This window comes from Granulicella tundricola MP5ACTX9, assembly GCF_000178975.2.
Lineage (GTDB): Bacteria > Acidobacteriota > Terriglobia > Terriglobales > Acidobacteriaceae > Edaphobacter > Edaphobacter tundricola.
Genome location: NC_015064.1, coordinates 572,620 through 630,290, shown reverse-complemented (window position 1 = coordinate 630,290; position 57,671 = coordinate 572,620). Strand labels below are relative to the sequence as shown.

General features: G+C 59.8%; 43 protein-coding genes (1 of these 43 running past the window's edge). 22 read left to right on the top strand and 21 right to left on the bottom strand.

The window, feature by feature from the left end:
- The first annotated feature begins 22 nt into the window (after positions 1 to 22).
- The gene (locus ACIX9_RS02630) at positions 23 to 1,237 is read left to right on the top strand and encodes a PstS family phosphate ABC transporter substrate-binding protein (protein ID WP_013578927.1); all 1,215 of its coding nucleotides are present in this window, start codon (positions 23 to 25) and stop codon (positions 1,235 to 1,237) included.
- 92 nt (positions 1,238 to 1,329) lie between these two features.
- On the top strand, positions 1,330 to 2,352 hold the full coding sequence (locus ACIX9_RS02625; RefSeq protein ID WP_198152142.1) for a PstS family phosphate ABC transporter substrate-binding protein: 1,023 nt from the start codon (positions 1,330 to 1,332) through the stop codon (positions 2,350 to 2,352).
- 26 nt (positions 2,353 to 2,378) lie between these two features.
- On the opposite strand, the gene ACIX9_RS02620 is transcribed toward ACIX9_RS02625, so the two are convergent.
- Positions 2,379 to 3,779: a sensor histidine kinase gene (locus ACIX9_RS02620; protein ID WP_013578925.1), complete on the bottom strand. Its 1,401-nt coding sequence runs from the start codon at positions 3,777 to 3,779 to the stop codon at positions 2,379 to 2,381.
- 136 nt (positions 3,780 to 3,915) lie between these two features.
- Positions 3,916 to 5,334: a short-chain fatty acid transporter gene (locus ACIX9_RS02615; RefSeq protein WP_013578924.1), complete on the bottom strand. Its 1,419-nt coding sequence runs from the start codon at positions 5,332 to 5,334 to the stop codon at positions 3,916 to 3,918.
- A gap of 257 nt (positions 5,335 to 5,591) precedes the next feature.
- Between ACIX9_RS02615 and ACIX9_RS02610 the strand changes: the two genes are divergently transcribed.
- Complete coding sequence (locus tag ACIX9_RS02610) at positions 5,592 to 6,128, top strand: hypothetical protein (protein WP_013578923.1); 537 nt, start codon at positions 5,592 to 5,594, stop codon at positions 6,126 to 6,128.
- Positions 6,129 to 6,194: 66 nt separating this feature from the next.
- On the opposite strand, the gene ACIX9_RS02605 is transcribed toward ACIX9_RS02610, so the two are convergent.
- The 8 genes from ACIX9_RS02605 to ACIX9_RS02570 all read right to left on the bottom strand — a co-directional run bounded on the left by ACIX9_RS02605 (position 6,195) and on the right by ACIX9_RS02570 (position 19,252).
- On the bottom strand, positions 6,195 to 7,646 hold the full coding sequence (locus tag ACIX9_RS02605; protein WP_013578922.1) for a sensor histidine kinase: 1,452 nt from the start codon (positions 7,644 to 7,646) through the stop codon (positions 6,195 to 6,197).
- Positions 7,643 to 8,323, bottom strand: a complete 681-nt coding sequence (locus ACIX9_RS02600) for a response regulator (protein ID WP_013578921.1) — start codon at positions 8,321 to 8,323, stop codon at positions 7,643 to 7,645. The genes ACIX9_RS02605 and ACIX9_RS02600 overlap by 4 nt, the downstream gene beginning before the upstream one ends.
- Positions 8,324 to 8,525: 202 nt before the next feature.
- Positions 8,526 to 9,539, bottom strand: coding sequence for a YncE family protein (locus ACIX9_RS02595; RefSeq protein ID WP_013578920.1), 1,014 nt, complete (start codon positions 9,537 to 9,539; stop codon positions 8,526 to 8,528).
- A gap of 131 nt (positions 9,540 to 9,670) precedes the next feature.
- On the bottom strand, positions 9,671 to 12,853 hold the full coding sequence (locus ACIX9_RS02590; protein ID WP_013578919.1) for an efflux RND transporter permease subunit: 3,183 nt from the start codon (positions 12,851 to 12,853) through the stop codon (positions 9,671 to 9,673).
- Positions 12,850 to 14,160, bottom strand: coding sequence for an efflux RND transporter periplasmic adaptor subunit (locus ACIX9_RS02585; protein WP_157477748.1), 1,311 nt, complete (start codon positions 14,158 to 14,160; stop codon positions 12,850 to 12,852). Before ACIX9_RS02585 ends, ACIX9_RS02590 begins: the two co-directional genes overlap by 4 nt.
- A 73-nt stretch (positions 14,161 to 14,233) precedes the next feature.
- Positions 14,234 to 15,628 carry a TolC family protein gene (locus ACIX9_RS02580; protein ID WP_232298776.1) on the bottom strand — a complete coding sequence of 465 codons (1,395 nt, stop codon included), beginning with the start codon at positions 15,626 to 15,628 and terminating at the stop codon, positions 14,234 to 14,236.
- Positions 15,629 to 15,724: 96 nt separating this feature from the next.
- Positions 15,725 to 16,771: a YncE family protein gene (locus tag ACIX9_RS02575; RefSeq protein ID WP_013578916.1), complete on the bottom strand. Its 1,047-nt coding sequence runs from the start codon at positions 16,769 to 16,771 to the stop codon at positions 15,725 to 15,727.
- Between the two features lie 126 nt (positions 16,772 to 16,897).
- Positions 16,898 to 19,252, bottom strand: coding sequence for a PstS family phosphate ABC transporter substrate-binding protein (locus ACIX9_RS02570; protein WP_198152141.1), 2,355 nt, complete (start codon positions 19,250 to 19,252; stop codon positions 16,898 to 16,900).
- 210 nt (positions 19,253 to 19,462) lie between these two features.
- Here ACIX9_RS02570 and rraA point away from each other — a divergent pair, with 210 nt between their 5' ends.
- The 8 genes from rraA to ACIX9_RS02530 all read left to right on the top strand — a co-directional run bounded on the left by rraA (position 19,463) and on the right by ACIX9_RS02530 (position 28,049).
- On the top strand, positions 19,463 to 19,957 hold the full coding sequence (rraA, locus tag ACIX9_RS02565; protein WP_013578914.1) for a ribonuclease E activity regulator RraA: 495 nt from the start codon (positions 19,463 to 19,465) through the stop codon (positions 19,955 to 19,957).
- Between the two features lie 99 nt (positions 19,958 to 20,056).
- Entirely contained in the window at positions 20,057 to 21,157 is a 1,101-nt protein-coding gene (locus tag ACIX9_RS02560; RefSeq protein ID WP_041596903.1) for a PstS family phosphate ABC transporter substrate-binding protein, read from the top strand.
- Complete coding sequence (locus ACIX9_RS02555) at positions 21,154 to 22,116, top strand: PstS family phosphate ABC transporter substrate-binding protein (protein WP_013578912.1); 963 nt, start codon at positions 21,154 to 21,156, stop codon at positions 22,114 to 22,116. Before ACIX9_RS02560 ends, ACIX9_RS02555 begins: the two co-directional genes overlap by 4 nt.
- 33 nt (positions 22,117 to 22,149) lie before the next feature.
- On the top strand, positions 22,150 to 23,466 hold the full coding sequence (locus tag ACIX9_RS02550; RefSeq protein ID WP_013578911.1) for a dicarboxylate/amino acid:cation symporter: 1,317 nt from the start codon (positions 22,150 to 22,152) through the stop codon (positions 23,464 to 23,466).
- A 117-nt stretch (positions 23,467 to 23,583) separates the two neighbouring features.
- On the top strand, positions 23,584 to 24,732 hold the full coding sequence (locus tag ACIX9_RS02545) for a PstS family phosphate ABC transporter substrate-binding protein (protein WP_013578910.1): 1,149 nt from the start codon (positions 23,584 to 23,586) through the stop codon (positions 24,730 to 24,732).
- A 147-nt stretch (positions 24,733 to 24,879) separates the two neighbouring features.
- Positions 24,880 to 25,980 carry a PstS family phosphate ABC transporter substrate-binding protein gene (locus ACIX9_RS02540; protein WP_013578909.1) on the top strand — a complete coding sequence of 367 codons (1,101 nt, stop codon included), beginning with the start codon at positions 24,880 to 24,882 and terminating at the stop codon, positions 25,978 to 25,980.
- Between the two features lie 36 nt (positions 25,981 to 26,016).
- A complete protein-coding gene (locus tag ACIX9_RS02535) occupies positions 26,017 to 26,988 on the top strand; it encodes a PstS family phosphate ABC transporter substrate-binding protein (RefSeq protein WP_013578908.1) in 972 nt (323 codons plus the stop codon).
- A complete protein-coding gene (locus ACIX9_RS02530; RefSeq protein ID WP_013578907.1) occupies positions 26,985 to 28,049 on the top strand; it encodes a PstS family phosphate ABC transporter substrate-binding protein in 1,065 nt (354 codons plus the stop codon). The genes ACIX9_RS02535 and ACIX9_RS02530 overlap by 4 nt, the downstream gene beginning before the upstream one ends.
- Positions 28,050 to 28,239: 190 nt before the next feature.
- On the opposite strand, the gene ACIX9_RS02525 is transcribed toward ACIX9_RS02530, so the two are convergent.
- Entirely contained in the window at positions 28,240 to 31,710 is a 3,471-nt protein-coding gene (locus ACIX9_RS02525) for a TonB-dependent receptor (RefSeq protein WP_013578906.1), read from the bottom strand.
- 329 nt (positions 31,711 to 32,039) lie between these two features.
- Between ACIX9_RS02525 and ACIX9_RS26240 the strand changes: the two genes are divergently transcribed.
- Positions 32,040 to 32,249 carry a hypothetical protein gene (locus ACIX9_RS26240; RefSeq protein ID WP_013578905.1) on the top strand — a complete coding sequence of 70 codons (210 nt, stop codon included), beginning with the start codon at positions 32,040 to 32,042 and terminating at the stop codon, positions 32,247 to 32,249.
- Positions 32,250 to 32,375: 126 nt separating this feature from the next.
- On the opposite strand, the gene ACIX9_RS02520 is transcribed toward ACIX9_RS26240, so the two are convergent.
- On the bottom strand, positions 32,376 to 33,662 hold the full coding sequence (locus tag ACIX9_RS02520; RefSeq protein WP_013578904.1) for a PstS family phosphate ABC transporter substrate-binding protein: 1,287 nt from the start codon (positions 33,660 to 33,662) through the stop codon (positions 32,376 to 32,378).
- A 268-nt stretch (positions 33,663 to 33,930) separates the two neighbouring features.
- On the opposite strand from ACIX9_RS02520, the gene ACIX9_RS02515 reads away from it, so the two are divergent.
- The 5 genes from ACIX9_RS02515 to ACIX9_RS02495 all read left to right on the top strand — a co-directional run bounded on the left by ACIX9_RS02515 (position 33,931) and on the right by ACIX9_RS02495 (position 40,732).
- The gene (locus ACIX9_RS02515) at positions 33,931 to 36,051 is read left to right on the top strand and encodes an FUSC family protein (RefSeq protein WP_198152140.1); all 2,121 of its coding nucleotides are present in this window, start codon (positions 33,931 to 33,933) and stop codon (positions 36,049 to 36,051) included.
- 99 nt (positions 36,052 to 36,150) lie between these two features.
- Positions 36,151 to 37,128: a tetratricopeptide repeat protein gene (locus ACIX9_RS02510; protein ID WP_269744687.1), complete on the top strand. Its 978-nt coding sequence runs from the start codon at positions 36,151 to 36,153 to the stop codon at positions 37,126 to 37,128.
- Positions 37,129 to 37,143: 15 nt separating this feature from the next.
- Complete coding sequence (locus ACIX9_RS02505; RefSeq protein WP_013578901.1) at positions 37,144 to 38,199, top strand: hypothetical protein; 1,056 nt, start codon at positions 37,144 to 37,146, stop codon at positions 38,197 to 38,199.
- A 39-nt stretch (positions 38,200 to 38,238) separates the two neighbouring features.
- Positions 38,239 to 39,402, top strand: coding sequence for an acyl-CoA dehydrogenase (locus ACIX9_RS02500; RefSeq protein WP_013578900.1), 1,164 nt, complete (start codon positions 38,239 to 38,241; stop codon positions 39,400 to 39,402).
- A gap of 76 nt (positions 39,403 to 39,478) precedes the next feature.
- Positions 39,479 to 40,732, top strand: a complete 1,254-nt coding sequence (locus tag ACIX9_RS02495) for an MFS transporter (RefSeq protein ID WP_013578899.1) — start codon at positions 39,479 to 39,481, stop codon at positions 40,730 to 40,732.
- Between the two features lie 65 nt (positions 40,733 to 40,797).
- Here ACIX9_RS02495 and ACIX9_RS02490 read toward each other — a convergent pair whose 3' ends face one another.
- Positions 40,798 to 41,478, bottom strand: coding sequence for an outer membrane beta-barrel protein (locus ACIX9_RS02490; RefSeq protein ID WP_013578898.1), 681 nt, complete (start codon positions 41,476 to 41,478; stop codon positions 40,798 to 40,800).
- A gap of 375 nt (positions 41,479 to 41,853) precedes the next feature.
- Entirely contained in the window at positions 41,854 to 42,318 is a 465-nt protein-coding gene (locus ACIX9_RS23415; RefSeq protein ID WP_157477229.1) for a DUF3592 domain-containing protein, read from the bottom strand.
- Positions 42,319 to 42,575: 257 nt separating this feature from the next.
- On the opposite strand from ACIX9_RS23415, the gene ACIX9_RS02475 reads away from it, so the two are divergent.
- The 4 genes from ACIX9_RS02475 (at position 42,576) to ACIX9_RS02460 (ending at position 51,837) form a co-directional block, all read left to right on the top strand.
- Positions 42,576 to 44,282 (top strand): multicopper oxidase family protein, encoded by a 1,707-nt coding sequence (locus tag ACIX9_RS02475; RefSeq protein ID WP_013578895.1) that lies wholly within the window; start codon positions 42,576 to 42,578, stop codon positions 44,280 to 44,282.
- Positions 44,283 to 44,556: 274 nt separating this feature from the next.
- A complete protein-coding gene (locus tag ACIX9_RS02470; RefSeq protein ID WP_013578894.1) occupies positions 44,557 to 46,464 on the top strand; it encodes an alkaline phosphatase family protein in 1,908 nt (635 codons plus the stop codon).
- 103 nt (positions 46,465 to 46,567) lie between these two features.
- Positions 46,568 to 47,626, top strand: coding sequence for a YncE family protein (locus ACIX9_RS02465; protein ID WP_013578893.1), 1,059 nt, complete (start codon positions 46,568 to 46,570; stop codon positions 47,624 to 47,626).
- A gap of 410 nt (positions 47,627 to 48,036) precedes the next feature.
- Positions 48,037 to 51,837 (top strand): FG-GAP-like repeat-containing protein, encoded by a 3,801-nt coding sequence (locus ACIX9_RS02460; RefSeq protein ID WP_041596899.1) that lies wholly within the window; start codon positions 48,037 to 48,039, stop codon positions 51,835 to 51,837.
- Positions 51,838 to 52,055: 218 nt separating this feature from the next.
- On the opposite strand, the gene ACIX9_RS25555 is transcribed toward ACIX9_RS02460, so the two are convergent.
- Both ACIX9_RS25555 and ACIX9_RS27610 read right to left on the bottom strand, forming a co-directional pair.
- The gene (locus ACIX9_RS25555) at positions 52,056 to 52,274 is read right to left on the bottom strand and encodes a hypothetical protein (RefSeq protein ID WP_157477227.1); all 219 of its coding nucleotides are present in this window, start codon (positions 52,272 to 52,274) and stop codon (positions 52,056 to 52,058) included.
- A gap of 378 nt (positions 52,275 to 52,652) precedes the next feature.
- Positions 52,653 to 52,799 carry a DUF3761 domain-containing protein gene (locus ACIX9_RS27610; protein WP_083808367.1) on the bottom strand — a complete coding sequence of 49 codons (147 nt, stop codon included), beginning with the start codon at positions 52,797 to 52,799 and terminating at the stop codon, positions 52,653 to 52,655.
- A 138-nt stretch (positions 52,800 to 52,937) separates the two neighbouring features.
- Between ACIX9_RS27610 and ACIX9_RS02450 the strand changes: the two genes are divergently transcribed.
- A complete protein-coding gene (locus ACIX9_RS02450) occupies positions 52,938 to 53,687 on the top strand; it encodes an EAL domain-containing protein (protein ID WP_232298774.1) in 750 nt (249 codons plus the stop codon).
- A 1,044-nt stretch (positions 53,688 to 54,731) separates the two neighbouring features.
- On the opposite strand, the gene ACIX9_RS02440 is transcribed toward ACIX9_RS02450, so the two are convergent.
- From ACIX9_RS02440 to ACIX9_RS02420, 5 genes are all read right to left on the bottom strand, one after another.
- A complete protein-coding gene (locus tag ACIX9_RS02440) occupies positions 54,732 to 55,034 on the bottom strand; it encodes a hypothetical protein (protein WP_013578889.1) in 303 nt (100 codons plus the stop codon).
- A 116-nt stretch (positions 55,035 to 55,150) separates the two neighbouring features.
- On the bottom strand, positions 55,151 to 55,891 hold the full coding sequence (locus tag ACIX9_RS02435; protein WP_013578888.1) for an SDR family NAD(P)-dependent oxidoreductase: 741 nt from the start codon (positions 55,889 to 55,891) through the stop codon (positions 55,151 to 55,153).
- Positions 55,881 to 56,300, bottom strand: coding sequence for a MaoC/PaaZ C-terminal domain-containing protein (locus ACIX9_RS02430; RefSeq protein WP_013578887.1), 420 nt, complete (start codon positions 56,298 to 56,300; stop codon positions 55,881 to 55,883). Before ACIX9_RS02430 ends, ACIX9_RS02435 begins: the two co-directional genes overlap by 11 nt.
- Positions 56,297 to 56,545 carry an acyl carrier protein gene (locus ACIX9_RS02425; RefSeq protein ID WP_013578886.1) on the bottom strand — a complete coding sequence of 83 codons (249 nt, stop codon included), beginning with the start codon at positions 56,543 to 56,545 and terminating at the stop codon, positions 56,297 to 56,299. Before ACIX9_RS02425 ends, ACIX9_RS02430 begins: the two co-directional genes overlap by 4 nt.
- A protein-coding gene (locus ACIX9_RS02420) for an HAD-IIIC family phosphatase (RefSeq protein ID WP_013578885.1) crosses the window boundary here: on the bottom strand, positions 56,542 to 57,671 show its 3' portion. Its footprint extends 670 nt past the window's final position; only the last 1,130 of its 1,800 coding nucleotides appear in the window; its start codon lies beyond the right edge, outside the window; it ends in the stop codon at positions 56,542 to 56,544. Before ACIX9_RS02420 ends, ACIX9_RS02425 begins: the two co-directional genes overlap by 4 nt.

Below are 57,671 nucleotides of genomic sequence, written 5' to 3'. Positions count from 1 at the left end.
AACCCTCATGTTTCGGAGCCGTATGAATCAGATCTCACACGTTGATCAATGCAACTCGCCCACCACAGTGCGACGGTTGGGGCGAGCGGCGTTCTGCTGCTCGTTAGCGTTTCTCTCAGCGGCTGCTTTCGGTCAAAAGACCGGACACGCGGCGCTGGTGGACCCCAGCCTGCCGAAGTACACCTCTGAACCGGTGACGCCGCCCAAGCCCGGCGACCGTGGATATGTGATGCCGGACGGATCGATCCGCATCGTGGGCTTCGACGATATGGCGGGTATGGTGGATCGCTGGGACAAGCTCTTCACCAGCACCCATGCCAACGTCAAGTTCACGCCGATCCTGAAAGGGAATGGGACAGGCATCCCAGCAATCACCTACGACATGTCGCTGCTCGCGCCGGAGGGCGGCGGCGCTACCCTGCTGGACCTGTTGCCGTACGAGAAGATCTACGGCTCCAAGAAAGACCCGGTCGCCGCGCTGATCATCCGGGTTGCGCATGGATCGCTGAACCCCACGGCCAAGATGAGTCCGCTGGGGATCATCGTCAACAAGAGCAATCCCATCAAGTCGCTGACGTTGGCGCAGGTCGCTTCGATGTTCTCGACTGGAAGCGGCAGCGGCGACGTGACCGGGTGGAGCCAGATCGGCATGGGCGGCTCGTTCGCTGAAAAACCCATCCACCCGGTTGGACTTTATTACGACGCCTACCAGCGCCCTGAGGACGACCACATGGGCGAGTACATGATGTACCGGAAGATGGGTAAGTTTCCGGGCTCCGTCTTCTCGCCGCGTTATGAGCAGTTCCTCCATTACGACGACGTGGTGAAGTCGGTCGCGGGCGATCCGCTTGCGATCGGGATCGTCGCCTTGAACAAGGTGAACAGCTCTGTGCGTGTGGTGCCGATGGTGGGCAACGACGGGCACACGTTGACCACCGGCACCGTCAAGGAGTTGATGGCGAATGAATATCCCTATGAGCGGGACCTGTATCTCTACATCCGGCGCGAGCCTGGTACACCGCTTGATCCGCTGGTCAAAGAGTACGTCAGGCTGGCACTTTCAAAGGCGGGCCAGGAGGCGGTGGCCCAGGACGCAAAGGGTTATCTTCCACTGAATGCGGCCGACGCCAAGAAGGAGCTTGAAAAGCTGGATCGCGCCAGCACCTGGGCACCCCGCTCCAAGCAAGGCCCCAAGTTGAACTTCCCCTTTCCTTCTCCCGAACCTGAGGATCAATAGATATGCCACGCGCACTCTCTGTTTTTGTCACGCCAGCCTCGTTCAGCAAAACTACACTCCGCCTTGCGGGATGCGCAGCCTCGGTGCTTCTGATGCTGAGCGCCGCGGCCCAGGCGCAGACCGATATCACGCAGCTTCCCTATACCTCCAAGCATGTGACCGTACCCGCCGATCGTCCTTATACTGTGGCTCCGAATACGGCGTTCGTGGCCGGCAACGACGTTCTCATTCCGCTGTTCGACAAGCTGGATAAGCGCTGGGCCGAAGTTGAGCCCGACGTTCACTTCAAAAAGATCATGATGGGCTCGACACTCTCGGTGGAAGGCCTGGTGTCGGAGAAGTCTGCGTTCGGGCCGATCGGCCGTGGCAATCGCCGGCCTGAGGAGGACTACTTCACCCAGCGCTTCGGTTACGCTCCGACGTATCTGAAGATCGGGTATGACAGCAACCCGAACAACAAGCTTTCTACCGGCATCTGGGTCAACGCGAGCAATCCCATCAAATCGATCACGCTGGCGCAGGCTGCAGCCATCTTCACCACCGGCAGCGGCACTGGCGATATCACGCACTGGTCGCAGCTTGGCGTGGAAGGCGAGTTTGGCGAAGTGCCGATCCATCCGTATGTGACGCGAGATACCTCCGCCATTCTGGCGATGATCGACGAGATGCGCGACAAGTTCGGCGGTCGCCCCTTCACGTCACAGGTGGAGTGGCTGCCAACGGAAGAGGCGGCCATCAACTCCGTCGCGCAAGATGCCTTCGGCATGGTGCTGATGGACTACTGGAACAACGTTGCCGTGATGAAAGGCGTCACGACCTGGAAGCATCTACCTGATTTCGGTCCTCGCATCAAGTTCGTGCCGATGGCTTATGAGGCCGGTGGCACGCTCTCCGATGGCACGTTGACCGGACCACTGCATCCCATGGCTTCGGCCATCGGCATCAACATCAACAGGGTGCCGGGTAAACCGCTCGATCCATGGCTCAAGGCGTACTGCGAGTTCCTGCTCTCCAAGGATGTGCAGGATATTATCGGCTCGCCGGAGATGCGTAAGGTGGGCTTCCGTCCGCTCCAGCCCGGAGAGGCCGCTGAAGAGCTGAAAAAGATCGAGTAAGCTACCACGCAAAACTGGTCACTCCGCTAAGCCGACGACGGCTGGCGGAGTCGCAGTTTAAGCGTCACTGTAGTGCCTACTGCAACCGTACTCGCAATGGAGATGCTTCCCCCGGCTCCGTCCACGATGGACTTGCAGACCGCAAGCCCAAGGCCGGTGCCGCCTGTTTCGCGGCTGCGAGAGACGTCCTCTCGATAAAACCTCTCATAGACATGCGGAAGCGCCGCTGCGGAGATGCCCGCACCGTGATCTTCGACCTGCAGCAGAACTGTCTTGTCCTCAACGCGGCACCTGACCTCAACCTGCGATCCATGCGGGCTATGCTGGATTGCGTTCGTCAGGAGATTGGAGAGCAGTACCTCCGCCTTCTCCGGGCTCATGCCGGTGAACGCGTCCCCAGCCGCATCGAGGAGAAGGTGAACGCCACGCATCTCCGCATAATTGGTCAACGTGGAGACCACTGTTGCAGCCGGGATCGCCAGGTCTGTGAGCTCGACCTCGCGGCCTCTCTCTTCCATCCGCGCGAGGAGCAACATCTGCTCAACCAGATCCTCCACGCGGCGGTTGTCCTTCAAGAGAACCTCAAGCCCCCGTGCATACTCCTCACGCGACCGGCTGCGCAGCATGAGCAGTTGGATGGAAGACCGGACGACCGCAACCGCGGTCTTCAGTTCGTGCGCGGCATCACCCACAAAGTTGCGCTCATACGCCAGCGCCAGGCGTAGGCCTGTGATGGCGGTCGTCAGCGTTTGTGCCAGGGGACGCAGCTCCAACAAGCGCAGCGCGGAGGCTGGGGCTTCAAACTGGGGTGCTGATACCGAGACGGCGGCTGCCTTATCGGCCAGCTCCTGAATAGGATGGAGGATGCGCCGCAGCAGCACGACCAGGATGAGGGTTGTCAGCAGGAAGCCCACAAGACTGACTGCGAAGTAGAAAGCGGCAGCCTCCCTGATCTCATGGCCGATGTGCTCCGTGTTTGCCGCGTAGAGGATCGTGACGCGGCGAACGACCGGAGAGTTTGTATCGGAGCGGTCCAATACGCGGGCTGCGCTGCGCTGTAGGATGCGATACGGATGACCATGAACGATCTCATCGGAGAATCCATCGGCTTTCCGCTGGATCAACGCTGACGGGGCATTGGGCGATGACGACACCAAGCCACCATCCAGGTTGTACACGGCATATGCATCGCCCGCCTGCGGATGCACCTCAGAATCATCCATCCGCAACGGGTCGGCGGGGTCCTCAGCATCCTGGATTGTCGCGAGGACAGAGTCAGAGCGCCCCTTTAACATCGCGTCGAAGGCATGACGGCGAGTATGCCTTTCATGCTCCAGCGCAGTGACGGAGAAGGCGAGGACACAAAGCAGCTCCGCGCCCAGAACAACCAGAATGGTCTGCCGGACAAGTGAATGCGGGCTCAGCATATCTCCACCTCACTGCCGCCCAGCCTGTCTCCGCGCATCCTGACTCCTTGCCCAGATCGCAGGCTTGGGACCACGCTGCCGGGTCAACCTTAGGCACTGCTGAAAAAAGCACTGCTGAGAAGCAGATGCGTTCGACTTACTGCGCTGCGGGAACCAAGAGCAAGAGCGATGCTCCGAAGACGACGAGCGAGATCAGGAAGGTGACGACCATGAATCCCATCATGCGGCGCATGCGGATGCCCGCAATGGCAAGGATGGGAAGCGCGAAGAATGGTTGCAGCATGTTCGCGACGGACTCGCCCATTGCGACGGCCATCGTTGTTCCCGCAAGGGATGCGTGGAGGTTCTGCGCGGCAGGAATCGCAAACGGACCCTGTACCGCCCAGTGACCTCCGCCGCTGGGCACAAAGAGCGTAATGACCAACGACGTGAGGTAGGTAAAGAATGGGAGCGTATGCGCCGTGGAGTATCGGATGAAGATCTTCGACAGCACGGCGGCCAGCCCCGTAGTTGTAATAATCCCCATCAAGCCTCCATAGAGCGGATACTGCAACACCAGGGGCCCGGAGATGCGTGCCGCATGCTTGACCGCGGCTACATACGCCGCCGGCCTCCAGTGCAGCAGGAGCCCCAGCATCAACAGGACGATGATGACGGAGTTCAGGTCCACCGCGCCGTGCGTACGCTTGAACTCCATGGCCAGCGCAAAGAAACCGAACAGCGCAAGCAGGACGTTCAGGATCCAGGCATGATCCAGCCGTGCGCCAAAGGTATCGGGCGCCTCAAGGATGGGCTTCTGCTGATCCTCTGCACGCAGCCTCTCCGGGTCAGCGTATAGCGTGGCCTCAGGCGTGGGCGCCAGATAACGGAATACGATGGGCAGCACGATCAAGAGAACGGCGATGGGGACGAGATTGAACGTCGTGAAGACAGTCTGCGAGAGGGGCAGGCCGTGTCCGGTCACCTTCTCCACGATGTTAAGCGCGGAGCCGTGCGTCGCCTGCGAGAGCGCAATCGATCCGGAGAGTCCTTCCGTAGAGATGACGAAGCCGCTGTAAGCAGCCGCGACCAGCCAACCGAAGTCGACCTTGACTCGCTTGGCTATCTCCCGCGCGATGAGCGCAGCGGTGACGAGTCCCAGCCCCCAGTTCAACCAGGATGCGAGCATACCGACGACGATCGTAAGCGAGATGGCGGAGGCAGGCGTCGTAGCCAGGGAAGCGATGCGTGCGAGCAGACGATGCACCGGTGGCGCGGTGGCGAGAGCGTAACCCGCAACCAACATGATCACCATCTGGAACGCAAAGGTGAACAATGCGAAGATACCCGCGTACCACGCCCCCACGATGCTGACGGGGGTGGCATTTGGCGCAAGCCACCAGGCCAGCGCCGCGCCCACAAACGTCAACAGGACGGCGAAGACGAAAGGGTCCGGCATGAGGTTTTCAAAGAGGTAGACCGAGACTGCGGTGCAGCGCCCAAGCAGTGTCTGCTTCGTAAAGGTCGGTTCCTGGATCGAAGGCGTAACACTCTGATGCATGGTCTCAGTCTTCACAGATGGCTCTTTCCTGCGATGAATCGCCGGCGGGTTTAGCATTTGGAATGCGTTCTACACTCTCTCCGTAAGGAATGAAGGCGGAGTGAATCGAAGATGAAGAAATCTTATCCCGACTGGCATTTGCGTCGCGGATGTGGGTTAATCGCTTTTCATTCATGCTTCATGGATGCTTCACACCATGTGCCGTAAATGGGATGGCGTCATCTCACGCACCGCCGATCTGTTCCGGCAAGAAAGTTTTGAGGAGTCTACCCATGAAGAAGCCGCACGCCATCTTGACCCTGGCCGCAGTCGCTGTACTCAACCTCTCTGTGTACGCCGCGACAGCGTGCGCACAGGAAACCCGGGAGCAGGCCGCCGCCCATCTCCGTAAGCCGGAAACCAAGGAGATGGACCCGACCTTCACCACCGCGGCGCCGTTTGCGCAGAAACTGGTCGATGAGGCGCTGGCCAAACATCCCGAGGTTCTCCTGCTTGCGCTCCACGCCGGCGCACCGAAATACGATATCGTCGCTTCTAACTTTGGACGGATCGGCAAGTTGGGGGATGAGGACGACCTCCGCTGCATTCACACCGGCAAGGATAATCTCGAGGTCAATAAGGAAGGCATCCACTTTGAGGATCAGACTCCGCTGCGCGATCAGTCCGGCAAAATCATCGGGGCCATCGGCATTGTCTTCAGCTACAAGCCGGGTGACGACAAGATGAAGCTGCAGGCCATCGCGAAACAGATCCAGGCAGAGATGAAGGCAGACATTCCGAGCTCAAAGCGTCTCTTTGGCCCGGCATAAGATACGGCGCTGATACAAATGAGCCGGCCTCGGATCTCCCGAAGCCGGCTCTTTCCTGTTTGCTGCTCAGCCGACGAGTTGCTCCGCGGGAGCGGGAATCGTGGACAAGGGTGAGGATAGCAACAGCGGCAGCATGACCCGCATCGTCGTTCCCTCCCCGTCCTTGCTCGTCACGGTGATGTTTCCTCCATGCGCATGGCAGATCGCCTTCACAATCGATAGTCCAAGCCCCGTTCCGCCGCTGATCCGCGCTCGCACCTTATCCACGCGGTAGAAGCGATCGAAGACGTGGGGCAGCGCCTCGGGCGGAATCCCAATTCCCGTATCGCGGATCTCGATGGACGCCATCTTCCCTGTCGCCGCGGTCGTCACGATAATCTTTCCGCCATCCGTGGTGTACTTGATCGCATTGTCGATCAGGTTGACCATCACCTGCTTGATCCGCGAAGAATCGGCCATCACCATGAGCGGCCGCGTCTCAATCTCCAGGCCGATGTTCTTCTCTTCGGCAAGCAGATGCATCTGCTCCACTGTCCAGCGGCAAAGCTCGCTCACGTCTGTGGGGAGAGTGTTGATTGAGTCGGCGCCAGAGTCGAGCCGCGCAATCGCCAGCAGGCTCTCGACAATCTTCGACATTCGACTGATCTCATCCAGCGCGCTGAACACGGAGACCCGCGTTGCCGAATCGACCTCAGTGTCCAGCAGGACCTGCTCAAGCTCGCCGCGCATGATCGTCAGGGGGGTTCGGAGCTCATGGGATACATCTGCCGAGAACCTGCGGTTGTGGCTCAGCGCATCTTCAAGGCGCGTAATCATACGGTTCAGCGAAAGCGCCAGCCGCTCCATCTCATCGCCTGTGTCGCTCACCGGAAGCCGCTCTCCGAGTGCTGAGATGCCGATGTGTTCCGCTCTTTCCGTTAGCGTCACCAAGGGCTGGAGGGGACCCGTCATTAACATCGTTCCGCCAATGGCAGCGCCTATCAGGATCAATGGCGTCAGCAGCAGCACGATATCCAACATGCTCGAAAGCACCCGCTGCATGGGCGCAAGCGATACCCCCGTCTCAATCCAGTACTCCGTTCCAGCCGAAGTCTTGTAAGGCATTGCGTAAATCAGAAGATGATTGGAGTTCTCCTGCACCTGTGTACGGAAGGATGCAGCCATCGCGCCCGCTGGAGCCGGCGGGACCTTGGATGCTTCAATGATCGGCTCTCGCGTATCCCCAGATTTATACAGCACCGGCCCATTCCTGCGCGTGATACGGATAAAGCGGCCGCTCAGCTCAGGCGCGTACGCTTCGACGATCTCGCCTTCCATCCACACCGCACCCTTGGCCTCTTCATGCGCCACAAAGGTGGTCCCGATGGCGTTCGCCTCGCCGGACAAGGTGGTCTCAAGCGATGTTCTCAGGTAGTTCTCCACGCCCAGGTACAGCGCGACGCCGAAGACGACCAGCGCAGCGGCGAGCATGCTGACGTACCAGGTCACCACCCGCGCACGCAGCGTGTTGAGTCTCACTGCTCTCCGCCCGCACGGATCATATAGCCTGAGCCCCGCACGGTTCGGATCAGCTTGATAATGTGGCCGTCGTCAACCTTGGCGCGCAGATGCCGTACATACACATCCACGATGTTGGTGATGCCATCAAAGCTCTGGTCCCACACATGCTCAATGATCATGTTGCGCGAAAGAACGCGCTCCGCATTTTGCATCAGGTACTCCAGCAGGGAGTACTCCTTCGCCGTCAGTTCAATGCGCTTACCCGCGCGCTTGACCTGCTGCGTCAGACGGTCCAGTTCCAGTTCGCCCACCGTCATGGTACTGGAGCGATTGACGGGTCCGCGACGCAGGAGAGCCTTGGACCGAACCAGCAACTCCGCAAAGGCGAAGGGCTTGGTGAGGTAGTCGTCCGCGCCGTTCTCAAACATACGAACCTTGTCTTCGACCGAGTCCCGCGCCGTCAGCATCAGCACGGGAACACAGGTGTTGGTGCGACGGATCCGCTGAAGGATCTCACCGCCATCCATTCGCGGAAGCATCATGTCCAGGATGATCAGGTCGTAAGGAAAGGCCTGGGCCAATTCCAACCCCTCCCGGCCGTCCGCACTTACATCTACCGCGTACCGCTCTGCGACCAATCCACGCTGCACAAAGCTGGACACCTTCGGTTCGTCTTCTACGACCAAAATCCGCATGGTAATAACCTTTCGCACATCCTGGAAAGAGTCTTCATGCCATCTTCAGCACGGCTGCTTTCAAGTCTTGAAACGCTGCTCCCCAAGGAACGTGGGAAGCCTAAACCCTGCGTGATACAAAGCGCAACGACTTCGTGCTCTAGACCAATAACTGACAAAACCCGCTCCCGGAGGGAACGGGTCTCATCCTGACAGACCGGCCTTACGGAAGCTGAAAGGTCAGCACCTTCGCCACGTTCTTGGTGTCGCCCGGCGACGCCGCGACCAGCATCTTCTTCATGTCTGGCAGCAGGACGGCCGTCTTCGCACCTGGGGCGCTGAGCACCTTCGCAATCATCTTTACCGAGTTCGGATTCGACGTGTCGTAGACACCGATGTATCCCTCACCACCTGGTACATAAAAGCGGTGGGAGGGGATGTCCAACATCACTTCATCCGCGCGCAGCGGAGCCGGCGCTGTGCTTACCACCGCCCCCGTATCGCTGTTCATGACGACCACCATGCCGGGATCACGGCACACGACGTAGAGGCGCTTGGCGGCTTCGTCAAACGCAACCATCGCATTACCCTTTGCAGGAGGCACGGGCCACTCCGCAATCTCCTTCATCGTCTTACGATTGACCACAGCCAGCTTGTTTGTCTGCGCCAGGTTGATGAAGAGCCGGTCGCCACCCTTTTCAATCGCCATCGCCTCAACGTGGTTATCGTTGAACTTGATCTCGCTCAGTTTCTTGCCGGTGTCCGGGTTGATGGCCTCAATCTCCGCCGTGGTCATCTTGACGTCCTTGCCGCCCGTCACGACGTACCAGATGTTGGCCACCGCGTCATAGCCTGCTGAATCGGCACCCGGCGTCAACGTCACGGAGCCATTCTTTTCATACGTCTCCGCATTCAGCACAGAGGTCATCTGATCGCTGTCCGTCACGAGAATGTTTGAGGACGAGGGGCGGATCAGAATCGTGTGCGGCGCTCCGAACCCCTTGATCGTCTTCAGGTGATCGCCCGTCTTCAGATCGAAGATCTCCAGGGTTGCATGATCCTCGGCCGCCAGGAGAAATCGTCCGCGCTGGCGATCAATCGCAAAGTGGTCGAAGTCTCCCGAGTAACCCGGCAGGGTCACCGTCTTGACCAGCTTCAAGGGCGCATTCCCCTGACCGAACGCACTGGCCGTGGTCATGGCCGTCAACAGCAACGATCCCGCAAATAGCTTCTTCATCAAATCTCCCTCAAGGCTGTCAGGTTGGTCGGGGCAGATGGCTTTCGCCATGGGTAAAGTCCGCACCCTCCGTCCCAAGTAAGCCTCGGACCAACGCATGAGGAGTCGCTGAAGTGATAATGAAATTGCTTTCATTCGCCGCATTTGCAGCGACTGGCGATCAGTTGCAACGCCAGCGTCTCTTGCGGTTCAGCGGTGGCTTTACAATCCGTCCGCATCGTGAGCTGGTAGTAGATGGCCGGTGTTACCACCAGGCTCAGCAGCACGGAGATGATCAACCCTCCAATGACCGCAATTGCCAACGGCTGCAACATCTGCGAGCCCGCACCAAACGCAAACGCCAGGGGCAGCATCCCGCACATGGCAGCGACCGCGGTCATGACAATCGGCCTCAGCCGCCGCTGGGCCGCATGCAGCATCGCATCCAGCGCATTCGCACCTTCCGCACGAGCCCGTTCATCCGCATCCAGCAGCAAGATCCCGTTCTTCGCCACGATGCCGATCACCATGATCAGACCCATAAAGCTGGCCACGTTGAAGTTGGTGTTCGTGGTCAGCAGCGCAAACACCACGCCCGCCATCGACAGCACGGAGCTCGTCAGAATCGCGATGGGCGCGGAGAAGTTGCGGAACTCCGCCAGCAATACGCCGAACACCAGCGCCAATGCCAGCACCAACACCTGCGCCAGATCATGAAACGACTTCTGCTGCTCCTGGTACGTCCCGCCATACTCCACGCGCACGGACGCCGGCAGGCTCAGCTTTGCCACAGCCGCCTTGACCTGCGTCATCGCGCCGCCCAGGTTTGATCCCTCCAGCCGACCGCTCACCAGTACGACCTGCTCCAGATTCTCGCGCCTGATCTCATTCTGCGGCGGCAACTCCGTCACCTGCGCCAAAGCGCCGAGCGTCGCGGTATGTCCTGTTGCGGAGTTGAAGACTGTGTTTTCAATCGCGCTCAACGAGGCACGATGCTCGTCCGACATCCGCACCCGCACCGTGTAGGGCCGACCTCCCACGATCACCGGGTCCGTCGTGGGCAGCCCATCCATCAACGATGTTGCATCCTCCGCCACCTCCTGCGGCGTGAAGCCCAGTCTTGCCGCCACCGATGGGTCCACCTGGAATGTAGTTGCGGGGCCGCTCAACGTGTTGTCCACGCCGTTTTGCGTATCCACGATGCCTGGAATCGCCGCAATCGCCGCCTGCACCTTCGGTCCGAGCTCATGGAGCAACGTCGTATCATTGGAAAACAGCTTGATCTGGATCGGCTCCGGTGAGTTCGAAAGATCGTTGATCATGTCCTCCAGCACTTGCACAAATTCCACATCCAACTGCGGATACTGTTCCTTGATCTTGTCCCGAACCTCGTTCATGATCTCGTCGATCGGGCGCGACCGCTTCGCCTTCAACCGCACTGAGATGTCGCCCGTGTTTGCCTCCGTCACCGCAGCGAGACCTAGTTGCAGCCCTGTCCGCCGCGTCGTGATTTCTACCTCAGGCGTCTCGTGCAGGATATGCTCCACATGGTCCAGCACTTCTTGTGTCGCCTGCAGCGAACTCCCGGCCGGCATGATGTAGTCCAGGATGAATGCCCCTTCATCCATCTCCGGAAGCAGGTTCGTCCCGAGTGCGTTGAAGGCGAAATAACTTGAGCCAATCAAGACCAGCGCAATCGCTCCAATGGCCCATGTTCTCCCGATCGTCCAGCTCAACAGCCGATTGTGCGTGGCCAGAAGACGCCGCATCACCGGCCCGTTCTCTTCATGACCATGCTTCTTATTCGAACCCGCCTCACGCAGCAGCGAGAGAGAAAGCGCAGGCGTGAACGTCAATGCCAACATCAACGATGTCAGCAATGAAGCGGTCATCGTAACCGCCAGCGCACGGAAGAAGCTGCCCGTGACTCCGGTGGTCGCGATCAGGGGCAAGAAGACCACCACCGGCGTCACCGTTGACCCCACCAACGGCACGATGATCTCGCGCAACGCCAACCGCACTGCATCGGAGCGGGTTTGGCCGGCATCGCGATGCACGACGATGTTCTCCACCACAACAATCGCGTCGTCGATTACAAGCCCGATCGCAGCAGCCAAGCCACCCAGGGTCATCAGGTTGAAGCTCTGCCCAATGATCCACAAAAACAGAATTGTAATCGCCACTGTTACAGGAATCACCAGGCCCGCAATCAACGATGATGTCCAGTCCCGCAGGAATAAAAAGAGGATCAGGCAAGCCAGCACGAGGCCAATCAGAATCGCATCGCGTACGCTCGCAATGCTCTCCCGCACTAGTTCAGACTGGTCGTAAAACGGCGTCATGTGCACGCCGGGAGGCAGCATGGACTTCAGCGCCTGCACCTTTGCGTCGACCGCCGTCGCCACTGCAACCGTATTACTCGTGGGCTGCCGCGTGATGTTCAAAAGGACCGCTGGCTTTCCGTTAGCATCGACGGACGTAAAGACCGGCATCGTGGCCGGCCCCAGCATCGCCACATCGTTGATACGCACCGGCACATTCGCTGCCGTGTTCTTGACCACCAGATTGCCCAGTTGATCGACATCATGTGCTTGGGCACCTACCAGCCCGAGGATGAGTTGATGATCCGCCTCATACAGTCCCGGCGAGTCGATGATGTTCGACGTCTGCACCGCGTTCACCAAATCAAGCAGCGTTACGCCCGCAGTCTGCAGCTTCGCGGGATCCGGCACGATGTGAAACTCCGGCACCTTGCCGCCCTGCACGACCACCGTCGCCACGCCGCTCACGCGGTTCAACTGCGGCTTTAGATTGTAGGTCGCAATCCCCCAGAGCGCCGTCTGCGAAACCGTATCCGCCCCGCGATCATCCGCTGTCAACGCATAGCCCAGAATCGGAAAGGTCGCAAACGTCAAGCGGTTTGTCGTAATCTTCGCGGTTGCCGGCAGGCTGGACTGGATCTTCGCCAACGCCGAGTCGGTCAACTGCAGCGTCCGAAACATGTCTACGTTCCAATCAAAGAGCAGGCTGATCTCAGCCGACCCCCGGCTCGTCGTACTCCGCACCGTCGTCAGCCCTGGGACGCTGTTCACCGCGTCCTCAATCGGCTTCGTGATGGTGACCTGCATCTGCTCCACCGGCATGACGCCGTTGTCCACGCCAATCACGACACGCGGAAAGTTTGTGTCCGGGAAGACCGAGATCGGAACCTGAAACGCCGCGTAAATCCCCGCAATCGTCAGAACGGCAAGGAAGAAGTAGATCGGCTTGGATAGCCGTGCGAGCCAGAAGCCAGACGGGCGCTCAGAGATCGATGCGTGGATGACGTCGCTCATTCCTTGCCATCCTCCTTCTTTGCCGTCGCACCCTTCTCGTCCGCGCCACCCTTCTCACCTGCTGTGCCTTTATCCGCATCGGCTCCAGGCTTCGCGTCGTCATCCTCCTTCTTCTCAGCCGGACCAATCTTCACCTTGGTCCCATCGTCGAGCCCATACCCGCCGCCCGTAATCACCGTGTCCTCAGCTTTTAGTCCAGTCAGAATCTGCGTGTACTCGGGTGTCTGAATGCCCGTCATCACGGTGCGTTTCTTGGCGGTGCCGTCAGAGGCAATCACCATCACAATCTTCCCGGCGCCTTCACTTGAGCGCTGAATCGCCTCCGTCGGCACCAGCATCGCATCCTTCACGGCGCGTCCTTTGATGGTCACATGCAGCGTCATACCCGCCTTGAGCCTGCCATCCTTGTTCGGCGTCTTCAGCCACACCTCAACGGTTGTACTCCCCGCGTCCAGCGCTGGACTCACCAGCGACACCTTCGCGTTGATCGGCTCATCCATCCCCGGCACCGACAACTCCGCATCTGCGCCTATCTTCAAGTGCTGCGCCTGCACCTGCGCCACATGCACCTTTGCCAGCATCACGGATGTATCCATTACCGTTACAATTGGCGCCCCCGCTGCCGCCGTCTCACCGGGAAATAAAGGGCGCTCCGTCACCATGCCGGAGATCGGCGTCCGGATATTCGTGTAACTGAGCTGCGCCTCCGCCCCCATGTACTTGCCTTTAGCGGATTCCAGCGTCCCATTCGCGGACACCAGCGAAGCTGTCGAACCGCTCCTCTTCACTGCCTCGTATTGTTGCTGCGCCAGATCATAAGTGGCCTGCGCCTGCACCGCGGTCGCCTTGGCAGTATCGAGATCGCGCCCTGGGATCGCTCCCTGCGCGAACAACTGTTCCCTGCTCTTCACAATCTGGTTATCGAGATCCAGGGTCGCCTTCGCCTGTGCCAGATCCAAGCGGGCCTTCGTCGCATCCTCAGGCACCGTCGTCTCCGTGGCCGTTGTATAAGCGCCCTTCGCCGCGCTGTATGCGCCCGCATTGTCGGCAGCCGCAGCCGCAAGATCTCTGTTTTCGAGCGTCGCTACCAGTTGCCCTGCGGACACATGGGATCCACGCTGCACATAAAACTTCTTCACCGGTGCGGTAATCTTCGGCAGAATCGCAGCCTGCGCTACCGGCGCCAGGATGGCATCTGCGGAGATCTCCTCTGTAATCGAGCCCCTCTCCGGATGCACCGCCTGCACTGTTACTTCTGGCTTCGGCACCTCCTCGGCAGCCTTTTTGCAACCATTCAGGTTACACATTGCCACCAGAGAAAAGGCTAACAAGAGGCCTGCGCCGCAGTTCGTCGTCCATACTGTGTTCTTATCGGTCACGTTAGAGTATCCCGGTCAAATTTTGTAGGTTTGCAAGTGCCAGTTGATATCGGACCGTCCCATCCTGCATTGCCAGTTCCGCCGTCGTCAGCGAGTTCTGCGCATCCACTACCTCCAGCACAGTCCCCTCTCCGTTCGTATAGCGAAGCCGCGTCAGCCGCAGGCTATCCCGCGCCGTATCCACGCTCAGTTGCAACGAATCCAGTTGTTGGTATGCCACGCGAGCCTCGTTGTAGAACTCCTCAAGGTTGGCCACGAGCCTTCGCTGCGTCGCAGACAGCGCCACCTTCGCAGAATCCCGCTGAATCTGCGCCTGCTTCACCTTGTGCGCCGTTGCAAACCAATCCCACACCGGAATATCCAACGTCGCAGAAGCCGAATAGCCCAGGTTTCGGGCCCCATCCAGACCATTCACCGCAAACTGCGCGGCGTCGATACCATACGAGTAATTGAAGGCCAGGTCTGGCAAGTACGCTGCACGCGCCGCCGTCACGTCCAGGTTTGACGCTCGCAACGTCGCCACGGCGCTCGCCAACTCAGGATTTGATGACACCGCCGCGGCCTCCGTCTCCGCGCGCGTCGGGAGGTTCGACGCAGTCGGGAGCTCTACCTCATAAAGCGTCCGCGGATCCGGGAACAATAGAACCCCCAGGTCCAGCCGTGACTTCTCCGCCATCAACTCCGCATCCGCCATCTCTCGCTGCCGCTGCTGGAGCGTCAACTGCGCCTTGACAACATCCGCATGAGCCACCTCGCGGGCCGCCGCACGCTGTTGTGTCTGCTCCACGAAACCCTGCGCCTCGTTCAACGCCCGCCGTGCAATCGCAATCTTTCCCTGGGCAATGGATGCGCCATAAAACAACCCGACCACGGTGGCTGCCAGGCCACGACGGCTGATTTCCAGCTCCGCGGTCGCAATTGCGGACGCCGCATCCGCCCGTGCCACTGCATTGAACTGCGTCAGCCCAATTGTCTCGTTCACGACTGCCTGGCTTACATACTCATGCACGCCATTGTTTGCGATAAAGACAGGCGCAGTTTGATCAGTGGTCGCCTGGGCCCCCGCGGCCGAGTTCTGCGATAACGGCACATGGTTGGACTGCGTAAAAAGATATTGGTTGTGATACACAACCGAGGGAAGCAGCGCCGACCGCGCAATCGACTTATCGAGATTCGCCACCCTGCTTGCTGCATAGGCAGCCGCAAAGGAAGGTTCATTCGCCCTTGCTAGATTTAGAGCTTGCGTCAGCGTGATCGTCTGCCCTGTCGCCGTTGAGTTGCCGACCGCCTGCATACCGGGGTCCGTTCCTGCGGAGCCCCCCACCGCCGGTGCAATTGCCACGGTTGTAGCCTGGGCGAGCAACGCACCGCCGCATGCCGCCGCCGCAGTCATCATCCCTAACGCGCATCTGAAACTAATCCCAGCGATTTGGAGCATCACATTCATACAGTCACTTTGGCTCGCACTTAGAAGAGACAACCATACGCACCGTTAGCGGCCGATCACCAACACCGTGAACGTCCCTGGAACGGGATCCGGGCGAGGATGCGTCACCTCAGGCGTGGGCGGGGGGATATGCGATGTGAGCTTCGCGCTCACCATGTAGATCGTTCCGGTCGTTGCGTCCACACCCATGGTTCGAGCCCCCTTCATCGTGGCCAAGGTCTGGATGGCCGGAAACTCCGGCTTGCCCGCGTCGATCACCGTCATCGTCCCGTCTTCATTGGAGGCAAATGCAAGATCGTTCCTGGCATCGTAGCCCGCGGCATCGGGCCCATCGCCCACTTGCGCAAGGCCAAGCGGCTTCCCTGTGCGCGCGTCCGTCACGGCCATCTTCCTGCCGTCGCACACGCTGAACAGCCGTTTGCCATCCTGGTCATACGCAAGCCCTGATGGCCCCTTGCATCCACGCAGCGGCCACGTTGCCGTCAGTGTCTTCGTCCTTGCGTCGAGAACAACGATGGAGTTTGGCTCATCGATGTTTACGAACACCGTTCCTTCGTTGTCGGTCTGCGGAAATTCAGGTTTGCCCGGTAGTGCGATCGTGGCCACCGGCTTGCGGCTTACTGCGTCGAGCACCGTGACGCTCTTACTGTTTCCGTTGAAGACCCACACCGTATTGGTGGATGCCTCGTACACAATTCCATCCGGCTTCTTCCCGGCCGGAATCGTTTCGATCGTGGTCAGCTTTTCGGTGTCGAATACCACCACCTGGTTCGCATTGCCGTCCGTGATAAAGCCGGTCTTGCCGTCAGGCAGAATCGCTATACCGTGGCACCGCTTCAGATTGCCGATGGAACCGATCAGCTTCCCACTCGTCAGGTCGATCACTTCCACCTTTGTCTGGTGGGCCACATACAGGCGATGGCTCGCACTGTCGACCTTCACATAGTCCCAGCTCCCAGTGCCGCCAATCACCCAGCGCTGCTGGATTCCAAACGGCTTCTGTGCCTGCGCATAAGCTGTGCCGAACCCTGCGGCCAGAACGCAGATCGCGCTCAGCCACAGGCCGGGAAGATGAAAAGCGGACTTTGTCATCACAATGAAACTCCTCGCTTCCGTACGTGCCGCGACTCATCCAATCTCGCCGAGCGTGATTAAAGCAGCCTTAGCGGCAACCTTCTTTTTCTTCATCAACTCGATCGCTTGGGGTTCGGTCATGCCTCACTGCGCACCGGCCGCCGCTTTTGCCTTCGCCTTCGTACCCGGGTTCTTGAACGGCGGAATCACCATATCCAGCTTCTCCCGCTGCTCCTTCACCATCTCTGCCGTCAACGGCAGCCACTTGCCATCGCGCTGCAGCATATCCTGTCCCTCGCGGCTCAGGATGTAGCGTAGAAACTCCTTTGTTACGGGGTCCATCGGCTTATCCGGCTGCTGGTCCGCATACGCATATAGCTCCAGCGAGAGTGGGTAACTCCGGTTGCGTACGTTCTCGAGCGTCGGCGGCACGAACGGTCCACCGTCAGTCGCAGCCAACGGTAATGCCTTCGCCTGCCCTGCCGGGAAGCCCTCCTGGCTGAATGTAATCGCATCCTTATCCATGCCCACGCGCTTGATGCGTTCCTCGCTCGGAACGTTTCGTGTCCCATCCGCCTTCAGCAACAGCGGATACTCCTTGATCGAGTCGTTCCACATATTGCCGCCCTCAAGGACTTTACGCTCGAACACAGTCATGATGTGGTACTTCAACGGCGGCACGATGACATCGATCGGCTGACTTGCCCACGCACCTGGAGCACCCGCCTGGCCCCATGTCCGAATGTTCTTCTCCGACGTCCGTCCTACCTGCCGCCGAAACGCCGTAGACACCCACCCTCCACGCCGAGGCCCGCCAAAGATACCGTCCAATTGCTCCATGGTCAGACCCGTCACCGGGTTGCTCTTATTGACATAGATCGCGAACGCCGGACTATACCCGGGCACATCGTACGATCCAGTCCCAATCTGAATCTCCCGTGCCGAGTGCTTGTACTTCAACTGGAACTGGAGCGTCTCACCCGCGAAGTAGCTGCTCCACTTGCGCCCAAGCTCCAGATCCACCTTCTTGTCGATCAGCTCGCCATCCTGCTTCACAAAGGTCACGCCCGGCTGCTGTTTGCGGAAACCATCCATCCACGCCTGTCCCACCGTGCTCGCCATAATGAGCCCGCTGGCCGGCATCCGGATCGTTCCCGTTACCTGGGTCGTCGCGTCGTAGGCGGGCAGATCGCTCAGGTCCCAGCGCTTGGTGTAGTACGCCTTCTTTGCGTTGACCTTGCCGGTCTCATCGGGTGAGTCGCCCATCCATTTGGCCGGCGCCAGCATTGCATCCTGCAGCCCAAGCTTTCCCGCACGAACCACTTTGCCTGGCTCATTCAGCTTTGCAATCGCGGCCTTTGAAACATCGGACGGAATCGGAATCCACTTGCCATCTTTCTGCACCGCATCCTGCCCCTGACGGCTCAACATGAACGTCAGGAACTCTTTCGTCAGCGGGTCCAACGGCTTGCCCGGCGCGACACTTACCTCCGCCCACTCCTCAATAAACAGCGGGTAGCTGCGATCATGCAGGCTGTTGAGCGTGATCGGCATAAACGGACCGGCGTCCGTGCTCCCCACCGGCACCGCGCGCGCCGTCGGAATCATGGACGCTTCATCCGCGAAACAGATCCCGTACGGATCGTTGCCCATGTCCTTCACCATCTCCGGAGACGACGAGTACCGTGACCCATCGGGGTTCATCTCATGCGAATACTCCAACGTGTTCTCGTTCCACACGTCGCCGCCATGGAAGACCTTGCGCTCAAACCCAAGCTGGATGTTGTACTTCAAAGGTCGCCCATAGATGTGGATGGGCTTATCCGCCCACTCGCCCGTGAGCCCTAGCTGCCCCCATGTCCGTATGTTCTTCTCGGGCCCGCGTGCGCTGTCCGTGCGCCACGTCGTCCCGTCCCATCCGCCCGTATGCGCGCCGCCAAAGATGCCATCGAGTTGCGCGAGCGACAGGTGCGCAATCGGATTATCCTTCTGCACAAAGATCACGAAGCCCGGGCTCCAGCCCGGCACATCGTAAGATCCCGTCGCCCATTCCACGTCGAACACCGAACGCTTCAGCTTGTCTTCAAATTCGGATGCCTGCCGCAGCCGGTCCTTCATGCGTGGGCCCGTCTCAATCTGCACGTCTCCTGTCGCGACTTCGCCCTCCTGCACCATCTCCACCTTCACGCCGGGCTGCAGCCTTTCAAAGTCCTGCTTCCACTGGTCCGCGATCGTCCCTTCCACCAGGTAATTTCCGGATACCCGGATCGTCCCCGTGAACTGCTTGCTCGGCTTATATTCCGGTGTCGCGCTCAGATCCCACTGCTCCGTATAGAACCGTTTATGCTTGCGATCGTCTGTCTTCGCAAAATGAACGTCACGGATTGCCATGTTCTCTGTCAATCCATCGCCCAGCTTTTTCAATTCTTCGTCATATCGCGAGGGAGCCGGCTGAACCTTCTGTGCATACGCCGCGCCCGCAACTGCAAACGAAGCCACCAACCACCATCTCCGCATCATCAAGCCCGTCATGCTCGTGCCCTCACATCCATTACTCAACATCCGGCGAGAATCCTAAGCTGCCCTCGCTTTCCTTTACCTAAACGCAGCAAAAAAAAGTCTTAATCTGCCGCACACCGCATTCATGAACAACTCAACCCTGTATCCTTCCGCCTTGAAGCATACCCATCCACGTCCCGGAGTCTTTCCATGCCGACAGCCATGCCCACCAGCGACGTCCTCGATTTTCACCCGGACGCCTCCGTCAGCGACACCGCCATGCACCTGCTCGGCCTTCATCGCAGCGTTGCCGGTCGCATTCGCACCATCCGCTGCCTAGAGGACAATGGCCTCGTCAAGTCCATCCTCGCGCATCCCCCATCGCCGGACATACCTGGAGAGATCCTGGTCGTGGACGCGGGCTGCTCTCTCCGCATCGCGATCCTTGGCGATCGGATTGCATCTTCTGCGATCGCCAACGGATGGCGCGGAGTCATCATCTTCGGCGCAGTCCGCGACTCCGCCGCTCTTGAAATCCTTCCTTTCCACGTCAAAGCCCTTGGCTTCGTTCCCCGCAAGAGCGCCAAGCTGGGCTCAGGCGAGATCGACGTTCCCCTGCATTGTGGCGGCATAACGTTCACCCCTGGCCATGTGCTCTACAGCGACTCCGACGGCGTCGTCGTTCTACCTGACTTCGCGGCATGAGCGTTGCCGGTCAAGCATGGGTTAAGTCTTCTTCATCGTTACTCCATTCTTTCTTCATCTGGTCCCGGCAGCATGGCTCACGATCGTTGCAAGCAGCCTATGCCCCTTCACCTCCGCATCTCGAGAAACCTTGGCACCCTCATCCTGGAGGGCGCGATCGCCTTTTGTTCCGCGTCACTCCTGGCCCAGGCCCCCCTGCCCAGCGAGCCCGAACTCAAAGCCCTCGCCGGCCTGCCTCATTACGCCCCACCGCAGCAGATCGCCGGCACCATTCGTGTATGGGGCCACGGAGCTCCGGGCCTCGACTTCATGGGCATGCTTTTCAAGGCCTGGGTCGATGGCTTCGCCAAATTCCAACCCAACATCAAATTCGAATACGACATGTATGGCACCGCCTCCGCCATGGGTGCGCTCTATGCCGGCAAGGGCGACATCGCCATCCTGGGCCAGGAGATCTATCCGTTTGAGACCGTTGCCTTCAATCGCGTCAAACATTACTCCCCCACGGAGATCGAGATTGCCACCGGCAGCGTGGACGTGCGCAACTTCGACTTTGCCATCGGCACCTTCGTCAACTCCAAAAACCCGCTTACCAGGCTGACTCTCCCGCAACTCAATCGCATCTTCGCCTTCCAGGACACGCCCGCGGAAAACATCGTTACCTGGGGCCAGCTCGGCCTGACTGGCGACTGGGCAGACAAGCCTATCCATCTTTACGGCTGGCATCAGGACGACGTCTTCTCCACCTTCGTTCAGTTCCGCGCACTTGACGGCAACCATCGGTGGCGCTGCGAGATGAAGCAGTATCGCCACATTCACAACGCCGACGGCACCATCTACGACTCCGGGCAGCAGATCCTCGACGACCTGGCCAAGGACCCCTACGGCATGGCCCTCTCGAACGTCCGCTATCTCAAGGGCATCGCCAGGGACGCAACCAAACCACTCGCGCTGGCCCGCAATGCCGACGGTCCCTACTACGAAGCCACCAAGGCCACGCTCATCGACCGCCAGTACCCACTGGGGCGCATCATCCCTGCTGAAATCGACCGCAAACCTGGGCGGCCCGTCGACCCCGCCGTCAAGGAGTTTCTCACCTACCTTCTCAGCCGGGAAGGCCAAGGTGAGATCGTCCGCAACGGCAAGTACCTCCCCATGCAACCCGCCATCGCCAGCCGCCAATTGGAGAAGCTCCAATGATCCGCCGCCTCCTCCTCGTCGCTGTGCTGACGTGTTCCGGTACCGCGCACGCGCAGACGTTTGCCCCCTCACATGTAGGCCCGGGCGTTATCCGCAGCTGGGGCGACGATCAGATGGCCGGCGTCCTCACGGCCTGGCAGCAGGCCTTCCGCCGCTACCATCCTGACATCACCTTCACCCAATCCCTTTACGGCTCCGGCGCGGGAATGGCCGGCATCATCACCGGCACCTCGGACCTCTCGCTCATGGGCCGCCCGGTCACCGCAAACGAGGTCATCGGTTTCGAGTGGGTCTTCCGCTACAAGCCTCTCCAGATCCAGGTTCTGACCGGCGACCTCCAACAGGACGAACATTCTCCCGCCCTTGCCGTGTTCGTCTCAAGTCAGAACCCACTCCGCTCTATCTCCAAACAGCAGCTCATCGAGATTCTCGGGTGTCCCGGCATGCCTTCCGGCGCGACCACCTGGGCTTCCGCCGGAGTGACGGGCCCCTGGGCCTCTCGGCCCATCCACGCTTACATTCCCGATGAAGAGACCGGCACCGGTGCCTTCCTTCAGCAGACCCTGCTCGGCCTTGGCGACCGATGGAACTGGTCGCTCGTCCGGGAGTTCCACGATACGCCCAACCAGCCCTGGGGAGCGCAGACCATCGCCGCCCTTCGCCAAGACCCCAATGGCCTCGCCATCTCCACCCTCATCCACGCCGCATCCGGAGCAAAGTTGTTACAAATAGACGGCCTCTCCCCCAGCCGCGAAACCCTTGTCTCCGCTCGGTATCCCCTCACCCGCGGGGTCTACATCGATATCAACCGTAAGCCCGATATGCCTGTCAGCCCCCGCGTCGCTGAGTTCCTCCGCTTCATCCTCAGCCCCGAAGGCCAGCGTGTCGCCGCCGCCCAGGGCAGCTTCCTCCCGCTCTCAGGCGCGGATGCAGCAAAACAGGCACAATCACTGCGGTAGGTAAACCCATCAAGCACCAGACGGATCGAAGCCATGTCAGTTTCACTCTCAAGCACCGCCGCCCACAAGCCCTTCTATAAGACCCTTTACCTCCGCGTGCTCGTGGGCATTATCGCCGGCGTCATTGCCGGTGCGCTCTTTCCCAACTTCGGCATTGCGATGAAACCATTCGGCGATGGCTTCATCAAGCTCATCCGCATGATGATCGCACCCATCATCTTCCTCAGCGTGGTGGTCGGCATCGCGGGCATTGGAGACATCCGAAAGCTCGGTCGAGTGGGCGTCAAGGCCCTCCTTTACTTTGAGGTCGTCACCACCCTCGCGCTCGCCATCGGCCTCGGTGTCGCAACGCTCTTCCAGCCTGGTCGCGGCATGAACATTGATGCCAAGACTCTAGACACCAAGTCCATCGCGCAGTACACCAGCGCCAACGCCGCCCCGCACGGCGTCGACTTCGTCCTCAACATCATCCCAGACACCTTTACCAGCGCCTTTACCAAAGGCGAGATCCTGCAGGTCCTGCTCCTGGCCATCCTCGCAGGTCTCGCCCTCGTCGCGCTCGACAAGGACAAAACCCTCACCAACCTCGCCGACCGCCTAGCCCACGTCTCCTTCAAGATCATTGCTTACATCATGGAGTTCGCCCCCATCGGCGCCTTCGGGGCCATGGCCTTCACCATCGGCAAGTACGGCCTCCACACGCTCGTATCCCTCGGCAAGCTTCTCGCCTGTGTTTACTTGACGAGCATTCTCTTCGTCGTGATCGTCCTGGGTCTCATCTGTGTCTCCGCCTCCATCAATATCTTCAAGCTCATCCGATACCTTCGCGAGGAGCTCCTCATCGTTCTTGGCACCTCCTCGTCGGAGACCGCGCTCCCGCGCATGATCGTCAAGATGGAGCGCCTCGGCTGCTCCAAATCCGTCGTCGGCCTCGTCATTCCCTCCGGCTACTCCTTCAACCTCGACGGTACCTCGATCTATCTGACCATTGCTGCCCTCTTCATCGCGCAGGCCACCAATACCCACCTCACCTTCGGCCAGCAGATCTTCATCCTCTTCGTCCTCATGCTTAACTCAAAGGGAGCAGCGGCTGTAACCGGCGGCGGCTTCATCACCCTCGCCGCGACGCTCTCCGCCCTCGGCACCATCCCGGTTGCAGGCATTACGCTCCTGCTTGGCATAGACCGCTTCATGTCGCAGATGCGTTCCCTCGTCAATCTCATCGGCAACGGCGTCGCCACCATCATCGTCGCCAAATGGGAAGGCGAGTTCAACACCGACCAGTGCAACCGCGCCCTAGCCGGCGAGGTCTGGCACGACAACGAAGCTGAGGAAGTCGTCAACGCCTGAAGACACACGGCACGCTGTGAATGTAATTTCATCCGTCCTTCAGACATCCCTCACATCTGGCCTTCAGAGTTCTCTAGCCTGCCTGATCCACCTTCCAGACGCACGGAGAACCGCTGCATGTCCCCTCGTATCCTCGCCGCACTCTTCGCCCTCTCCCTCTCCTTGGCTGCGCTCGCTCAGGATCGCACCGGCCTCGACGTTCAGGCCGCCCGTACCGCCCACGTCTCCGGCCGCGCCAAGAAGGTCTACTACACCCACCCCTGGGATCTATCCTCCCTACCTTCCTACAAGCCGCAGGTGCAGGCCTCCGGAACCATTCGCGAGTGGGGCTCAAACTACTTTGCGGAGTCCAACCTCAACTCTTACTGGGAGACTGCCTTCCACAAGTTACAGCCGGACGTAAAGTTCGACGTCCACATGCACACCGCGCTCGAAGCCGCGCCGGCCCTCGCCACCGGGGTCGCCGACCTCGCCGCCTGCCGCCTCTTCACCTTCTCCGAGGAAGAGCTCTATGAGCGCGCCTTCAATCACGAACCCCTACGCATCTTGATCGCCACCGGCTCCTATGACGTCCCCGGCTGGAGCCCCGCACTCGCCATCGTCACCAACAAAGACAACCCCATCGCCCAGCTCACCGTTCAGCAGCTCGATGGTATCTTCGGTGCAGCCCGCAGCGGCGGCTACCAGGGGACTACCTGGCACCCGGAGGCCGGTCGCCCCGCCGCCGCCAACATCCGCACCTGGGGCCAGCTCGGCCTCACCGGCAAATGGAAGGAGGCTCCCATTCACGTCTACGGCCTGAACCTGGAGTACGGCATGGCCCGCGACTTCCAGCAGATGGTCTTCCAGGGTGGTGACAAGTGGTCCGAATCCCTGCAGGAGTACGCCAACTACGCAGGCCCCGACGGCACCCTGAAAATCGCCGCCGAGCAGCTCATGCTCGACCTCGCCAAGGACCCACTCGGCATCGGTTACAGCGGAGCCATGTTCCTCAACCCCGGAACCAAGATGCTCGCAATAGCCGAGAAGCCCGGCTCTGCGTACGTCGCCCCCAGCCTAGAAACCATTCAGAATCGCACCTATCCCATGCTGCTCGAGGTCTACTTCTACCTGGACCGCGTCCCCGGCAGACCCGTCGACCCCAAGCTCAAGGAGTTCCTCCGCTTCGTCCTCAGCCGCGAGGGCCAGGAGGCCATCGCGAAGGATGGCAAGTACCTTCCGCTCACCGCCGCCGCCGTCCAGGAACAGCTCAAGAAGCTGGAATAAGGCCGACTTTTCACCACCATTGCCACCCATGACAAGATCTTCATACAATCTTCAGCGGTTCTTCAGTCCAGCCGCCTATTCCTTATCTGCCGCGAAAAACACTCCGCGTTCTTCGCTCAAGATCATCACCCAGCTTCAAGAGGAACCATGACCAACCTGACCCGGCGCGCTGCACTTCTCACGTCTACCCTCGTTCTCTCCGCCTGCTGCGCCGCAACCTCGTTCGCCCAGATGTTCGACCCCCAGCAGCTCCGCCCCTACAAGCCCGACGTCCTGATCAAGGGCGGCATCATCATCGTGGGAGGCGGCCTCAAAGGCCAGGTCGAACTCTGGGAGAAGGGCTTCCAGAAGTTCCACCCGGACGCTACTTTCGGCAACAACTTCACCATGTCCAGCGAGGGCGCAATCCCTGCGCTCTACCTGCTCGGAGCAGACGTCGCACCGGCCGGAGACGACGCAAAGGTCAGCGACTATCTCGCCTTCTATGAAACGAAACACTACTTCCCCACCGAGATCGCCGTCGCCACTGGCCATTACGAGACTCGCGGCGCTCTGTGGGCGATCCAGATCGTCGTCAACAAGGACAACCCCCTCGCAAAGCTGAGCTTGAAGCAGCTCGACGGAATCTTCGGCGCAGCCCGCACCGGCGGCTGGGATGGAATCTTCTACTCCGCCAAATGGGCCCGGCCTGCGTCAGAGAACATCCGCACCTGGGGTCAGCTCGGACTCACCGGTGAGTGGGCCAACAAACCCATCCAGACCTACGGCTACATCGCTCCCGGCTTCAAGTACTGGATGGAGCGCAGACTCTTCCACAACGGCGACAAGTGGAATGAGAACTACAAAGAGTATGTCGAAGGCCGCCAGACCGTTCCCGGAGACCCGGAGGGGAAGAAGGTGGATAGCGAGCGCATGTATGAAGAGCTCTCGAAGGACAAGTACGGCATCGCATGGGGTCCTATCCTTCACTCCAAGAACTACCCCAACGTCAAGCAGATTGACCTCTCTGAAAACGGTGGCCCCTACGTCGCCCTCACCCCGGACAACGTCAAGAACCGCACCTATCCCCTCAAGCGCGATGCTTATATTTACATCGACCAGCACCCCGGCAAGCCCATGGACGATCGCGCCAAGGAGTTTATGAAGTACATCCTCAGCCGCGAAGGCCAGGAGGATGTGAAGAACTTCGGCTTCTTCTATCCCCTTCCCCAGAACGTCATCGACGAACAGCTTAAGCTGATTCGATAATTGCCTTTCTCTTCACTTATCACTGCAGAAAGCCACATGCCCCGACGCCTTCTCCCAATTCGTCTCGCAGTCTTCATCACCTTGGCCTCGTCGGCCCTTGCCCAATCCCCTTCCACGCCGCCCACCGCGGGAGCAGAAGGAACCATTCGTATCTGGGGGCACGGCCACCGCGGTCAGGATTACATCCTGACACTGCTCCGCGCATGGCAGTCCGCCTTCATACAATCCCACCCCGGCACCCGCTTTGTGGACGAACTTACCGGCAACGCCAGCGGTCTCGCCGGCATGTACACCAACGTCGCGGACCTAGCTCTTCTCGACCGCGAAGCCAGCTTTATTGAGGTGGACGCTTACCAACAAGGCGCAGGCTACGATCCCTTCCGCATCCCCGTCGCCATGGGCGCCGTCTCCACCCCGCATCACGCCCCCGCCATCAAGATCTTCGTCAACAAATCCAATCCCCTGACCGGCCTCACGATGGCCCAGCTTGACGGCATCTTCGATGCAGACCACCGCCGCGCGGACCACTCCATCCGTACCTGGGGCGACCTTGGCCTGACCGGCCCCATCGCCTCGCACCAGATCCACGTCTACACGTACCCCATCCAATCCGCTGAGATCCAGTTCTTCGAGCGCGCCGCCCTCAAGGGCTCGCAAAAGTTCGGTTGGGGCCTGCATCTCATCCCCACCGCCGCTCAAATCGCCGCTGCCACTGCGCGCGACCCCGACGGTCTTGCCCTTACCGTCGCCCCCGAACCCGCACTCAAGCCCCTGCCCATCGATGGCGCGCTCCCCACCGCTGCCGCCATTCAGGACGGCTCTTATCCGCTTGCCCGCACCATCTACCTTTACGCCAACCGCAAGCCCAAATCCGCCGTCCCGCCCAACGTCGCCGCCTTCCTCGACTTCATCGTCAGCCCGGAAGGCCAGGCCATCGTAGCCCGCACCGGCGGCTATCTCCCTCTACCGCCGGATGCCGCCGCCAAAGCCCGGGAGGCCCTCCAATGAAAACCGCTTTAGCCTCTCTCTTCCTTGCTGCCACCAGCGCAGCCGCCCAGCTTCCCCAACATCACGACGTCTCTTCCCTCACCCCCTACACCTCGCACCAAAAGGTCTCCGGAGTCATCCGCGTCTACGGTAATAACTACATCCCCACGCTCATGAAGCAGTGGGAAGAAGGCTTTCAGAATTTCCAGCCCAACGTCACCTTCACCACCAACCTGCCCGGCACCGAAGCCGCCATGGCCGGCATCACCACCGGTATCGCCGATATCTCCTTCATCGGCCGCGAAGGCTACCGCTCCGAGATCAACGGCTTCAAGGGCCGCTGGGGCTACCTCCCTCTCGGCATTGAAATCTCCTCGGGCTCCTTCGGCACACCACACAAGACGTTCTCTCTGGAGGTCTTCGTCAACAAGGACAATCCTCTCCCCGGTCTCACCATGGAGCAGGCTCAGGAGGTCTTCGGTAACAACCCCACGATCAAAACCTGGGGGGACCTCGGCGTTACCGGCCCCATGGCCACCCACACCATCCATGTGTACGGCTACCAGTTCGACACCGGCATGGCCGGCTACTTCAACCGCGTCGTCCTGCATGACAAGGGGACCTGGAACCCCTCACTCAAGGACTTTGACAACGGACACGATGCCAAGGGTGAGGTCATCAACGCCGGCAACTATATCCTGAAAGCCCTGGCAGACGACCCCGACGGCATCGCCTTCGCCAACCTGCAGTACACCAACGACAAGATCCGTGCCCTCGGCCTGGCCGACGATCACGACCGCCATCACCACGGCCACGCCGATCGTGCCCACCATGATCGCGGGGACGAACATGAGCACTTCGTCGAAGCCACCCCGGAGACCATCTGGGACCGCACCTACCCCATCCATCGCTTCACCACGCTCTATATCAATCGCAAGCCTGGCACCGCAGTGGACCCAAAGGTCCGCGAGTTCGTCGCCTACATTCTTAGCCGCGAGGGCATGCAGGCTGTCGCTGATGATGGCGCTTACACCCCCATCAATGAATCCGTGGCCGTGGCCCAGCGCAAGAAGATCGAGTAGCCCTCATTCCTCGCTACCTCTGTCATTGCTCCCGCCCTGGACACCTCGGAAAGCTCACCAAGCCGTGTAGCGAGCCGCCATAGTACCGACAACAACTGAGGACACGGTCCTAGCCTCTAAGCCATGGCCCGTCGAGGCCCGAAACAGAAGAGCCGCCGGCTTCTCGGCGGCCCTTTATTCTCCTACAGCCTCAGAAAATCAGCTTCAGACCGAACTGGATCTGCCGCTCCGGAACCGATGTGAGCGAGAGAATCTGCGATGTCAACGGCGTCCCCGTTGCGTTGAACACAGCCGAAGACTGCCGGCTGGGCACCTGGAACATCGGATGATTCAATACGTTGAACACTTCGGCCCGGAACTCAACCCGGAATCCGTCCCGAACCTTTGGAATCGCCGTGTTCTTCACCAGAGAGATATCCATGTCCGTAACCCCGGGCCCGATGATCGAGTTCCGCTGCACATTCCCCAGCGCCGGATTGAACACGCGCGTCGTCGTCACCGAACCGTTGGCGGCCGTCGCCGTTGCATTGGAGATCGTGTTCCCTGTCGGGAAAGCAAAGCAACTCCGTTTCAGGTAGTTGAACTTATCCGCCAGGTTCACCGGATTACCCGTGCAGCCCGTCGTGTTCAGCCGGTCCGGGAAGGAGAACACACTCGCGCTCTGCAATCCCAGCGGATCGCCGGAGATCAGCGGTGTGAACGGAAGACCCGTCGCCACCCGCGCAATCCCGCCAACCTGATACCCATCGCCGATCAGCCGCATGAAAGTCCCGTTCTTCGGCCCCGGAACGGTATACAGCACATTTACCGTCAGGTTGTCCTTCACGTTGTAGTCGGAAAGACCCTTGAACCGGTTTATCTCCCGCGGGAACGGCGCAATAATCGAGTTCACAAAGTTCGTACCGCCGTTGGAGGAAGAAGACTCATCCGTCGACTTAGACCACGTATATGACACGCCAATCCGCGTTGATCCAATGCTCCGCCGCAGCGCCACGTTCATCGCGTTATACGTCGTGGACTCGTTGAAGTACGTCGTATCCGTCTGACCTACGTTGGGATTGATCTTCGTGCCCGAGTAGGTGGTCTTGGTGGTCGCGGCTCCCGCCGCAGTCGTGGTCGTCACCGTGGTGGCGGACGGCCACAGAAGGTTGTAGCTGCCGGGATTGATCGGCTCCACAATGTTTCCGTCGTTGGACTTCATCGGCTGCCGGACACCGTGCGCGCCGGTGAATCCGACCTCCAGGGTCGTCCCTTTGGCCACCTGCTGCTGCAGACTGAAGATGTACTGCTGGACATAAGGCCGCCTGGGATCCTGGTCGATGAAAGCGATCTTGCATCCTGCGGTTGGGTTGGCGCCTCCACCGGTAATCGCAGCCAGGGTGCATGGAATGGTGGTTCCAACGGCATTGGCATACGTCTGCTTCGGGAAGGTCCCCGCCAGCGCGGCGGTGTTGGTCACGCTGATGGTCTGCCCATACGGTGCCACATTCAACGTGCTGAGATTGAACATGTACGTAAGAGGCAGGGTGTCATAGATTCCGTATGCGGCGCGGATAGAAGTCTTGCCCTTGCCAAACGGATCATAGGCGACACCGATGCGTGGGGCGAAGTTCTCGAGCGTCGGGTTGCCGAAGAGGATTCCGCCGAGCCTGGGCAGCGTAGAGGTAGGGGAAGTCAGCACACCGAAGTGGTTATGCGCCTCCGAGATGGCGCTCGTCGGCTCATAGCGCATGCCTGCAGTGATGGTCACGTTCGGGCGGATATGGTAAGCATCCTGGATGTAGGCACCGTATATCTTCTCCCGCATATAAACCGGAGTGCTGCCACCGGGGACCGAAGAGGTAAAGCTGGTCGGGGCGTTCTGCAAGAAGGTCTGCAGCGAGCCGAAGGCATAAAAGCCGGCAGTGCTGGTCCCGCGATTGTTGGACTGAATCGCTTCAAAGGAGAAGCCGGTCTGGATGTTGTGCTTACCCTTGGTGATGTAAACGTCGTCGCCAAACTGGTAGCTGTTGTAGTGGTAGGAGTAGACGCCTTCGACGTTCACGCCGCCGAAGAATGAGGTAAGCCCACCCACCTGCAGGTTGCCGACCGTGGCACCGGGGACGAAGCCGAACGACGTATCGGAGGCCGAGGGCTGGATGGCCGTGCTGGAGGCGGGTGCAACGGTGAACGTATACGCATAGCCCGCGCGCACGAAGTTCACGATCTTCGGTGAGAAGGTATGCGCCTCAGCGATGCTGTACATCTTGCGGTCCGGCTGAAGGCCGGTCACTACAAAGTTGAAGGCATCCGGCTGTGCATCGGTGGAGCTGTCGTTCAGCGCCGTGAAGTGAATCGCATCCTTCGGCCCAATGGTGTAGTCCAGCCGGCCCGTAAACATATTTTCGCTGGCCACCGCCTTGGAGTTGAACGTCCAGCTTCCGGTATCACCCGTCACCGGGCCATTCGGCAGTGGGTAGAACATCAAGTACGGAGCCACCAGAGGGCTCACCGCAATCTGCTGCACCCCGGCTGAGTTGGCAGGGGCCTTGGTGCCACCAGGGGCGTTCAGGCACGACGCGTTAGAGGCGGTTGCGGTCTGCGTACAAACCAGAAGACCCGCCCGTCCGTTCACGCTCGGCACCGTATCGGTGACCGTCGTCGTGCGAGACTGCCGCAGTCCCTCGTAGTTGAAAAAGAAGAACAACTTGTCGTGGAGGATCGCCCCGCCAATCGATCCCCCAAACTGATTGCGCTTGAACGGAGCGATAAACTGGCTCGTTGAAAAGTAATTCTTCGCATCCAGCGCGCTGTTCCGGATGAACTCATACGCGGAGCCGTGAAATGCATTCGTCCCCTCGCGCGTCACGGCGGAGATCGTCCCGCCAGACGTCCGCCCGTAATCAGCGGTCGAGTTCGAAGTCGTCACCGCAAACTCCTGGATCGCATCCACGCCCAGCGTTCCACCGAGCGCTCCACCCGGGCCGCCGCCAGAGTAGTCATTCGTGATGATCCCATCCAGCCGGTACACATTCTGCTGCGGCCGCGTCCCGCCGATCGAAATCTGGTTGCCGACACCACGGTTCGATCGTGAGTTATCGCCCGCGGAGATGCTCAACTGATTGTCCACCGTATGGACGTTCGGCTCCAGCACGCTGAGCTGTGTCCAGTCGCGGCCGTTGAGCGGAAGCTCCCGAACCGTGCGGCCGTCCACCGCCTGGTTCAGCGAAGACGACTCCAGGTCCACCACCGGAGCCACTGCGGAACTCACCGTGATCGTCGCTCCTACCCGCTCCACCTCGAGCTGCACCTTGAGCACAGTCGTCTTGCTGATCTCAACCAGTGTGTTGATCTTTTGCGTGTTGAACCCAGGTGCAATGACCGTGATCTGGTAGTTTCCGGGGTTCACGTTCGGCGCGTTGAACAGGCCGGAATCGCCGGTGGTCAGATCCACCGTCGCATTGGTCGCTATGTTCACCACCTGCACCTTCGCCCCGGGTAACGCCGCGCCCGTTGGGTCCAGCACCGTTCCTGACACGGTGCCTCCGGAGGTCTGCGCAAAGCCGGAAGCAGCCAACATCAACATCGCCATCCCAGTCAGCGGGAGGAGCCGCACTCCACCGCCCGTTGCAGACGTCGATCCGTACTCGATTTGCGAGATACCAATTCCGATCTTCTTCAAAATACCCCTCCAGGAGTTCGTTCAAAAGCTGCTCTCGACTCCGTTTGGTTCCTCGGCCTCAAACTTCCCGCCGCCGAAATCAACCATTTGTAGAGCGTGTCATTGGTACGATCCTGAAGTGAAGGAACTCTGAACCCCACATGAAAGAATTTTCGCCTTCATCAAGGGATGGCTTGAGCCTATCGCGGACGGCCTTCCGCTGTGAGCCTGCGACTCAACGAGAAGAAACAGATTTCAACTCTGCTTCAGCAGGGCTTAATCTGCGCAGGCAAGACTTGTCCTGTCGCTGAGAGGTCGAATCGACCAGATTTGTGCGGCGGGGGAGTGCTATGCGGTGTGAGCAGGTATTTAGAGCGAACGATCAGATTGGTAACCGCTATGAGCTTTGCAGGCTCACCGCACGCATGACCCGTCGCCTGCATTTTGTCTCCGGCAACACCCATGACGCCATTGAAGACGCCTTCGTGCGCGTGGGGCAGCCATTGCCGCTCGTAGCCGAACTCATTCAACCAGTGCTCCCGGTAGCAGAGCGCCTTTGACTTCCTTAGACCATCCACAGAGACAGTGAAGCTGTCGAGACCAGGCAGGGCGCAAAGCCTTTGGTCTAGACCTCCGTGCGGATGCGCGTGAGTGATTGAGTTTGAAGAAGACACCGTTCGATTGATTTACTGACTGCCGCCGCCTTCCGACGTTGCCTTCGACCCGGCGGAGGGCTCCAGTTTCAGAATCTGCGCCTTGACCACCGCGCCGGTGAGCGGGGTATAACGGCCTTCATGCTGAATCTCCTGCTGGCCTTCCTGGCTCAGGATGAAGTGCAGGAACTCATCGACCTTAGGATCTGCGGTCTGTCCGGGTGGCTTGTTGGCGTAGAAGAAGATCTCGTTGATCAAGGGGTAGCTGCGGTCGCGGGTGGTCTCAAGCGTGCGCTTGACGAATGGGCCACCATTGAAACCCTGTATGGCAAGCTCTCGCATTCCGTCGGGCGTGATGGTCAACGGGGATGCGATGCAGATGGATTGAGAATCGCTCAAGACCTGCTTGGTCACCTGGGTGCTCCATGCGTTGATCTTGCCCTCAGGCGTGGCGTGGTTGGCGTAGGTGCTATATCCTTCGACCCACTGATCGCTGCCGTGCATGACCAGACTTTGGAAGACATTCTGGACGTTGGCGCGAGGCGACTGGCCGCAGGGATGGATGGGCTTGCCGGCCCATTCTCCGGTGAGACCCAGTTGGTCCCAGGTGCGGATATTGTCTTCCGCTCCGCGGCGGTAGGGGTAATCCGTCCGCCAGATGCTGCGATCGTAACCTCCGTTGCGCGCCGTGCCAAAGACGCCGTCCAGTTGCTTCATGCTGATCTGGGTGAGCGGGTTCTGGCTGTTGACCAGAATGATGAACCCTGGGGACCAGCCGTAGACGTCGTAAGAACCAGTCGCCGCGATGATCTCCGTGGGCTCGTACTTGAAGACCTGCTCAAAGGTGAGGTAGTCCATGAGCGTAGCGGGGCGTCCCACGGCGAGATCGGCCACCTTGCCGGCAAGCGCAGGCACGGCGATGCCGGCGGTGGGCAGGTTGTATTCGATGGTGATGCCCGGCTGGAACTTCTTGAAGGCGTCGGCCCAGTACGCGCCGAGCGGACCGTCCTTGAGGTAATTGCTTCCCCATATCCTGAGGGTGCCCGTGGGGTGTTGCTTGGGCAGGTAGTGCGGAAGGTCGCTGAGATCCCACTTCTTGGTGTAGCCGCCCATGGTAGCGTGCTTCTTGCGATCGGCGGTGACGTCCAGCGTCCAGATGCTGCGATTTCCGTTGGGCGCGTCGTCGGCGTGGCCTGTTCCTGCCGGCTTCGGAGCTGGGGCTGGGGTCGTCTGGGCGGCCATGGGGGCGGTCAACGCCAGGCCGAGTGCCATGGCTGGCACACTGGCAATCCATGCGACGTTTGCTTGAGACTTGTTCATCGATCTCCCTCACTTGCCTTGTGCTGCTTTGTTCGCCTGCGACATGGAATGTAGCGACTCTCAACCGCAGATGAGCATCAACGCGTGGAATGAGCGATGAGTTAACTGTTGATGAAGTTTTGTTCAGAGTGCAGCTGGAAGAGTTGATTCAGAGAGGTCGCCCGTTTCAAACCTATCAATTGATCTTCGGATTGCGACCCATGCCGACTGCTTTCGGCTAGGCTGGTAGCTGGAGCGTGCCATGGGGTGGAGGAGTCTGGCTGCGAGGATGAGGCTTTTGCGGCCGAGTTCTGCTCCGGTTTCGCTGCGGTCGCTGCAGTGGTCGCGGGGGCTGCGCGGCGGGCTGGCGGTGGGGGTGAGTATCGTGGGCTCGCACCTGCTGGGGCGGGCCGAGGGCTGGGTCGCGCTGGGGTCGTTTTACGTGGTGCTGGCGGATAATGGCGGGCCTTACCGGTCAAGGTTGAAGACGATTGCGACGTTGCTGGTGGGCGGACTATGTTCACTGGTGCTGGGTGCGTTGGCGAGCGGCAATGTGGCGAGCATGGTGGCCATGACGCTGGCGGTGTGCTTTGCGTATACGTTTGCGCGGGCGCTGTCCCAGTACGTGGCGAGCACGAGTGTGCTGATCCTGGTGATCTACTTTGCGATGCTGAGCCCGAATCACCAGAGCGCTCATGCGCTGGGGAACGCGGCTCTGTTGTTCTGTTGCGGATGGCTTTGGGGCGCGAGTTTGAGTCTGTTCTTCTGGCCGCTGGACCCGTTTCGACCTGCGAGGCAGGCGGTGGCGCAGTGCTATCGGACGCTGAGCGGGCTGGCTGGGATGGTGGCGGAGGATGCTCGGGCTGAGGCGGCCGTGGGTCTGCGGACTCCGATGGTGCTGCAGCATCGGCGGCTACGGCTGGAGATTGAGGCGGCGCGACGGGCGCTGGAGCAAACGAAGGCACGGTCCGCGGTGCGGACGATCCGGGCGAGGAATTTGAGCGTGCTGCTGGAGTTGGCGGATATCTTCTTTGCCTCGACGATTCGGGCGGGGGAGCTGCTCGAACTGGCGTCCGGGGCGGAGTGTGAGCGGATTCGGGAGTGGACGCGGGGGATGGGTGCGGCTTATGCGGGAGTGGCTGAGGCGCTGGTGAAGCGGCCGCAAGGGGATGAACTTGGGCGGATGGTTCCGGAGAGCGAGGCTGACGTGGCGAGGGCCGCGGGCTCGCCTATCTTTGAACACCTGGCGGCGGAGCGGAGAGATGGCCGGGAGACGCTGTTGCTGGCTGTCGATGCAGTGGACGCGATCTGGAGCGGGGTGGAACGGATTGGCTCTGAGACGGCGGTATCTGAGCTGCAGCAGATGACGGAGGCGGGCAGAGGCTGGGCGGACGCGGTGCGGTCCAACTGGAGCTTCCGCAGCGTGATGATGAAGCATGCGTTGCGCGTGGCGCTGGTGGGTGCGGCCGATGCGGTGATCATGCGGGTGGTGCATGTGAATCATGGTTTCTGGCTGGCGATGACGTCGTTGATTGTGCTGCAGCCGAATGTGGCGCACACGATGCAGAGGAGTCTGCAACGGGTGCGGGGGACGCTGGCCGGTGGGCTGCTGGCGGCGCTGCTGGCGCTCTCGCTGCAGTGGCCTCCGCTGTTGATTGCGGTGATCGTTCTGTTTGCGGTGCTGACGTGTGCGTTCTATGCGGTGGACTATGGGTGGTACTGCTTCTTTCTGACGCCGACGTTTGTGCTGATGAGCCTGCCGCGGGTGCATGACTGGCACTTTGCGGCGGTTCGGGTGGGGCTGACGCTGCTGGGGGTGGCGATCTCGCTGGGTGCGATGCGGGTGCTGTGGCCGGAGACGGAACGGATGGACCTGGGGCGGTTCTTTGCGAACTGCTGTGCAGCGGAGGCGGCGTATGCCCGGGCGATCCTGGCTTTGTGGCCGCTGCGTGGGACGGCAGGCGAGCGTGGGGCGAGGCAGTTTGTGGCTAGCCGCCGGAGGGCTTGCGGGCTTGCTTCAAACGATGCGGAGGAGTGCGTGGAACGAATCCTGCTGGAGCCTGTGGCGTTGAGCCGGCGTGGGGTTTCAGAGGAGATGGAAGAGCGGCGTGAGGAGCGGTGGCAGCATGAGCTGACCTTCGTGACCTATACGCGGCGGCTGACGCAGAGCCTGTTGAGCTTTGCGCGGCTGGCGCATGGGGAGGCGGATACGGCGGTTCGGTTGGAGGCGCTGGCGGTGCGGCTTGAAGGGCTGGGGCAGCGGCTTGCTTCAGGCGATGGGGGTGGGCTGGCAGCGCGTGCGAGCGGGCCGGTAATGGAGTCGGAGGATCTGCCGCATGTGCAGATTCGGCGGCTGGAACGGCAGGTTGGGGTGCTGGAAGGTGCAGTATCTGCGGCTCATCTTCTTTGAAGCGAATTTGAACCATATTTGGTACACGATATCCACCTGTTTTTACGGAAGGTTGGCTTGTGGGTCTTGATTGGTTAACGGTCGCAACGCATACTCCAAGTGAGAGCGTGCCGACGAGCGGACCGAGAGCCCATTGTGACCCGATATACCCGTCAAGACGTGCTTCGAATTCTTCACCTGAAGACCCGCCAGCTCACCGCATGGGAGCGCGCCGGGCTCATTGCCAGCCATCCTGAAAATGAACGGGCTTACTCGTTCGAGCACCTGTCGCAACTGCGTGCGCTGCGCGAGATGCGGACAGGCGGGGCTCGGCGTGTCTCCGCGAAGAGCATGCTGGCTTCCATGGAGGCGATGCAGAAGGTTGTGGGGATGCGGAATGTGCTGACGGAGACGAGTGCCGTGCGGCATGGCTCGCGGCTGGCGTTCCGGCATGGCGGGGCTCTGGTGGACCCGATGACGCAACAACTGGCGTTCGATTTTGAAGGGATGCAGGGGCAGTTGAAGGTTGTGAACGCGGCGCCGGTGGCGGGGTCTGCGGCGTACCGGGCCAAGGCGAGCGCGGAGGTGCAGGAGATGTTCCTGCGCGGGGTACAGCTTGAAGAGAATGCGGCGACGGTGAACGAGGCGATGCGGGTATATGAATCGCTGCTGGAACTGAAGCCGGATCATGCGCCGGCGTGCATCAACCTGGGGACGATCTTCTACAACCGCAAGGACTTTGACGGGGCGGAGCGGATGTACCGGCGGGCGACCGAGGCAGACTCGCAGTATGCGCTGGCGTTCTTCGACCTGGGGAACGTGTTGGACGAGATGTTGCGGCTGGATGAGGCGATCGAGGCGTACGGACGGGCGATCGAGCTGGTGCCCAGCTATGCGGACGCGCACTACAACCTGGCGCTGGCGTATGAGCGGTCGGGCGAGAAGCGGAGGGCGCTGCGGCACTGGATGGCTTATGTTCGGCTGGACCCGGTGGGGCCGTGGGGGACTCATGCCAAGGGTCAGGCAAGGAAGATTCTGTCGATGGAACGGTTGAGCATCGTGAGCCGGGGCGGGCGCAAGGTTGCGGCTGCTGGCTGACGCATCTAACGTTGCATGATTTGGACTCGGGTGGTTCTGGGGTTGGTTTTGGGGGCGGGTTTGCTGCATGGGCAGCAAACGGCGCATGTGGTTTCGGCTGAGCCGGATACAGACAAAGATGGGTTGAGCGATGAGCTGGAGCAGAGGCTGCTGACGCAGTTTGCGCCTAGCTTTATGGTGGGGAAAGACGACTGCTCGAATGTGCCGGCGGAGTTTGTGCCGGAGATGAAGGTGCCGACCGTGAAGACGGAGGACGGGACCATCTATGGGCAGGCGTTTCCGGTGAAAAGCTCGAGCAAGGATGCGCCGGAGGTGGAGATTCACTTCTATCATCTGTGGCGGATCGACTGTGGGCGGCACGGGCATCCGTTGGATACGGAGCATGTGTCGGCGCTGGTGCGGGCCTCCGGGCCGGATGTGCTGACGGCGAAGTGGACTGCGGTGTACTGGTACGCAGCGGCGCATGAGCAGACGGTGTGCGATGTGAGCCAGATCGCTCGGGCGTCTACGCTTCATGCGGAGGAGCATGGGGCGAACGTGTGGATCTCGCCGGGCAAGCATGCGTCTTACCTGAACGAGACGCTTTGCCAGCGGGGATGCGGCGCGGACAAGTGCGAGCAGATGACGGCGCTGCCGGCGGCACGAATCGTGAACCTTGGCGAGCCGGGGCGGCCGATGAATGGGTCAGTCTTTGTGGCTTCGAATCAGTGGCCGCTGCTGGGGAAGATGGAGGCGACGAACTTCCCTGCGGAGCCGTTGGGTCGGCTGGAGAAGCTGCCTGAGACGGATATCGCCTGGTACAGCGCGGGGCGGCATCCGGCGCAGCAGATCATCTCCATCAGCGGGCGTACGGAGTTGAAGCTGGCGAATAGCGCGGATAACACTGGTTCGGCCATCTCTACGGCGGGTGATGCTACGGGTGGGGCGCTTTCTACGGCGCAGGATTCGACCGGGAACGCGCTGGGGAAGAGCTATCGCAAGACGACTCATGCGCTGGGGACCTCTGCTCGGCATGTGGGGCAGGCGCTGCATGTAACTCCTAAGGACGATCCCGCCAAGCAGCCGGAGTGAGGCTTCGGATGCTAAGCTCGGTTGGATTCGGAGGTTGGGATGCGAGCTGATCGGGCGCGGGCGTTGACGCAGTTGAGCGATGAAGAGCGGATGCTGCAGGAGTCGGTGCGGGACTTTGCAGGGGAGCGGATTGCGCCGCTGGTACGGCAGATGGATGAGGCGCAGACGATGGACGCGGGCCTGATCCGCGAGCTGTTTGGGCTGGGGCTGATGGGGATCGAGGTGCCGGAGGAGCTGGGCGGCGCGGGTGGCAGCTTCTTCGATGCCTGCCTGGCGATCGAGGCGATCTCCGAGGTGGACCCGGCGGTGGGTGTGATGGTCGATGTGCAGAACACGCTGTGCATCAATGCGCTGAACAAGTGGGGTTCGGACGAGCAAAAGAAGCGGTACCTGCCGCGGATGGCGAAGGACACGATCGGCTCCTACTGCCTGAGCGAGGCGGCCTCGGGGTCGGATGCGTTTGCGTTGCAGACCCGTGCGACGCAGAGGGGCAGCGACTACGTGCTGAACGGGCAGAAGCTTTGGATCACGAACGCGAAGGAGGCAGGTCTGTACCTGGTGTTTGCGACGCTCGATCCGGCGCTGGGGTACAAGGGGATTACGGGGTTCGTGGTGGAGAAGGGGACGCCGGGGTTTTCGGTCGGCAAGAAGGAAGACAAGCTGGGGATTCGGGCTTCGAGTACCTGCGAGCTGGTGTTTCAGGACTGCGTGGTGGGCGCGGACCAAGTGCTCGGGGAGCCGGGCAAGGGGTACAAGATTGCCATTGAGACGCTGAACGAAGGGCGCATCGGGATTGGCGCGCAGATGCTGGGGCTGGCCTCCGGGGCGTGGGGCCATGCGGCGAAGTGGGCCAAGGAACGCAAGCAGTTCGGCAAGGCGCTGGTGGAGTTTCAGGCGATGCAGTTTCAGCTTGCCGAGATGGCGACCGAGATCGAGATGGCAAAGTTGATGGTCTACAACGCGGCGCGGCTGAAGGACAACGGCAGCGAGTTCCTGAAAGAGGCGGCGATGTGCAAGTACGTGGCCTCCCAGGTGGCGGAGAAGACGGCAAGCCTGGCCGTGGAGGTCTTCGGCGGATCGGGCTTCGTGAAGGAGTTTCCGGTGGAGAAGTTGTACCGGGACGCCAAGATCGGGAAGATCTACGAGGGCACGTCGTTCATGCAACTGGCGACAATTGCTAAATTGACGCTGGGTAAGTCATAGACAAGTCTGGGCGATTGCTGGGATTGGGCTGGGAAGAGGGCGGCGCGTACCTTACACTGTGGTCAGGCCACATTGGATGACGAACGTACCAAATTCGAACCTTGAAGCAAGCGGCGCAAAGACACGGGCTCCCCTTCCCTTCCTCGGACTGGCGTGCGCGGTAGGCGTTTCGTCGATTTATTACAACCAGCCGCTGTTGCTGGAGATGGCCAGAACCTTCAACACCACGCCGGCGCACATTGGATTAGTCGCCATGGCGACGCAGATTGGTTACGCGGTGGGGCTGCTTTTCTTCGTTCCGCTGGGTGACGTGGTCGAGCGCCGCGCGCTGATGATGCGGATGTACGCCGGGGTAGCGATCGCGCTGGTGCTGGTGGCGCTTGCCCCCACGCTTCCGCTGCTGGTGGTGGCGAGCGCTCTGACCGGCATCATGGCCTCCGTGACCCATATCGTGCTGCCGCTGGCGCCGGACCTGGTCTCCGATGCAGAGCGTGGTAAGGCCATTGGCATCGTCATGACGGGGCTGCTGCTGGGGATTCTGCTGGCGCGCACGTTCTCCGGCTGGGTCAGCAAGATTCATGGCTGGCAACTTGTCTTCCTGGTGGCGGCCGCGATCAACCTGATGTTCGTGCCGCTGCTCTGGAAGAAGATGCCGAAGCTGCCGCCCAAGCAATCGCTGAAGTACAGCGAGGCGATGCTCTCCCTGTGGAACCTGTTCAAGACGCAGCCTCTGTTGCGGGAGAGCAGCCTCATCGGCGCACTGGCGTTTGCATCGTTCAGTTGCTTCTGGACGACGCTGGTCTTCCTGCTGGAGAGCCACTACAAGATGGGCGCGGGCGTCGCGGGGACCTTCGGCGTGGTGGGTGCGGCTGGCGCGCTGATCGCGCCGGTGGCGGGACGTCTGTCCGATAAGCACGGGCCACGCTGGGTGCTGACAGTCGGGATTATTACGCTGGCATCTTCCTACGTGATCATCGGCGGCGGAGAGTTGGCGCATCTGCCGCTATGGGTTCACCTGGCGATCCTGGTGGTGGGCGTGGTGGTGCTAGATACGGGCGCGCAGATGACGCAGGTGGCGAACCAGACACGGATCTTCGGGCTGGTGCCTTCAGCTCGGAGCAGGCTGAATACGGTTTATATGACGGTGTATTTTGGCGGCGCGGCGCTGGGTTCGTGGCTCTCATCCCGGGTGTGGGACCGGTGGCACTGGAACGGCGTCTGCCTGACTGCACTGGGCTTTATGGCATTGGCCGGGCTGCGCCATGCGACCGGCGTGAAAGATGAGGCACGGCATCCAAAGACAGCGGATGACGCGGTGCTACAACACTAGAACCTTTGTGCGGTCCTGCCCAGGCGGGCTTCGGTCTTCAGCCCGTCTGGGTTCAGTGTGCGGCGTTAGAAGTGGAAGGCTACGCCGGCGCTGACGATCTGGGGCGACAGGTTGCGGGGGTTGAACTCCGGCCAGATCTGGTAGCTGTAATCGACCACTCTGATCCGCAGGTTACGAGTCGCGTTGATTTCAACACCGCCGCCGAACTGCTCGACTGCACTCGTATCCTTGTTGTTCAGGCGAGGCGCGGGTGTGGCGCTGAAGCGGGCGACACCGGCCTGAGCCTTTGCGTAGATCGTAAGGGGCTTATACCGCATCTGGAAGCGGGGTCCGGCCACGACATAAGCTTCCCGTACTCCGGCGCGGCTGTCGACGGTATCGGCTGCATCGACCTGGATGCCGAAGTGCCGGGCCATCAGCGATGCATAGACACCGGCGTCGATGTTGCCTGTCGTCCCGTAGTCCGCAGTGTTATAAGCGCCGAAGACTCCAGCCTGAAACTCAAGCAAACGGCTGGCTGTGGGTGGAACGGGAACCGAGTGTCCCTGGGGGTAGATGTACTCGACGGGAACCATGATGGTGCGCTCCGGTCCACCATCGGCGGGCTTGTAGGTGAGAGGCATGCAACCGGACGACTCAGGCAGGCTGGACGAAACGTTCGCAGCGCATGGGTTGGGTGGGGTGCTGGTTTGGGCACAAGCGATGGAAGCTGAAGCAAAGAGAAGTGCGGTGGTTATGAGACGCATTGTTACTCCTGAAAAAGGGCCTATTACGCATACCTGCTCTACTGGCGGGCGAGTTATCAGGTCAGATGCAGGAAAAAGGCCCAGGAGTAATTCGAGAGACGAAAAAGTTCCTGAAATATTATTCTGCCCTAAGGATGCTGTTTATACTTCTCCGTCTGAAAACAGAGTTCAGCCTCGACCGTAATCAATCCATGGCTTCGATTACGGTCAAGGTAGGCCTACGGGGAAGGCTGACCAAGGCAAAGCATCTGGGAATTCCAAACGAATGATCAGGCGGTTCTACGCTTGGGGACGGGCCCCGATGAGGAATGGAAGCTCCCTTAAACGCAACAAAAGCTGGCCAACGATGCGAGAGAGATCAGACCGCTCATTGACCTATCCGGTTGCTAGCTTTAAACCGGAGCGCCGCGAGCGTATCAGGGCAAAGAGGGTTAATCCCGCATAAACCAGACCGAAGAAGGCCAGAGCGCAATCATTGGTCCAGATCTCACCGAAGGAGTCGATCTTTGCAGTCTCGGGATGCTGCGCGTCGTACAGCACCTGCACCTTATCGCCGGTTGAAAAGGAAGCCGGGTTGTGGCCGGACTTCGAAACAATCGTGAACAGCCGGCCATTCTGGTCGGTAAAGGCGAACCTGGGAAGGTAGCTGACACCGTTATGGCCCCCGGCATCGCGTCTCATCACAGCGGTGACGGTGCCTTGGGTAGTCGCCGCCATGGACACAAAACGGATATCCCGATAAAAACCTCTTGCAGCAAAACCGAGCAGGACCAGCCCAAAGGTCAAAGCAACATAAAACACCGGCTGGCGAGCCACGGGCTTATTCGCGGTTTCAGTCATCGTGCAACCGAGCATATCAAACGTATGGGCTGAAGCAGAGTCGATTCAATCGTTCAGACTCTGAACTGAGCGATAACGGGAGCTTGAAGTGAGGCGGAGATTGCAGCGCCAAAGGCCTAGGCCTTGCGGCATTGAAATTCATGAACCCGTGACAATCGGCGCATACCTTCATAGGGAACCTACAAGGATGAAGTAAGCGATGCCCGTCAAGCTGATTACCGTGTCCGTCGACATCGATATGAGTGTTCTCTCCTCCCATGCTCAGTAGACGTCATCTTCTTCGGCATGGCCTACACACCGCGGCGGCCGCCACGTTCGCGCGCGGCGCAAGCCTTCTGGGCCAGACCGTAATGGCATCACCGCCGCAGGTACGCAGCGGTGTAAAACTGCAACGCTATGCGGATGCACTTCCCATCCCGTCGGTCCTTCATGCTCCATCCGATGAAACTCAGGCGCTTGAGATCGAGATCCGCCAGACCAAGCAGAAGGTGCATCGCGACCTACCCCCCACGACAGTGTGGGGCTATAACGGGAGCTGGCCCGGACCGACGATCGAGGCACATCGCGACCACCCGCTGAAGGTCAACTGGGTGAGCAAACTCCCAACGACTCATCTTCTGCCGATCGACCACTCCATCTGCGGCGCTGAGGCGTCCATGCCTGCCGTCCGCAACGTAACCCATCTACACGGCGCATGTACCCTGCCGGAGGACGACGGCTATCCAGAGGCATGGTCCACGGCCCACGGGGAACATGGCCCCACATACCGCCCCGGTCCGGCGACCTATCCCAACTGCCAGCCTTCCACCACGCTCTGGTATCACGATCACAGCCTCGGCATCACCCGGCTCAATGTCTACGCAGGCCTGTCCGGCTTCTACCTCATTCGTGACGAGGCGGAGAAGGCGCTGAATCTGCCGCAGGGTGAGTTTGAGATTCCGCTGATGCTCCAGGATCGCCTCTTTCATCGCGATGGGTCACTGTACTACCCGAAGGTTGTCAACGGCCCAAAGGAGCATCCTGTCTGGGTCCAGGAGCTCTATGGCGATATGAATTGCGTCAACGGCATGGTCATGCCGTTCCTTGAGGTGGAGCCGCGAAAGTATCGGTTCCGCATCGTCAACGCAGCCAACTCCCGCTTCTATCATTTGCGGCTCTTCAACTCGGACAGCACAGGAAAGGTGCTGAATCAGTCTTATGAAGTGCCTTCCTTTCAGCAGATCGGTACGGATGGAGGGCTGCTGCCTGCGCCTGTTGAGCTTCATTATCTTCTGATCGGCCCCGCGGAGCGGTTCGATATCGTCGTCGACTTTTCCGGCTGTGAAGGCAAGTCCTTCTCACTCCTCAACGACGCGCCCGCACCTTACACCATGGGCGGCCAGTATCTTGCAGAGGACGTCATGCTGTTCAAGGTGGCGAAGCCCCTGAGCGGCAAAGATACCAGCACTGTACCTGACGTGTTGGTGCCGTTCGAGTATCTGAAGCCTTCGTTCGATACACGCGAGCGTATGCTGCTGGTCTCTGAGAAGGAGCGGCCTTCAGACGGCTACGTCATCACCGGCCTGCTGGGCAACGCGCAATGGCACGACCCCATTACAGAAGATCCCAAGGCCGGCAGCACAGAGATCTGGTCCTTCGTCAACACCACCAGCGACGTTCACCCGCTGCACATTCACCTGGTTCAGTTTCAGGTGTTGAACCGCCAGTCGTTCGACGTAAAGACGTATCAACAGACGGGAAAGATCATCTTCACCGGCAAGCCCATGGCACCGGAGAGTAACGAGCGTCCCGCACGCAAGGACACCATCAAGTCCTACCCTGGCTACATCACTCGCGTCATCCAGCGATTCGATCTTCCACATGGGATGTACACGCCTGGGCAGGAACTGATCTATGTGTGGCATTGCCACATTCTCGAGCATGAAGACAACGAGATGATGCGCCCGTACAAGGTTGTTGTATAAGTCGTATCCCGACATAAAACTAATCAGGCTAGCCGTCACTACGAATTTCATGGGTTGATTTTCGATGAATTTCTGCGCGACGAAGTACGAGTAAAAAGAGCGCCGCGATTATTCATCAATTCACGTTTGCATGACACATCCAGGTCACTGCTTCATCTACGTTAGTGCCACTGAGGGTGTATTACTTTTGGCACTCACTCCTCAGTACCTGGAGACCACCTTGAACCCGAAACGCATACACAGTGCCTCTAATGGCACGTTGAGGAGCAGCGCGATGATGTTGATCGCGCTGCAAGTGATGGCGGCGATGCCGCTTTCCGCGAATGCACAGTCAGCTGGCTCGACTGCACCCGCAACTACGACCCCAATCAAGCACGTCATTGTCATCATCGGTGAGAACCGCACCTTCGATCACGTCTTCGCCACCTACAAGCCGAAGGAAGGCGAGACGGTCAACAACCTGTTGTCGGAAGGCATCGTCAAGGCTAACGGCAAGCCCGGCCCCAACTACTCCCTGTCTGCCCAGTTCTCCGCTCTCGACAACACCACCTCTGGCACCGGCTCTTACTCCAACAGCCCCCAGTCCAAGAGCATCTACGGCACGCTTCCTCCCGCGCTTGCCGGCGGCCCCATCAAGCCCACCGTTGCCGGCCCTGCTCCCTTTACGACGTTGAAGGTTGCCAGGCTTGCGGACACCGGTCTGGCCTCTGGTTATGAGCCCTACCTCCTCACGGGCGCCACCGGCATCACCGGCGGTAAGCTCGATACCCGCATTACCGGCGCAGCCACCCTGAAGGAAGGCGTCTATCAGCTCAGCGGAAGCAACATGCCGTATGACGCTTATACCGCCAGCCCGGTTCACCGCTTCTTCCAGATGTGGCAGCAGACGGACTGCAACGCCGACTACGCAACGAAAGAAAACGCCAGCGGCTGCTTGAACGATCTCTTCCCATGGGTTGAAACCTCGGTCGGTACAGGCAGCAACGGCGCGGCCCAGACCAAGGGCTTCACCAACACCTCCACCGGTGAAGGCTCCGCCGCCATGGGCTTCTACAACATGGCGCAGGGCGATGCACCTTACTTCAGGGAACTCGCGGACAAGTACACCATCAGCGATAACTTCCACCAGTCCGTGATGGGCGGAACCGGTGCCAACCACATCATGTTCGGCTTTGCAGACGCGATCTGGTACAGCAACGGCGCGGGTCAGGCGCTCGTGCCTCCCAGCAACCAGATTGAGAACCCCGATCCCCAGCCCACCACCAACAACTACTACGACCAGGACGGTTACGGTGGTGGAAGCTACGTCGACTGCCAGGATATCGGCCAGCCCGGCGTGCCTGCGGTGACCAACTATCTCCAGTCCCTCAAGCGCCCCGTTTCGCCCAACTGCGACAAGGGTCACTACTACCTGGTCAATAACTACAACCCCGGTTACAACGGCGACGGTACGCTTGCCTCGGCCTACTCCCCGTTCACCATTCCTCCGACCAGTGTGAAGAGCATCGGCGATTCCCTGATCGCGAAGAATGTTCCCTTCAAGTACTTCGGCGAGAACTGGGATCTGTACGTCACCGACCCCACCGAGTCGAACAGTTTCGATGAGTACTGCAACATCTGCAATCCCTTCCAGTACGAGACCTCCATCATGGGCACGCAGGCCACCCGCGAGCAGTACATCGCGGATACCACGCAGCTCTATGAGGACATCGATACCGGCAACCTGCCGCCAGTGTCCATCGTGAAGCCCAGCGGCTTCAACGACGGTCACCCGGCGTCCTCCAAGCTGGACCTGTATGAAGGCTTCGTCAAGAAGATCGTCAACCAGGTCAAGGCCAACCCCACCCTCTGGGCTGACACGGCCATCTTCGTCACCTTCGACGAGGGCGGCGGTTACTATGACTCGGGTTACATCCAGCCGGTTGACTTCTTCGGCGATGGCACTCGCATCCCGCTCATCATCGTCTCGAAGTACACGGAGGGCGGTCACGTCTCGCACGAGTACGGCGATCACGTCTCGCTCATCAAGTTCATCGAGAAGAACTGGGGTCTTTCGCCCATCACGACGCGCAGCCGTGACAACCTGCCGAACCCGACGCAGAAGGCGAACAATCCTTACGTTCCCACCAACAGCCCGGCCATCGGCGACCTCGTAGATAACTTCTCCTTCTCTACGAAGTAACCGCGCTCCTGCAGCACTCACGCTTCGACGGTCGGCATCATGCTGGCCGTCGAAGTTATTTCAAATACATGCTACAGACGAACCTCTGACACCGGGAACCTCTATGCCCACGATGATGAAACTTGCTTCGCTCTCTCTTCTTCTCAGCAGCACGATCGCATCCAACGCACACACGCCCAAGCCCGTTCCGTCCGTCCCCTTCCATGTGGAAGCGGAGTGGAACGTTGGCGGCGCAGGCGGTTGGGGCTTCCTGTCGCTGGACCCTGCAAACCATCAGCTTTATATCCCGCGCACCAATCGCGTGATGGTCGTCGACACCCAGACCGGCAAGCAGACCGGCGAGATCGCAGGCATGAAGAACGTGCGCGGAATCGCGATCGACGATACCGGACGCTATGGCTACATCAGCGATCCAACCGACGGCACCGCAGGCTTTCTGCGCGTCTTCGACCGCAAAGACCTCAAGCTCATCGCTTCTGTTTCAACCGGCCTGGTTCCGGATACCGTCGTCTTTGAGCCTGCGACCAAACTCGTCTTCGTCTTCAACTCACGCGGCCACAGCGCCACCATCGTGGACAGCAAAACTAATGAGATCGTTGCGACGCTCCCGCTCGCCGGACGCCCCAGCACAGCCGTCGGCGATGGCGCAGGAAACATCTTCGTCACACTACCTGCAATGGGTGAAGTCGTTCGCATCGGCGCAGCGTCCAGAGAGGTCACCGCGTCCTGGCAGCTCGCTCCATGCACCGGTCCCAATACCCTCGCAGTCGACCCCAAGGGTCACCGCCTCTTCACCACCTGTGAGAGCCATAAGATCATCGCCATCAACACAGGTTCAGGAGCAATGACGCCTGTAGGAGACGCACCGGCAGGTTCAGGGGACATGGGCTTCGACGAGCAGCAGAGCACGCTCTTCCTTGCCGACGCAACCGGCATGCTGACCTCCTTTCATCGCGACGGAACTGGCCATTACGCCTCCGCACAGCAGTTAAAGACACAGCCTGGAGCACGCACCATGATCGTCAACCAGGAAGAGGGCAAGGTCTACCTCGTCACCTCAAAGTTCGGGCAGAACACCGGGAACGTCTCAGAGGAGCTACAGTATCGTCCCACGCCGGTACCCGGCACCTTCTCAATCCTGGTCGTAGGAAGACGCCCCTGATCTTCGCCACTATGGGGTAGGGTCTCTTAGCTTCGTCGATAACGATGAGTGTGAGCTCCTTCCCGGAGTCGTCTTTGGTCCACCTCTCATCCTTGCCCTTCAGATGCCGGGAGACAGGTCCGTTCTCGGAACCTTCGGCAACTTCTGCCATGCGAAGCGAAGGGTGCGGGCTGCTACGTCGATACGCTGACCTATGCCTAAATCCGAGGCTTATCATTCCGCACTGTGACGCGAAAGCTCAGCGCACTAAACCATTCATCACACGACCTTCGAAATGAAGAGGATTGCAAATATTGCAGAGGATGAGGGACCAGCAGTCTTTATACTGATGCAAACACCCTGGGACCCTCATGCATTCCTATAAAAGAGTTCTTCTGCAAGCCTTTATCTTTTTGACTGCCTGTCTCTGCTTGCCTGCCTTTGCTGAAAGCTTCACCAATCCCGTGCGGATCGTCACTCCAATCGATCCAGACGCCGTCATCTCCGGCGATCTGAACGGCGATGGCCGCCGCGATCTCATCTGGTTCAAGGTCGTCAACGGTGCCACGACCGGGCATGTTCTTCTGGCTGGCCCCAACAACAGCTTCCAGCCCGGACAGGACTTTTCCTTCCCTGCGAACATCAACGTCAGCCGCGCTCCCATGTGCGTCACAGCGGATGTCACCCGCGACGCCAGGCTTGATCTCATCTGCGCCAACTACGACCCAAACACCCACATCGGCAGCGTCTTCGTCTTCCCCGGAAACGGTGATGGAACCCTCGGCGCCGCTTCAGTAAACAAGCTTTCGAATCAGATCTCAGACGCCGTCATCCTCGCCTCCGTCGGCGATCTCAATGGGGATGGCGTCTCTGACTTCCTCCTCGAGCAGCCCTACAACAGCTTCGTCCTCGTCCTCCTCAGCGATGGCAAAGGCGGCTTCCTCCCCAGCAAAACCGTGGTGGGCAACGTTGCATTCAGCGTGCCGGTCATCGCGGATATCAACGGCGACGGTATCCCGGACATCCTTTGGCGAGACGGCCTCGCCGTCTCACTCGGAAAAGGCGACGGCTCCTTCGGTCCGCTCATCACCTCCTACACCTACACCTCACCCCCGGGCGGCGGCACCTGTGCCTTCCATGACATGGATCAGGACGGCAAACTTGATGCCGTATGCGGCTATCCGACCTCCGGCAACGGCGGCACCACCCTGGACATCCTCCACGGCAACGGCGACGGCACCTTCAATACAACACCCATCTTCCACCTGCCCTTCGGCAGCACGTCCGTCAGTGGCTCTGGCGCGGGCACCTTTCTCTATCCGGAACTGGTCGCGGACGTCAACGGAGACGGCATCCCGGACATCCTCGCGTACTCGGGCGATGGTCTCGCCGTGTTCCTCGGAGCCCCGGGCCTATCCTTCGGACCGCCGCGCGAATACGCCATCGCCGCCGTCGGGTTCGCCTTCCTGGTCGATCAGGCGGCACAGCAGCAGTTCGTCGATCTCAACGGCGACGGGCTCATGGATCTCCTCAGTTGCGGGCCAAACGGCCTCTATCTTACCTACGGTCACGCCGATGGAACCTTTGGCACCGCACCCGCGCCCGAGGTCGGCGTCATCACCGGCCCCACCGCCATGGCGGATTTCAACCGGGATGGCAAGCAGAATCTCGTCGCCACCGGCAGCCCCCAGCTCACACTCAACCTCGGAAACGGCGATGGCACCTTCGCCCCGCCCATCTCCCTGCAAAGCTCGCCGGTCACCTCCTCCTCGCAGATCTATGCCGCGGACTTCAACGGCGACGGCAAGCCGGATCTCCTCGCAAACGACTCCACCTACGCTCCATACCTCCTCTTCGGACACGGCGATGGTACCTTCGCTACACCGCAAGCCGCCACCGGCATCGCCGCACCCCTGAATACCTCAAACGGAAGCGTCGGTGTGGTCGGAGATATAGACGGAGACGGCAAAGCCGACCTCCTTCTACCCTCCATCAGCTCACTGTCATCCACTTACAGCCTCGTGGCCGCTCTCTCCCTCGGCAACGGCACATTCCGCAGCGTCTCGACCACCTACACTGCGCCCGTCATGCCCAATGGCGTGTCCTACTACACGCCGGGCACCCCTATCCTTGCGGACCTCGCCAACCGGGGAAAGCTCGATGCCGCATACATCCTCAGCACAGGTCTGTACGTGGTTCAGGGACATGGCAACGGCAGCTTTGACACCACGCCGTCCATCCTGCCCATCCCCGCTCACCTCGGCGTAGCCGCCAATGGTTACAGCGCCGTGCAATCCGCGGACTTCGACGGGGACGGCAAACCGGATCTCGCCCTCGTGACCGAGTATCAGTTGCCCTACTCCTTTAGCTACCAGGGCGTGCCCTCCTGTGTCTGGATCTATTACGGCAAGGGAGACGGCACCTTTATCGCGCCGGTCCAGGCAGGCTGCTTCGCGCATAGCTACACCTCATTCAAGGCAGCGGACCTCAACGGAGATGGCCTCCCGGACCTTGTCCTTCAAACTGCAAGCTCGCTCAACACCTTTGCGGTAGGCATTGTCCACTCGGCAGCCGGACGCACCTTCGGCCCGGAGATCTGCTACACGGCCGGAGCGCTCTCCGGAGATCTCTTCATCAAAGACCTCAACGGCGACGGACGACCAGATCTCATCTTCGGCAACGTCGCCTCGGACGCCGCCTCCTCCGTCACCATCCTGCTCAATCAACTGGATTCCGGGCCTGTCGCCTCGGCCACAACCCTGATCTCCTCGCAGAACCCTTCGTCGCCCGGCACCACTGTCGTCTTCACCGCCACCGTCAAGGCCGGCGACGCCAGTGTGCCGGCAGGCTCCATGACCTTCACGGACAACAGCGTCGCGCTGGGGACCGTTCCACTCATACCCGGCACTGCCAGCGCGACCACGTCGGTCTCGGAAGCTCCGTCCACCGGAACCCACACCATCGTCGCCACCTACGTCCCTTCAGGGCCACTTCAGGCAAGCTCTGCCTCGCTCATCCAGATCGTCTCCGCCCCCTCGACCCCGTCCGCAACCCAGTTGACCCTGCAGCCCGTGCGAACGCCCGCGCCTGCCCTGTTCGGCAGCTACAGCTTCCGCAGTAGCCTGACCAGCAGCCAGTCAAGCGGATCAGCCTCGGTCGCAAACCAGCCAGTCACCATCACCGTCCAGGGTTTCCCTCCAGCCACCCTCACCACCGATAACTCCGGCAGCATCGTCTACGTCACGCCGTTCACCCTATCGGCGGCAACTTACACGGTCACCGCTCATTTCGCCGGAAGCACAAGCCTCACTCAGTCCGATGCCTCCACGCTCCAGCAGATTGTGCCGGATCAGACCTCCTTAATCCTCAGCGCGCCCGCCACCTCGCCCCAGGGTGGCGCGGCAACCATTACCTCCACAGTCACAAATCTGGACGGCAGCGCATCGATCGCAGCGGCAAATCCTTCCAACGGCACCATCACCATCCTGGACGGTGGTATCGCGATCGCAACACTTACCCCAGGCCCAACGGCCTCGCTGTCGGCTGGCGTATCCTTCACCACCTCGCAACTCGCCAGCGGTCTCCACACCCTGACTGCGGTCTTCACCTCCAAATCCGGCGACATCACCTCCGCCTCGGCCGGTCCGGTAAGCCTTTTGATCACAGATCCACTCTTCGATCTGAAGGTGAGCTCACCCACCCTTTCCATCCAGGCCGAGCACCACGGCAACATCACTGCAACCATCTCCTCCATCTCCGGCTTCAACGGTCTTGTAAACCTGACATGCTCCACCCCTGCCGGCCTTCTGCTCACCTGCGAGGTCGGCGGAGACAAGCGCCCTTCCTCGGCAAGCATGCAGATCGCCTCAGGCGGCTCGGTCAGTCTGCCTGTCATCCTCGATACCGATGCTGTACTCGACTTCAAATCTGCACTCATCCCGGAGCCTTCCCGGCACAACTCCGCAACGGACGTTGTTTGGGCTTTGCTGCTCCCTGCATGTGGCTTTGGTCTCCTTCGCTGCAGACTCAAGGCGGGGCGCGTGAATCGCCTCACACTTTTTGTCCTCCTGATCGCAGCGACCCTTGGCTTGGGAGTTGGGCTCACCGGCTGCAGCGCCAAGTACCCGCAACACGCACTGGTAGGCAGCTATGACATCGTGCTGACCGCAACCAGCAGTAGCAGTGTAGGCGCACCTGTCGTCCGCCACATCACCCTTCAAGTCACACCTTGAGTTCAGACGTGTGCCCTCACGGTCAAAGCCGCAAGTTGGATCTCGGTCAGCTCCAACACAACAGACGACACGCCCCAGCGCACCAGGTTGCGCTCATGGTCCGACAGTGCCTCCGCCGACACATTGGATCATCGGAGGATCGCCAGGTCCTGTCGGACCATCTATTAGGACCGCGCCATCACAGACAAGCCGAAGTGTATCTGGCGAATTGAGTACGGCTACTCCAAGAGACAGGGGGGACAGCCTTGCTGATGCATTTTTTGGGCGATGGCGAGGAGCTCTTTCTTGAGCGTAGCCTGAATCTTCCCAGAGGTTCTTTCATATTCGGAAAAGAGGTTTTTATAGCTTTGGCAAAGAGCCGAGCAGTCGGAGTTGTACTCCGGTTCAGGTTCGTGGCCAAACTTCTTAAGGAATTCTGCGGGTTCGATATAAGCCAAAGGGTGCTCTTTTCTGCGTGGCCGGGCCCTGCCGCGCACGAGAAATAGGGAACGGCAACAACCTACCACAGCCCGGACGGTACGCCAACTTGTTTGTCCGGGGAGAAACAGGCAGCGGTTCGTGGTAAGCCTTTCAGGAATCCGGAGCACCATTCCCCCTTAATGTTTTATTTTTAGCGAAGTTTCTCCCAAACATGCCCGCCTTGCTGCTGCCTCACGCACACAAGTAGTTCGAGAAACGTTGCGCGCTCGCGGCTCCAGACCAAATCTCCTCATGTACGCAAACGCGCTCATAGACCTCGTAGTTTCGGACGGAGTAACTGCGCTGTGGCACTACAAGTGCTGACCCCAACCGTTCGGCGAGTTGTGAATAGTCAATCAAAGTATGACGCTGCGATGGGGCGAGCAAGTCCCTCGGGCGTTTTGGCGAAAGCTGTAGTTCCCATCCGAGCGCTTCGCAGACCCGAAGGGTGGCCGCACGGAGCGCAGACCGGGCCCGAGTTCTACACCCAACGTCGCTTGCATACAACTTCGGCGGCAATCTGTCGTGAAGGCGACAGTTTTCCCATGAATTTGGGCCTTACTCTTTTGTGGATGAGCGGCCCCGAGCTAATAGCCCCGAAGTGCTCCGCCTGCAAAGACGGAGTCAAGCAGCCTTTCCCGATGACGATGGCGTTCCAACCCATTGTCGATGTGCTGGAGTCACGCGTCTATGCCTACGAAGCCCTTGTCCGAGGCATAAAAAACGAACCAGCGGGCGTAGTCATGGCGCAGCTAACCGAAGAAAACAGATACGCCTTCGATCAAAGTTGCCGGGTGGCGGCCATTACTCTGGCAGCACGCCTCGGGCTGAAAGACACTGGAGCGAAGTTATCCATCAACTTCAAGCCCGGTGCCGTCTACAGCCCCTCGGCTTGTATCCGCCTCACCCTTGAGACCGCACGAGCGCTTGAATTCCCACTTGACCTGCTCATCTTTGAAATCACCGAAATGGAAGAAATCAAAGACCGAAACCACGTCTTGAAGATTGCCCAGGAATATCGTCGCCACGGATTTCAAATGGCTATCGATGACTTCGGCTCGGGCTATTCGGGTCTCAATCTTTTAGCGGACCTTACACCTGAAATCCTCAAACTGGATATGGACCTCACCCGCAATCTTCACGAGCGACCCACAGCCCTCGCTATCGTCCGTTCCACTGTCGAACTTTGCCGGGCACTCGGAGTCACTTGCATCGCCGAAGGAGTCGAGACCCTTGAGGAACTTCGGGCGCTTCGCTCTTGCGGCATCCGTTTGATGCAGGGCTACCTCCTAGCTCGACCGGCCTTTGAGGCCCTACCCACCGTTCAGTACCCGGATAGCTGTGACGTGTCGTCCGCCCGAGATGCGCCTAGTCAAACTCTTACCGCATAGTCGTCGAAGACCCCGACCCGCCAAACAGGCGTCCGCGCGTGGAAATACATCCGTCCGCGTTGCTCGCTTACTGTTGTAAGAGCCTCAGACAAAGAAAGCCTGCACATGGTGAAAGCGTCCATCTTTGTGCATCACCGCTCACACCGCCTACGAGCCGCGACTAAAGTCAGCCTCACCGACAGGACTAGCTCGCCTTCCGCCGGGAGTAGCGGAGTTCATTGGCTCTTTTTGAATCGGATGGGTTCATGACTGTGACGCTACCTGGAGTGGGCCTGGGAATCGGGTTCGCATAGCTCCGATATGCGTGTAGACCGTTTCGCAATCTCATAGGGCCGGTCGCTTGAGGCTCCGAGCGGCCTTTTGTCTTCAGATCTTTTTGGTCCATGATGATGCGGTGAACGACGTAAAGACAGACAGGAACAAGAAGGTATACGAAGTACTCCATAAGACCTCTTCAGCGCGAGATTGTGTTTGGCCGGTGTGGAGCCATGCTATCCCACATCTCGCAAGTGCCCTAGAACGTGACGCGGATACTGACTTGCTAGCTTGCGCTGATAGAGTCGTTTGCATGGCCGAAGATCAATATAGCGTTAGATTTGGCTACCGGAAGGCGCCGGTGGGATTCTACGTCGTGGCTTCTGTGGATCGTTGGGGTGAGACGCCCGTCTTCATCCGAGGCAAGCGATTTCTGAGACTCGACCAACTGATAAAAGATGTGCCGTCCGTTTACGCCTTAACCCGCCCCGGACGAATGGAGACTAGCCCTGTTCGAGTCTCGGACCTCGTTTTGTTGTCTTTAGGCTTTGATCCGTTGGCGTTCGTGGTGGTTTAAACCTGAGCCAGTACCCTGAACCTTGTTCAAGCAACAAGTTTCAAGCAACAAAACGTTAGCCGGCCTGTACGCGGAGTCCACAACGCCATGCTGACGGGAATTCCTCTGCCTGATGACAAATACGCCCCATCTCTCGGCGTGGTGACATGCTATGTATGCCCAGGACCAACGAAGTCGTTTCAGAGAAAGCAAAACCGTTCTTGGGTGCGGCTTCAAGCCGCATTGGGTTGACGTTCGGGTTGATTCTGGGAAGTGGCAAACTCGACTAACAGCCTGCTCGCGTGCCGGTCGTTGTCGGTTTCGATGATGAAGGCGAGCCCGGCGTCAAAACCTTGGATTCGGGCCACCCTGACCTTGATACTTATGTAGAACTCTCCCACCAACAGAGAAATTTCACCGTTTCGTAAAGAGGCGCTCACATTGACGCAGTGCCCCTCCAACACAGCTTCGTCACCTGCAAAGGTCAGGGCAAGGTTCAGGTCGAAACGGGCGGGACGAGGAGCCTGTTGGAACAATGTGTCTCCGAGCTAGACCCTGGCACAGCGACGGCAATTGACGGCTGCAACTTCGGGCCTTCGGAAGAGCTTGGGCTCTTCGTGTATTCGCTTGAATCAATGACTTGTAGCGAACCTCAGCAAATGGTCCCACCGGCAATGGGAATATCCACACCGGTCATGTAATTTGCGCCGGGAGACAGCAGGAGATGAAGTGCTCCCAGGAGATCATCGGGACGCGCATTCCGGCTCAGAGGGTTGGCAGCGGCAGCCATTTCGACTGCGACCGGAGCGATATCCTGCAGGAACTGCGTTTCGACCATGCTGGGCGAGATCGCGTTGATGCGAACCGGCGTCGCGGCATACTCTGCGGCGAGCGCCCGCATGAGGCCGAGTTGCGCGTACTTCACGATCGTGTACAGCGAGAGAAATTTGGGCGGCATGCCATGGACCACGCTCGAGAGCACGAAAACCACGCGTGCCTGGGGCATCTTGGCCATAAGCGGTAGAAAACGCTGCAGCAGCAGGACCGCAGACTGCACCTGGACAGCCAGGTCCGCCTGCAGCCGATCCCACTTCAGCTTGGTGAACCGCTCATAAACCAGGCGGAGGGCCGGCAGGTGAACGATCGCCGAAGGCGGTCCGTGAACCGCGAGGATGGTGTCCGCCATGGCGAGCACCGAGCTGGCTTGAGAGAAATCCGCAGTGAGTGAAACGACACGATCGCCGAACTCGGTCTGCAGGCCTTCGATCTTGGAGCCGCCTGAAAAGGAATGGGCAAGCACGATCGCGTCCGCGTCCTGCAGCAGGAGGCTGCGGATGAAAGCCTGCCCGATATCGGACGAGGCGCCGGTGACGAGAGTGATCTTATTCGCCATGAAATCCAATCCTCAGAGTCGCTTTTGAAACCAGCTTCCCATCTTTCTTGCGGATCGACGCCTTGGCTTCGAACCGGTGATAGGCCTCGGTCATGAAGGTCACTTCACCCTTCACCGTCAGCACCTCGCCGACAAAGCATGGCGCGTTGAAGTCCAGGTCGATGCCTTGAAGCAAGGCGTATTTGCCGGGCAGGTACACCCCCGCAAGCTGCGAATAGAGCGCGGAGGACATCAGTCCGAAGATCACCGGGGATGCAAATCCTGCCGCTGCGGCGTACTCGGCGTCGACATGCAGAGGATTGATGTCCCCTGAGAGTTCAGCGAAGTTCTTCGTCATTTGCTCGGTAAAAACAGCTTCGAAGCTGTGAGCCAGGCCGAGGTGGATGTCGGGCCATCGGTACAGGTTCATTTGGCGGCGAGCTTGGCTTGAAGAAGGGTGATCATGTCACCGACGTTCTTCAACTCCTGGAGTTCTCCCAGGGCAAATTTCACCTTGTATTTCTTCTCGATCATGGTGATCAGATTTACGTGGGCGAGAGAGTCCCAGTCGGGAACATTCTGGGCATTGGACTCGGGCGTAAGAACGAGATCGGGCAAGTCCAGGACATCCTGGAAAATCTCTTGAAGTCCGGCAAGAAGTTCCTCATTGCTCATTGAACTGGCTCCACAACTTTGATGTGAGTATTGCGCGAAACGTAAACGGCAATCTGGAGTGAGTATAGCGCAGCGCCTGCCTCATCCCGGCTCACCAGGTCGAAGCCAAGCGCGGCGTAATGACCCTCCACCATGGCGTTTTTCTTGCTTGGAATGTAATGCCCGTGAAGCTTTTCGATGCCTATCCCGCGAGCCTTTTCCACCAGCGCATCCAGCATGGCGACTTCCATATCGCGCTTGAGCACGCGGCAACTCATCAACCACAGGTCGATCTCGAGCACGTTGCCGGCGCGATGCCCAAGCACGATCGAAATCAGACCGTTATCGCCGAAGCGATCGCTCAGCCTGCCGTAGATTCCGATCGCGTCCGGATCGCTAAGAACGGCTTCGATTTCGGCGAGCGTGTAGCGACGCGTGGTCAGGTTGAACTGGTTGGTCTTGTTGGTCAACTGAGTGATGCGGTCCAGGTAGACCGAGCGGAACGCGCCGATCTCCGCGGACATTTCAAGTGAGTCGAGATATTCACCATAGTCCGAGAACTTTGTTTCGAACACCGCGCGCTGCGTATTTTCCTGGTACAGCGCGGCGCGTTCCACGTCCTCGCGCGAGAGCGAGATCTGCTCGAAGTAGCGTCCGGCCTCGATGATCGCGGCGTACTTCGACACCTCACTCCCAACATTGGGAACAGCAATGCCCTGCACCTGGGCCTCGACGATGGCGCGCTCGGCAGGATTGTCGTCAACGAAGACAAAACTATCGGTGCCCAGGTTCAGTTCTTTGGCAATGGCTGCGATGTTCTCATGCTTCGGGTCCCAGTTGGCCTTGAAGCAGGAGATGTGCTCCAGCTTCAGAATGGAGTCAGGGTGCTCGAAGCCTTGGCGCGCGATCTCGTCGGTGTTCTTGGAACACACCGCGAGCAGGATGCCGCGGTTGCGCAGCGAAAGACAATACTCCTGGAACGCGGTGTAGGCTTCGGCGATCGGCGTTTCCTTGCCGATCTGGATCTTGTCTACGCCATCGTCTCCGATGACTCCGCCCCACAGCGTGTTGTCGAGGTCCAGCACCAGTACCTTGCGCGTCTGGCCGTACGACGCCCGCACGATGGCTGCCAGCGAGACGGCCAGCG

Coding starts and splice junctions, on each gene's coding strand:
- ACIX9_RS02540 (WP_013578909.1), top strand. CDS start 24,880: ATGACCAACCTGACCCGGCGCGCTGCACTTCTCACGTCTACCCTCGTT.
- ACIX9_RS02505 (WP_013578901.1), top strand. CDS start 37,144: ATGATTTGGACTCGGGTGGTTCTGGGGTTGGTTTTGGGGGCGGGTTTG.
- ACIX9_RS02625 (WP_198152142.1), top strand. CDS start 1,330: ATGCTGAGCGCCGCGGCCCAGGCGCAGACCGATATCACGCAGCTTCCC.
- ACIX9_RS02475 (WP_013578895.1), top strand. CDS start 42,576: ATGCTCAGTAGACGTCATCTTCTTCGGCATGGCCTACACACCGCGGCG.
- ACIX9_RS02500 (WP_013578900.1), top strand. CDS start 38,239: ATGCGAGCTGATCGGGCGCGGGCGTTGACGCAGTTGAGCGATGAAGAG.
- ACIX9_RS26240 (WP_013578905.1), top strand. CDS start 32,040: ATGCGGTGTGAGCAGGTATTTAGAGCGAACGATCAGATTGGTAACCGC.
- ACIX9_RS02450 (WP_232298774.1), top strand. CDS start 52,938: ATGACGATGGCGTTCCAACCCATTGTCGATGTGCTGGAGTCACGCGTC.
- ACIX9_RS02425 (WP_013578886.1), bottom strand. CDS start 56,545: ATGAGCAATGAGGAACTTCTTGCCGGACTTCAAGAGATTTTCCAGGAT.
- ACIX9_RS02465 (WP_013578893.1), top strand. CDS start 46,568: ATGCCCACGATGATGAAACTTGCTTCGCTCTCTCTTCTTCTCAGCAGC.
- ACIX9_RS02610 (WP_013578923.1), top strand. CDS start 5,592: ATGAAGAAGCCGCACGCCATCTTGACCCTGGCCGCAGTCGCTGTACTC.
- ACIX9_RS02470 (WP_013578894.1), top strand. CDS start 44,557: ATGATGTTGATCGCGCTGCAAGTGATGGCGGCGATGCCGCTTTCCGCG.
- ACIX9_RS02430 (WP_013578887.1), bottom strand. CDS start 56,300: ATGAACCTGTACCGATGGCCCGACATCCACCTCGGCCTGGCTCACAGC.
- ACIX9_RS02590 (WP_013578919.1), bottom strand. CDS start 12,853: ATGAGCGACGTCATCCACGCATCGATCTCTGAGCGCCCGTCTGGCTTC.
- ACIX9_RS02560 (WP_041596903.1), top strand. CDS start 20,057: ATGCCCCTTCACCTCCGCATCTCGAGAAACCTTGGCACCCTCATCCTG.
- ACIX9_RS02545 (WP_013578910.1), top strand. CDS start 23,584: ATGTCCCCTCGTATCCTCGCCGCACTCTTCGCCCTCTCCCTCTCCTTG.
- ACIX9_RS02620 (WP_013578925.1), bottom strand. CDS start 3,779: ATGCTGAGCCCGCATTCACTTGTCCGGCAGACCATTCTGGTTGTTCTG.
- ACIX9_RS02575 (WP_013578916.1), bottom strand. CDS start 16,771: ATGACAAAGTCCGCTTTTCATCTTCCCGGCCTGTGGCTGAGCGCGATC.
- ACIX9_RS02495 (WP_013578899.1), top strand. CDS start 39,479: ATGACGAACGTACCAAATTCGAACCTTGAAGCAAGCGGCGCAAAGACA.
- ACIX9_RS02550 (WP_013578911.1), top strand. CDS start 22,150: ATGTCAGTTTCACTCTCAAGCACCGCCGCCCACAAGCCCTTCTATAAG.
- ACIX9_RS02630 (WP_013578927.1), top strand. CDS start 23: ATGAATCAGATCTCACACGTTGATCAATGCAACTCGCCCACCACAGTG.
- rraA (WP_013578914.1), top strand. CDS start 19,463: ATGCCGACAGCCATGCCCACCAGCGACGTCCTCGATTTTCACCCGGAC.
- ACIX9_RS02595 (WP_013578920.1), bottom strand. CDS start 9,539: ATGAAGAAGCTATTTGCGGGATCGTTGCTGTTGACGGCCATGACCACG.
- ACIX9_RS02490 (WP_013578898.1), bottom strand. CDS start 41,478: ATGCGTCTCATAACCACCGCACTTCTCTTTGCTTCAGCTTCCATCGCT.
- ACIX9_RS02585 (WP_157477748.1), bottom strand. CDS start 14,160: ATGTGTAACCTGAATGGTTGCAAAAAGGCTGCCGAGGAGGTGCCGAAG.
- ACIX9_RS23415 (WP_157477229.1), bottom strand. CDS start 42,318: ATGACTGAAACCGCGAATAAGCCCGTGGCTCGCCAGCCGGTGTTTTAT.
- ACIX9_RS02600 (WP_013578921.1), bottom strand. CDS start 8,323: ATGCGGATTTTGGTCGTAGAAGACGAACCGAAGGTGTCCAGCTTTGTG.
- ACIX9_RS02535 (WP_013578908.1), top strand. CDS start 26,017: ATGCCCCGACGCCTTCTCCCAATTCGTCTCGCAGTCTTCATCACCTTG.
- ACIX9_RS02580 (WP_232298776.1), bottom strand. CDS start 15,628: ATGATGACTGCGGCGGCGGCATGCGGCGGTGCGTTGCTCGCCCAGGCT.
- ACIX9_RS02530 (WP_013578907.1), top strand. CDS start 26,985: ATGAAAACCGCTTTAGCCTCTCTCTTCCTTGCTGCCACCAGCGCAGCC.
- ACIX9_RS02555 (WP_013578912.1), top strand. CDS start 21,154: ATGATCCGCCGCCTCCTCCTCGTCGCTGTGCTGACGTGTTCCGGTACC.
- ACIX9_RS02515 (WP_198152140.1), top strand. CDS start 33,931: ATGAGGCTTTTGCGGCCGAGTTCTGCTCCGGTTTCGCTGCGGTCGCTG.
- ACIX9_RS02435 (WP_013578888.1), bottom strand. CDS start 55,891: ATGGCGAATAAGATCACTCTCGTCACCGGCGCCTCGTCCGATATCGGG.
- ACIX9_RS27610 (WP_083808367.1), bottom strand. CDS start 52,799: ATGCAAGCGACGTTGGGTGTAGAACTCGGGCCCGGTCTGCGCTCCGTG.
- ACIX9_RS02520 (WP_013578904.1), bottom strand. CDS start 33,662: ATGAACAAGTCTCAAGCAAACGTCGCATGGATTGCCAGTGTGCCAGCC.